This is a genomic window from Pseudorhodoplanes sp. (assembly GCF_050250235.1).
Taxonomy (GTDB): Bacteria; Pseudomonadota; Alphaproteobacteria; order Rhizobiales; family Xanthobacteraceae; genus Pseudorhodoplanes.
This window is the reverse complement of sequence record NZ_JBFWPA010000051.1, coordinates 1-49344: the sequence shown is the minus strand read 5'-3', so window position 1 is coordinate 49344 and position 49344 is coordinate 1. Positions and strand designations below refer to the sequence as shown.

43 protein-coding genes and 1 pseudogene are annotated in these 49344 nt (G+C 61.8%); 34 read left to right on the top strand and 10 right to left on the bottom strand.

From position 1 onward, the window contains the following. Window positions 1–268: 268 nt before the first annotated feature. Window positions 269–1357 carry an alpha/beta hydrolase family protein gene (locus AB7F49_RS21155; RefSeq protein WP_428525964.1) on the top strand — a complete coding sequence of 363 codons (1089 nt, stop codon included), beginning with the start codon at window positions 269–271 and terminating at the stop codon, window positions 1355–1357. A gap of 292 nt (window positions 1358–1649) precedes the next feature. On the opposite strand, the gene AB7F49_RS21150 is transcribed toward AB7F49_RS21155, so the two are convergent. After that, window positions 1650–2840, bottom strand: coding sequence for an ABC transporter substrate-binding protein (locus tag AB7F49_RS21150; protein WP_428525962.1), 1191 nt, complete (start codon window positions 2838–2840; stop codon window positions 1650–1652). Between the two features lie 57 nt (window positions 2841–2897). Beyond that, entirely contained in the window at window positions 2898–3920 is a 1023-nt protein-coding gene (locus AB7F49_RS21145; RefSeq protein ID WP_428525960.1) for a cobalamin-independent methionine synthase II family protein, read from the bottom strand. Between the two features lie 122 nt (window positions 3921–4042). On the opposite strand from AB7F49_RS21145, the gene AB7F49_RS21140 reads away from it, so the two are divergent. After that, on the top strand, window positions 4043–5572 hold the full coding sequence (locus AB7F49_RS21140; protein WP_428525958.1) for an FAD-dependent monooxygenase: 1530 nt from the start codon (window positions 4043–4045) through the stop codon (window positions 5570–5572). A gap of 37 nt (window positions 5573–5609) precedes the next feature. Here AB7F49_RS21140 and AB7F49_RS21135 read toward each other — a convergent pair whose 3' ends face one another. Further along, window positions 5610–6311: a FadR/GntR family transcriptional regulator gene (locus AB7F49_RS21135; protein WP_428525956.1), complete on the bottom strand. Its 702-nt coding sequence runs from the start codon at window positions 6309–6311 to the stop codon at window positions 5610–5612. Window positions 6312–6542: 231 nt separating this feature from the next. Then, the gene (locus AB7F49_RS21130; protein WP_428525954.1) at window positions 6543–7286 is read right to left on the bottom strand and encodes a TetR/AcrR family transcriptional regulator; all 744 of its coding nucleotides are present in this window, start codon (window positions 7284–7286) and stop codon (window positions 6543–6545) included. Window positions 7287–7453: 167 nt separating this feature from the next. On the opposite strand from AB7F49_RS21130, the gene AB7F49_RS21125 reads away from it, so the two are divergent. The 9 genes from AB7F49_RS21125 (at window position 7454) to AB7F49_RS21085 (ending at window position 18123) form a co-directional block, all read left to right on the top strand. Continuing rightward, window positions 7454–8338, top strand: coding sequence for an FAD binding domain-containing protein (locus AB7F49_RS21125; protein ID WP_428525952.1), 885 nt, complete (start codon window positions 7454–7456; stop codon window positions 8336–8338). Beyond that, window positions 8335–8865 carry a (2Fe-2S)-binding protein gene (locus tag AB7F49_RS21120; protein WP_428525950.1) on the top strand — a complete coding sequence of 177 codons (531 nt, stop codon included), beginning with the start codon at window positions 8335–8337 and terminating at the stop codon, window positions 8863–8865. Before AB7F49_RS21125 ends, AB7F49_RS21120 begins: the two co-directional genes overlap by 4 nt. Beyond that, entirely contained in the window at window positions 8862–11237 is a 2376-nt protein-coding gene (locus AB7F49_RS21115) for a xanthine dehydrogenase family protein molybdopterin-binding subunit (protein ID WP_428525948.1), read from the top strand. Before AB7F49_RS21120 ends, AB7F49_RS21115 begins: the two co-directional genes overlap by 4 nt. Before the next feature lie 46 nt (window positions 11238–11283). Then, window positions 11284–12456 (top strand): CapA family protein, encoded by a 1173-nt coding sequence (locus AB7F49_RS21110; protein ID WP_428525946.1) that lies wholly within the window; start codon window positions 11284–11286, stop codon window positions 12454–12456. Between the two features lie 134 nt (window positions 12457–12590). Beyond that, window positions 12591–13562 (top strand): Bug family tripartite tricarboxylate transporter substrate binding protein, encoded by a 972-nt coding sequence (locus tag AB7F49_RS21105; protein WP_428525944.1) that lies wholly within the window; start codon window positions 12591–12593, stop codon window positions 13560–13562. An 11-nt stretch (window positions 13563–13573) separates the two neighbouring features. Continuing rightward, window positions 13574–14002 carry a tripartite tricarboxylate transporter TctB family protein gene (locus AB7F49_RS21100; protein WP_428525942.1) on the top strand — a complete coding sequence of 143 codons (429 nt, stop codon included), beginning with the start codon at window positions 13574–13576 and terminating at the stop codon, window positions 14000–14002. A gap of 6 nt (window positions 14003–14008) precedes the next feature. Then, window positions 14009–15511, top strand: coding sequence for a tripartite tricarboxylate transporter permease (locus tag AB7F49_RS21095; protein WP_428525940.1), 1503 nt, complete (start codon window positions 14009–14011; stop codon window positions 15509–15511). Window positions 15512–15705: 194 nt separating this feature from the next. Further along, window positions 15706–16644, top strand: a complete 939-nt coding sequence (locus tag AB7F49_RS21090) for a dihydrodipicolinate synthase family protein (protein ID WP_428525938.1) — start codon at window positions 15706–15708, stop codon at window positions 16642–16644. 603 nt (window positions 16645–17247) lie between these two features. Next, window positions 17248–18123: an MBL fold metallo-hydrolase gene (locus AB7F49_RS21085; RefSeq protein WP_428525936.1), complete on the top strand. Its 876-nt coding sequence runs from the start codon at window positions 17248–17250 to the stop codon at window positions 18121–18123. Window positions 18124–18146: 23 nt separating this feature from the next. On the opposite strand, the gene AB7F49_RS21080 is transcribed toward AB7F49_RS21085, so the two are convergent. After that, window positions 18147–19361 (bottom strand): acyl-CoA dehydrogenase family protein, encoded by a 1215-nt coding sequence (locus AB7F49_RS21080; RefSeq protein WP_428525934.1) that lies wholly within the window; start codon window positions 19359–19361, stop codon window positions 18147–18149. 139 nt (window positions 19362–19500) lie between these two features. Here AB7F49_RS21080 and AB7F49_RS21075 point away from each other — a divergent pair, with 139 nt between their 5' ends. Genes AB7F49_RS21075 through AB7F49_RS21040 form a run of 8 tightly spaced genes read left to right on the top strand, consistent with a single transcriptional unit; the run spans window position 19501 to window position 27709 of the window. Next, entirely contained in the window at window positions 19501–20880 is a 1380-nt protein-coding gene (locus tag AB7F49_RS21075; RefSeq protein WP_428525932.1) for a UbiD family decarboxylase, read from the top strand. Between the two features lie 27 nt (window positions 20881–20907). Continuing rightward, window positions 20908–22074, top strand: coding sequence for an ABC transporter substrate-binding protein (locus tag AB7F49_RS21070; RefSeq protein WP_428525930.1), 1167 nt, complete (start codon window positions 20908–20910; stop codon window positions 22072–22074). Between the two features lie 55 nt (window positions 22075–22129). Next, window positions 22130–23047: a branched-chain amino acid ABC transporter permease gene (locus AB7F49_RS21065; protein ID WP_428525928.1), complete on the top strand. Its 918-nt coding sequence runs from the start codon at window positions 22130–22132 to the stop codon at window positions 23045–23047. Next, on the top strand, window positions 23044–23994 hold the full coding sequence (locus AB7F49_RS21060) for a branched-chain amino acid ABC transporter permease (RefSeq protein ID WP_428525926.1): 951 nt from the start codon (window positions 23044–23046) through the stop codon (window positions 23992–23994). Before AB7F49_RS21065 ends, AB7F49_RS21060 begins: the two co-directional genes overlap by 4 nt. Beyond that, complete coding sequence (locus tag AB7F49_RS21055) at window positions 23991–24749, top strand: ABC transporter ATP-binding protein (RefSeq protein WP_428525924.1); 759 nt, start codon at window positions 23991–23993, stop codon at window positions 24747–24749. The genes AB7F49_RS21060 and AB7F49_RS21055 overlap by 4 nt, the downstream gene beginning before the upstream one ends. Further along, window positions 24736–25437 (top strand): ABC transporter ATP-binding protein, encoded by a 702-nt coding sequence (locus AB7F49_RS21050; RefSeq protein ID WP_428525923.1) that lies wholly within the window; start codon window positions 24736–24738, stop codon window positions 25435–25437. The genes AB7F49_RS21055 and AB7F49_RS21050 overlap by 14 nt, the downstream gene beginning before the upstream one ends. An 11-nt stretch (window positions 25438–25448) precedes the next feature. Continuing rightward, complete coding sequence (locus AB7F49_RS21045; RefSeq protein WP_428525922.1) at window positions 25449–26210, top strand: SDR family NAD(P)-dependent oxidoreductase; 762 nt, start codon at window positions 25449–25451, stop codon at window positions 26208–26210. After that, complete coding sequence (locus AB7F49_RS21040) at window positions 26207–27709, top strand: phytoene desaturase family protein (protein ID WP_428525966.1); 1503 nt, start codon at window positions 26207–26209, stop codon at window positions 27707–27709. Before AB7F49_RS21045 ends, AB7F49_RS21040 begins: the two co-directional genes overlap by 4 nt. Here AB7F49_RS21040 and AB7F49_RS21035 read toward each other — a convergent pair. After that, on the bottom strand, window positions 27668–28534 hold the full coding sequence (locus tag AB7F49_RS21035) for an IclR family transcriptional regulator (protein WP_428525920.1): 867 nt from the start codon (window positions 28532–28534) through the stop codon (window positions 27668–27670). The genes AB7F49_RS21040 and AB7F49_RS21035 overlap by 42 nt on opposite strands. 111 nt (window positions 28535–28645) lie before the next feature. Here AB7F49_RS21035 and AB7F49_RS21030 point away from each other — a divergent pair, with 111 nt between their 5' ends. From AB7F49_RS21030 to AB7F49_RS21015, 4 genes are all read left to right on the top strand, one after another. Further along, on the top strand, window positions 28646–31348 hold the full coding sequence (locus tag AB7F49_RS21030) for a molybdopterin-dependent oxidoreductase (RefSeq protein WP_428525918.1): 2703 nt from the start codon (window positions 28646–28648) through the stop codon (window positions 31346–31348). Then, on the top strand, window positions 31345–32826 hold the full coding sequence (locus AB7F49_RS21025) for a 4Fe-4S dicluster domain-containing protein (RefSeq protein WP_428525916.1): 1482 nt from the start codon (window positions 31345–31347) through the stop codon (window positions 32824–32826). The genes AB7F49_RS21030 and AB7F49_RS21025 overlap by 4 nt, the downstream gene beginning before the upstream one ends. A gap of 1 nt (window position 32827) precedes the next feature. Then, complete coding sequence (locus AB7F49_RS21020) at window positions 32828–33823, top strand: cyclase family protein (protein ID WP_428525914.1); 996 nt, start codon at window positions 32828–32830, stop codon at window positions 33821–33823. A 308-nt stretch (window positions 33824–34131) separates the two neighbouring features. Further along, window positions 34132–35097, top strand: a complete 966-nt coding sequence (locus AB7F49_RS21015) for an LLM class flavin-dependent oxidoreductase (protein ID WP_428525913.1) — start codon at window positions 34132–34134, stop codon at window positions 35095–35097. A 78-nt stretch (window positions 35098–35175) separates the two neighbouring features. Here the strand turns inward: AB7F49_RS21015 and AB7F49_RS21010 are convergent, their stop codons facing one another. Genes AB7F49_RS21010 through AB7F49_RS21000 form a run of 3 tightly spaced genes read right to left on the bottom strand, consistent with a single transcriptional unit; the run spans window position 35176 to window position 37226 of the window. Then, on the bottom strand, window positions 35176–36027 hold the full coding sequence (locus tag AB7F49_RS21010; protein WP_428525911.1) for an alpha/beta fold hydrolase: 852 nt from the start codon (window positions 36025–36027) through the stop codon (window positions 35176–35178). Next, window positions 36024–36419: a hypothetical protein gene (locus AB7F49_RS21005; protein ID WP_428525909.1), complete on the bottom strand. Its 396-nt coding sequence runs from the start codon at window positions 36417–36419 to the stop codon at window positions 36024–36026. Before AB7F49_RS21005 ends, AB7F49_RS21010 begins: the two co-directional genes overlap by 4 nt. Window positions 36420–36422: 3 nt before the next feature. After that, entirely contained in the window at window positions 36423–37226 is an 804-nt protein-coding gene (locus AB7F49_RS21000; RefSeq protein ID WP_428525908.1) for a helix-turn-helix transcriptional regulator, read from the bottom strand. 292 nt (window positions 37227–37518) lie between these two features. On the opposite strand from AB7F49_RS21000, the gene AB7F49_RS20995 reads away from it, so the two are divergent. From AB7F49_RS20995 to AB7F49_RS20975, 5 genes and pseudogenes are all read left to right on the top strand, one after another. Then, on the top strand, window positions 37519–38565 hold the full coding sequence (locus tag AB7F49_RS20995) for a hypothetical protein (RefSeq protein WP_428525906.1): 1047 nt from the start codon (window positions 37519–37521) through the stop codon (window positions 38563–38565). Between the two features lie 89 nt (window positions 38566–38654). Then, on the top strand, window positions 38655–39821 hold the full coding sequence (locus AB7F49_RS20990; RefSeq protein ID WP_428525904.1) for an ABC transporter substrate-binding protein: 1167 nt from the start codon (window positions 38655–38657) through the stop codon (window positions 39819–39821). 94 nt (window positions 39822–39915) lie between these two features. Further along, window positions 39916–40890, top strand: coding sequence for a dihydrodipicolinate synthase family protein (locus tag AB7F49_RS20985; protein WP_428525902.1), 975 nt, complete (start codon window positions 39916–39918; stop codon window positions 40888–40890). A gap of 60 nt (window positions 40891–40950) precedes the next feature. Next, window positions 40951–41110, top strand: a pseudogene (locus AB7F49_RS20980) (IS1595 family transposase); the annotation flags it as partial. A gap of 414 nt (window positions 41111–41524) precedes the next feature. Further along, window positions 41525–42316 (top strand): hypothetical protein, encoded by a 792-nt coding sequence (locus AB7F49_RS20975; RefSeq protein WP_428525900.1) that lies wholly within the window; start codon window positions 41525–41527, stop codon window positions 42314–42316. 128 nt (window positions 42317–42444) lie between these two features. Here the strand turns inward: AB7F49_RS20975 and AB7F49_RS20970 are convergent, their stop codons facing one another. Then, window positions 42445–43371 carry a LysR family transcriptional regulator gene (locus tag AB7F49_RS20970; protein ID WP_428525898.1) on the bottom strand — a complete coding sequence of 309 codons (927 nt, stop codon included), beginning with the start codon at window positions 43369–43371 and terminating at the stop codon, window positions 42445–42447. A 163-nt stretch (window positions 43372–43534) separates the two neighbouring features. On the opposite strand from AB7F49_RS20970, the gene AB7F49_RS20965 reads away from it, so the two are divergent. The 6 genes from AB7F49_RS20965 to AB7F49_RS20940 all read left to right on the top strand — a co-directional run. Continuing rightward, window positions 43535–45085, top strand: coding sequence for a cyclase family protein (locus AB7F49_RS20965; RefSeq protein WP_428525896.1), 1551 nt, complete (start codon window positions 43535–43537; stop codon window positions 45083–45085). Continuing rightward, complete coding sequence (locus tag AB7F49_RS20960) at window positions 45082–45861, top strand: SDR family NAD(P)-dependent oxidoreductase (protein ID WP_428525894.1); 780 nt, start codon at window positions 45082–45084, stop codon at window positions 45859–45861. Before AB7F49_RS20965 ends, AB7F49_RS20960 begins: the two co-directional genes overlap by 4 nt. 4 nt (window positions 45862–45865) lie before the next feature. Further along, window positions 45866–46813, top strand: coding sequence for a 3-hydroxyacyl-CoA dehydrogenase family protein (locus AB7F49_RS20955; protein ID WP_428525893.1), 948 nt, complete (start codon window positions 45866–45868; stop codon window positions 46811–46813). Further along, entirely contained in the window at window positions 46813–47976 is a 1164-nt protein-coding gene (locus AB7F49_RS20950; protein WP_428525891.1) for an acyl-CoA dehydrogenase family protein, read from the top strand. Before AB7F49_RS20955 ends, AB7F49_RS20950 begins: the two co-directional genes overlap by 1 nt. Before the next feature lie 38 nt (window positions 47977–48014). After that, window positions 48015–49058, top strand: a complete 1044-nt coding sequence (locus tag AB7F49_RS20945) for a TRAP transporter substrate-binding protein (protein WP_428525889.1) — start codon at window positions 48015–48017, stop codon at window positions 49056–49058. Between the two features lie 27 nt (window positions 49059–49085). Beyond that, a partial coding sequence (locus AB7F49_RS20940) for a TRAP transporter large permease subunit (RefSeq protein WP_428525887.1) occupies window positions 49086–49344 on the top strand: 259 nt, incomplete at its 3' end.

Here is a 49344-nt window from a genome sequence, read left to right as displayed (position 1 = left end):
AAGGCATGGGACGGCGGCACGCGGCATACAAAATGGTGTCGATGGTCCTCGGCACAAATATTGTGCGGAAAGAGCTCGGATTGCCGGAGGCACAATGCCTCGCGGCGGAAGGGCGCTATTCGCTGACCGTTGTAAGAGGATGAGAAGCGGTTCCGATCCGACGATCCACGCAATCTTCGCAACCAGAGAGCGGGCTTGAGCTGCAGCCTTGCACCGATCCCAGGGTCGATTGATGGCAGGCCCGCATCATGAAACGGACGAGCGTAAAATGCCGGTATCAACGGTCGAAAAGGATGATCTGGTCAGGTCAACTATGGCTCATTGGGGCCCGCGATTCATATCCAATGGCGTGGCATTGGCGGATTTCGAAGAGATCACGGCCAACCTCAGATCGTGGGAAGGCTGGTGCCGCGCGTGGTCGGCGCGTGCCGCAGACTACGAGAAAATGGGCCGGCTCGCTCTCGCGGACCGCAATCTTCTGACTGCCGGCGAACATTTCAACCGTGCGGCAGTGTATTATCATTTCGCAAAGTTTCTTTTCGTGCACGATCTTCCACAGATGAAGGCCGCACATATGAGTGCGGTGGCTTGCCGCACCGAAGCATTGCCTCATCTGCGCCCAAGCGGCGAACGTGTCAGCGTCCCCTATGAAGGCCAGCATCTGTATGGGATTTTGAGAAAGCCGACTGGAGCAGAAAGGCCGCCCGTTCTAGTCATGATTGTCGGTCTCGATTCGGCGAAGGAGGAGACCGATGCCTATGAGCAGCCATTTCTGGCGCGCGGCATTGCAACCCTGGTTTTCGATGGTCCCGGACAGGGAGAAGCCGAATATGACCTTGCAATCCGCGGCGACTACGAAACCCCGGTCAAGGCTGTGTTCGACTGGCTGGAAGGACGCAAGGATATCGACATCGATCGCGCGGCATTGTGGGGCGTCAGCTTGGGCGGCTATTACGCCGCGCGGGCGGCGGCTTTTGAAAAGCGCGCGAAAGCCTGCATCTCACTCGCCGGCCCCTTCAATCTGGCTGAATGTTGGGATCAGATGCCCGAGTTGACCCGCAACACGTTCCGCGTGCGCGCGAAATGCGAGACCATGGCGCAGGCGAAGCAACATGCCAAGGCGCTCTCGCTCGATGGTGTGGCGCGGAAGATCGCCTGCCCGCTCTATATCGTCTCCGGCAAGCGCGATCGCGTCATTCCCTGGCAGCATGCCGAGCGCTTGTCGCGAGAGACCGGCGCAGAAGCCGTTTTCAATCTGATCGAAGACGGCAATCACATTGCAAACAACCGGCCGTATCGCTGGCGATCGCAATGCGCCGACTGGCTCGCGCGGCAACTCGGCACGTCGACATTGTAAGGCTGTTTCCCGCCTGCCGCCCATGACGTTCGAGGCACGCTTTGGCATCGATGCTTCCACCGATACGGCGAGGCCAACGATGAAGACGACGCGACGCCGATTTCACAGCATAAACCATAGGGAGGCGGCCGCGCATACCGCCCCCGTCTCTCGCCGCCTCACATTCTCTCCAATTCTCCGTGGCCGCCCGCGGCGATTCACGGCGCAACATGACCCTTGAAGACCAGCGAGAGGTCCGACAGGGGCGCGCGCATGCGCAATTCTCAAAAGGCGTGCAGGCCAGTGCGCAGCCTTATTTCTTTTCCTTCTTCATCCGCTCCTTGACCGGATCTTTCACATTTTCGAACCGCTCAAGCTCGACATTCACGAGTTCGCTACCGACGCGCTCAACTCTGCGAATATAAACCGTCTGAATGACGTCCCGCGTTTCCGGATCGATGGTCATCGGGCCGCGCGGGCTCTCCCAGCTCATGCCCTTGGCCGCGTTGACGAGGCTCTCACCGTCGGCTTTGCCGCCGGTTTGCTTCAGCGCCTCATAGATCAGATGCATGCCGTCATAACCGTGGGCCGCGAAGAAGTTCGGATTGCGCTTGTATTCCTCGAAATACGCCTTCACGAAATCCTTGTTCTTCTGGGAAGTGTGATTGAAATCGTAGTGAAAACCGGTGATGATCCCCAGCGCGGCGTCTCCCATGTTGCGGAGCGCGGTTTCGTCTGCGATCTCGCCCTGGCCCATCAGTTTGATGTGTTTCGGATTGAGGCCGCGCTCCGACATGGCTTTCGCAAGGGCGGGCGGTTGCGCGCCGCCCGGGACGAACACGAAGATGCCGTCTGGATTGAGGTCCTTGGCCCGCTGCACGAAGGCGGAGAAATCCGGATTCGCCAGCGGCAACCTGACCGAGCCGACCACTTCGCCACCGGCCTCCTTGAAGGTCCGGAGAATTCCCTCCTCGGAGTCATGGCCCGGGGCGTAGTCTGACACCATCGTGTACAGGCGCTTGACGCCATTCTTGTAGGCCCATGTTCCCAGCGCCTCGGTATTCTGGCCGAGCGTCTGTGATACGCGCACGATATAGGGCGACCGCATGGTGATGGTCGGAGCGGTGGCCGTCATGACCACCATGAATTTCTTCGCCTCGGCGGAGACGTCGCCGGCCGCGAATGCATTGGGTGTCAGGATGAAGCCCGCGATGATGTCGATGCCGTCCCGCACGACCATTTCCTGCGCGAGTCGCTTTGCCACATCCGGAGCCGAGCCGCCCACATCCTTTCGGATGATCTCGATCTTCCGGCCGGCGACGGTGTCGCCGTGCTGTTTCATGTAAAGCTTGATGCCGTTGTCCGTCTGTATCGCGGTATCAGCGAACTGTCCCGAATAGGGCAAGATGAGCCCGATCTTGAGGGGTTTTTCAGCGCTTGCCGGAGCCATGCCGCCAAGGACGGCTGCGGCCAGCGCGCATAGGCCGATTGCGACTTTCTGCATGATATCCTCCCTTTGTGGTCCACGTGTTCTCGTCGTTCTTGTGCCCTTTCGGGCAGGTCATTGCGGCGGTGAAGAAATTCCCTCGTAGCGATTCCGCCCTTGCACGAGTGCGCGCATCTTGCCGTCGGCAATGTAGCGCTTGAGCATCCAGAAGCCGCAGTCCGGATGAATGTACTTGATGCGGCCGGAGCCGAGCACCTTCTGCGCATGTTCGAGCGTGCGCGCGACCTCGTCGGCGCTTTCGATCACGGTGGATTTCACGTCGATCACGCCGATCCCGAGACCAATGCCATCACGCACATCCTTGAACACGGACAGTTCCTCGCGCGGCCGGTGGCGCGTCTCCATGACGATATGATCGACCTGAAGCGCGTTGAGGTAGTTGACCAGCTTGTCCCACGCACCTTTCTGCGTGCTCTGTCCGCCATAATTGCCGAAGCACAGATGCACGGCGGCGAGCCCCTTTACGGAAGTGGCCACACGGTTCAGCGCGGCGGCAGCCCATTCCCATTCGTCCGGATTACCCGGAAGGTTGGCTTCGTCGATCTGCACCACATCGGCGTCGACATGCTTGATCTGATCGGCAAGCGCGTCCGCGAGCGCCATCGCGAGATCCGGAACGTTCTTGTAGTGATGATCAAGCAGGGTCTTCGCCAGCATGTGCGGGCCGGTCACCGTGAACTTGAATGGGCGCGTCGCGAACTGCTTGGATTGCGCAGCGGCCTGCGGCAAGTCGAGCGTGCCGGAACCGACCGGCCCATCGACCACGGCTGCCGGCCGGGTGCGCAGCATGATCTTGTTGTTCGCGCGGTAGGCGTTGAATTCGTCGAAGCTCAGACGGGCCCGTATCCCTGACATCGGATGTACGAAATAATCGATCATCCCGTTGGTTTCGGGATGGTTCACGTCGAAGCGGGACAACTCACCGTCGCAGACGAGATCGATGCCGGCCTGCTCCTGTGTGTTGAGCACCACACGGGTCGCATCGATCAAGGCTTGTTCGGAGGGGAGTGCGATCAGCCAGTCAGGCACCGGATAGGAACCAACCACGGTTGTCTTGATGCGCGGTTGTCCGGCCATCACGTCTTCATTCCCGATCGGCGCCCGCGTTTCAACATTGCTTTCAACGGCGCATTTTCCTAAACATAGGATGGTAGGATGTTTAAGTCAAACCTCGCCCCATTGAGTTGAAGGAAGCGCTTGTGGACTTGCCTGTTCTGATTGTCGGAGCCGGACCGGGAGGTCTTGTGCTCGCTTGCGATCTTGCGCGACGCGGCGTGCGGTTGCGGGTCATCGAGCGCGACCTGCGTGCGCCGGATTATCGGTCCGGTTCCCGTGGAAAGGGGATGCAGCCGCGGACGCTTGAGGTCTACGATGATCTCGGGATGATGCCGGCGGTCCATGCGGCGGGCGGACCCTATTTCCCGGGCATGGGTTGGGACGGTCCGGTGCAGACCGGCGAGATCAAGCTGCCGCGTACCGATCCGAAATCGCCGACGCCCGATGTGCCCTATCCGAGCCCCTGGATGTTGCCGCAGCCGCGCGCGCTGGAAATTCTGCGCAATCAGCTGAAGGAGCTTGGCGGTGACGTCGAGTTCGCGGCGCAACTGCGAACTCTCGCGCGGGACGACGACGGTGTGACCGTGACGGTTGCGCATGCTAATGGCTCGACGGAGACCATCCGCTGCGCCTTCCTCATCGGCGCCGATGGTGCGCGCGGGGTGACGCGGACGGCGGCGGAGATTCCGTTCGTCAGCGAGCCTACGGACCAGCAGGCCATGGTGACGGCCGATGTCGTGATCGCCGGCCTTGGACGAAACCACTGGCACATGTGGGACAAGGCGCCCGGCGGGGCGCTCTGGCTGTTGCCGCTCGCGCAGACCGAGGCCTTTCAACTCTATGCGAAATACGATCACGGAGACCCCGACGTAACGGACGAAGGCCTCCGCCGCATGATTCACGAGCGGACAGGCAATGCCGGCCTCGACATCCGCGAGATCTGGTGGGCGTCGACGTTTTCCTCGCGCCTCGGGATGGCCGAGCGATTTCGCAAGGGTCGGGTCTTCCTCGTCGGAGACGCCGCGCATATCCATCCGCCGGCCGGCGGGCAGGGGATGAACACCAGCGTGCAGGATTCGTTCAATCTTGGCTGGAAGCTTGGTCAGGTGCTGCTTCATGGCGCGCCGGATTCTCTGCTCGACACCTACGAGGAAGAACGGCTGCCGATCGCTGCGAATCTTCTTCAGTTCGTCAGCCAGATACACAAGAACTGGATGGGCACGGGCGGGGCGGGGCAGCCCCAGGGCGACTCCCAGCAGATCGGCCTCAACTATCGCGGCGGCACGCTGACACGACATGAGCCGACCGACGGGCTGATTCAGGCCGGCGACCGCGCGCCTGATGCGCCGCTGCAGGACTCCAAGGGTGCTTCATTGCGGATGTTCGATATCCTGCGAGGGCCGCACTTCACCGTTCTGGCGCTCGGCGGCTTCGAGCCGCCGCAACTCGACAAGCGTTTCGGCGATGCCGTCCGCATCCATTCGATCGTTGAAGCCGCGCCTTCGGCCGGCAAAGCAAGGAACGGCGCGTTGGTCGATATCGGCGGTCACGCGCACAAGCATTATGGCCATGCGGTCATTGTGATCCGGCCGGATAACTATCTTGGTTACGCGAGCGCCGGCCCCGCCGCAGCCAAAGGTGCGGCGGATTATCTTGCGCGCTTCTTCGGGTGATCAGTCTGTCGGGTTCGCACCTGGTGCGGAATGACGATCAGCCGCGCTGCATCTCGGTCAGCCGCTGAATGCGCGGCATGAGGATATTGCGCGCAGTATTGGCCGCGCCTTCCTCATCCTGCCGGATGATGGCGTCGACGATTGCCTGATGCTCGGCGATGCCGGGTTCGGCGAGTTCGCCGTCATCCCGAATGGTGCGGGCATGCGTGGCAATCGAGAGCGCGAAGTATCGGTAAAGCTCCTCGATCGCCTGATTATGCGCAGCTGCGGCTACCGCAAGGTGAAACGCGCGGTCGCGCTGGATGAAATCTTCCACCGGTTCGCCCGGGCGCCGGGCGCCCCGCGTCTTGACCGCCCGTTGCAGGACCGCGATATCAGCATCGGTCCGCCGCCGCGCGGCGAAGCGCGCAGCCTCGGCTTCCAGAATGCTTTGCATTTCAAGGTGATCGCGGAGACTCGAGCGGTTGATCCGCTGCAGCGTCTCGACCGGATCGACGGTACGACGGACATAGGTCCCGTCGCCCTGGCGAACCTCGAGCATGCCGGAATGCGCGAGCACCTTTACCGCTTCGCGAATGGTGTTGCGCCCGACATTCAGCGCACTGGCGAGTTCCGCCTCCGGCGGGATGCGATGGTCAACGCGCCAGGTGCCGTCCCTCACTTTCGCCCGCAGAATATCGATCACTGACGCCACGAGCGAACGGCGGTCGGCTGGGGGAAGCGATCGATTGGCGGTCATGGCAACGCCATACACATAGCGGAGCGAAACTACAACGTCCGCGTGAAGAGGCTCGAAGAGAAAGGGAGCGGATGAAGGCTATTGCCCGCCGCATCCGGTTCGGGAGCGACCAGTCGCCAACGGCGATACCGCCGGCCCATAGTCGCAATCAGAGCGCATCGCGAAGCCGCGGTCTTTCGGGGCGCGGCTGTGCGTTTCGCCAAAACCTTGGGCAACGGACTGGTATTGCAACTATTGCAGATTCTCGGCGACGATTTCCTCCAGGATACTGCGTGAGCCCGAAACGAATTGTCTCACGTCGTCTGCGATGATGGCATAGCGATCGGTCCCTTCGGGGACCGGCATGCCGTAAACGAACTTGCGGATGGCGATATAGAAGAAACGGCCATGCAGCCCCCAGAACAGTTCGTGCTCCCGCGGCGTAATGGGGATGACCTCTGCGGATGGCAGACCGAATTCGTGTCTGGCTTCATTCAATGCCGGTATTCCGATTTGCTCCATCACTATCGCAAGATAGCGGCTGTTGATGTCAAAGGATTTGAGGCCGGAAAAAATGAAGATTCGGACCCAGTCGTAATTGAAGATCTGATCGGAATACTCGCAGTAGAATTGCGTCAATCGCGCTTCCAGTGTGTGTGACCGGTCCTTGATGAGATCCGCCCAATGCTTTTGCCATCCGCCGAGATAGACGTGCTGGTAGACACGCTCGATCAAGGCTTCCTTGCTGGGATAGTGCCGGTAGATCGCCGAATGTGCGATGCCGATCCTCTTGGCGAGTTCCCGCGTCTGCCCCTCAAAGCCGTGCTCGGCGAAGAACCGGATCGCCGACTCAAGGATGACCTTTTCCCGCTCCGGCGCGCGCAGATTCTTGCGGCGCGGCGGCAGCCTGACACTGCGCTTTGCGTAGGCAGCCGCCTTCGACCTGCCGGCAGGTTTTTTCCGCGTCCGGGCTCCGCCTGACGATCCTTGTCGCATATCGCTCCCGACAGACTTTCCTCGCATTGCTGCGCTGCGTTTTTTTCGCTCCGCGAACAAACAGACCAATTGGTAATTTCCGTTGACCCGCGGCGTCCAAGGTTCTAGAACATTTGTGACCAGTTGGTAACAAAAACATAAGAAGAAGCTGTCGTCGGGGAGAAGGCGTGAAGCCGCGTGCGTTCAACTATGTCCGTGTGGGCTCGCTTGATCAGGCGTTCGAGGCCTATGCGTCTGTGCGCGGTGCGGGTTGCTATTTGGCCGGCGGACAGAGCCTCGTTCCGGCATTGTCGCTCCGGTTTCAGTCGCCCGAGCTTCTGATCGACATTTCGAATATCGCGGCGTTGCGCGGGATTTCGCTGGACGGTGACTTTCTGCGTATCGGCGCGCTGGTGCGGCATGCGGAGATTTTGCGATCGCACGATATCGCAACGCACGCGCCTCTCCTGAGTCTCGCAGCGCCTTATGTGGCGCATCCGGCAATCCGGAATTGCGGAACCATCGGCGGCAGTATCGCGCTCGCGGATCCGGCCGCGGAATTTCCCGCAATGGCCCTCGCGCTCGACGCCGAGTTTGAGCTCGCCAATGCGTCCGGCCTGCGCCGGGTGAGGGCTGACGGCTTCTTTCGCGGACTATACGAAACCGCGCTGCAGCCGGGCGAGATACTGACCGCCATCCTTATCCCCTCGTTCGGAATCAACGAGCGCTGTGCCTTTGACGAACTGTCGCGGCGGCGCGGCGATTACGCGCTCGTGGGCGCGGGCGTTCAGGCGACAGTGTCGCGCGATCGTGTTGACGAAATCAGAATTGCTTTTCTGTCGGTCGGCGCGACGCCGATCCGCGCCCGCTGCGCCGAAGCCGCGGTCAAAGGCCGCGTAATCTCAGCGGGAAGCATAGCCGCGGCGCAAGCTGCACTGGATCAGGATCTCGATCCGGACGAAGACAGGGAAACCAGTCCTGCCATGCGCATTCATCTTGCGCGTGTTCTGCTCGGGCGGCTGCTCGGCCGGATCGGCGACCCTCACGGACCCTCCGGGAGAGGTGGAGCGTGAACGGCGAGATTCCGATTTCGTGCGTCGTCAACGGCGAAGCGGTCGGGCGCCTCGTCGAACCACGCATGTCGCTCGCCGATTTCCTGCGTACGGAACTCGAACTGACCGGCACCCATCTTGGATGCGAGATGGGTGCATGCGGCGCGTGCCTGGTTATGCTTGAGGGCAGGGCGGTTCATTCCTGTCTGATGTTCGCCGTACAGGCTGATGGAATGCGCATCGAGACCATCGAGGGGCTTAGTGATCGCAAAGCCATCGCCGATATCCAGAAGGCCTTCCATGAGCGTAACGCTCTGCAATGCGGTTTCTGTACCGCCGGCATGCTGATCGCGGCCCACGAAATGCTGAGCGGCGGAGCGGAGCTCAACCGGACGGACATCCGGGACGGTCTGTCTGGCAATTATTGCCGTTGCACCGGATACGAGGCCATCGTCGATTCCATCGAACAGGTCGCGAAAGCGAGGCGGATGGAGATGAGAGATGGTTGCGCCGTAAGCCCCGCCGAACTTGTTGGGCAGGCCAGATGAACAAGCCGCTTGGGACGCTCGACCGGCCGAACAGCTATATCGGCCGCTCCGTCACCCGCCCCAACGCGCGACGGCTGCTCGCCGGCAAGGGACGGTATGCAGCCGACATAACTTTGCCGCGTATGCTTCACGTTGCGTTCGTTCGCAGCCCATACGCGCATGCGGAGTTGGCGTCCATCGACATTCGGGCCGCGAAGGCGATGCCTGGCGTGCATCTCGTTGCGACCGGCGAAGACCTGGCGAAGCTCTGCAAGCCCTGGGTCGGAACACTGGATCATTTCCGCGGCATGAAATCCCCGCCGCAATTGCCGCTCGCGGTAGGCAAGGTGGTATGGGCCGGACAGGCTGTTGTTGCTGTGGTGGCGCAGACCCGGGCACTTGCAGAAGACGCGGCTGAACTCGTCGATATCGCATACCATGAACTGGCCGCGATAACCGACATCGACGCGGCGCGCGATCCGCAATCGCCGAGGATCAATGCGGAGTTCGATGACAACACGGCATTTCGCCTGACGCTCGAGAGCGGTGATGTCGATACGGCGTTTTCAAACGCTGCGGTGACGATCGAAGAGACCTTGCATTTCGGCCGGCACACGCCGGTTACTCTCGAGCCGCGCTCGATCATAGCCGACTACAATGCGAGCGAGGAACAACTCACCGTTCATCACAGCACGCAGACACCCTATCAGTTCCAGGATCTATACAGCCGGCATTACGGCCTCCGGGAGTCCCGCGTGCGGGTGATCGCGCCGGACATAGGCGGCTCGTTCGGCATGAAGCTGCATGTTTATCACGAGGACATGGCGGTCATCGGGTTGAGCATCCTGGCCGGCCGGCCTGTAAAGTTTGTCGCGGACCGACTCGAATCCTTCGTATCTGACATCCACGCCCGCGACCATCGGGTCAAGGCCAGTATCGCCGTTGATGCGTCGGGACACATCCTCGGCATGCAGGTCGACGATGTCACGGCGGTCGGCGCATTCTCGACTTATCCTCGTACAAGCGTCGTGGAAGGAAACCAGGTCATCCGCCTGATCGGAGCGCCGTACACGTTTCGCAATTACCGTGCGGATTTGAGCGTAGTCTTCCAGAACAAGGTGCAGACGAGCCAATATCGCGCCGTGGGGCACCCTGTTGCTTGCGCTGTGACCGAGTCTCTGGTGGACAGGGCAGCGCGAAAGATCGGCCTGGACCCGTTCGAATTCCGTCGCCGCAATATCATTACGCAGGACATGTATCCGTACACGTCCCCGACGGGATACCGCTTTGAACGTCTTTCGCATGAAGCATGCCTCGAAAAGCTGCATGCGCTGATGGATTACCGGGGCCTTGTTGCGGAGCAGAAGGCGCTCCGCCGCAAGGGCATCCATCGTGGCATCGGCATCGCGATGTTTGTCGAGATTACAAATCCGTCTCCCGCGTTCTACGGCGTTGGCGGCGCGCGAATTTCAGCTCAGGACGGCGCGATCGTGAAGCTTACGCCATCGGGCGAGGTCCAGTGCCTCATCAGTGTCGGCGAGCACGGTCAGGGTACGGAAACGATCGTTGCGCAGATCGTCGCCGAACAGCTCGGCGTCGAATATGACTGCGTTCGTGTCATCACCGGCGATACCGACACGACGCCGCAGGGCGGCGCCAACTGGGCGTGCCGCGGAGCCGGAATCGGCGGTGAGACCGCGTTTCAGGCTGCCAGGATACTGAGACGCAACGTCCTCACCGTGGCCGCCGCCATCATGCAGGCGCAGGCTGAGGATTTCGATATTCAAAATGGCCAGATTGTCCACAAAGCGACCGGCGCACCCCGGATATCGCTCTCCGAGGTGGCGCGCATCGTCTACTACCGGTCCGATACGCTGCCAGCGGGCCTGAATCCGCAGTTGACTGCGGCGCACCATTTTTCGCCTGGCGGATATCCGTTTGCATTCACCAACGGCGTGCAAGGCTGCCATGTCGAAGTGGATGTGGAGACCGGCTTTACGAAGGTGCTGGGTGTCTGGGTCGCGGAAGATTGTGGGCGCATCATAAATCCGATGCTCGTGGATGAGCAGGTCCGAGGCGGCGTTGTGCAGGGACTCGGCGCTGCCTTCTTCGAAGAGTGCTGTTACAGCGAGAGTGGTCAGCTCGAGAACGGCTCTATGATGGATTATCTGGCGCCGATGGCGTGCGAAATGCCGGATATCAAGATCGCGCATATCGAAACGCCGACGCGCGACACAGAGCTCGGTGCAAAGGGCTGCGGCGAGGCCGGGACCGCCGCTGCATCGGCCGCGGCCTTGAATGCCGTCAATGATGCGATTGCGCCTTTCAACGCGAGCATCTCGCAGATACCGATCACGCCGCAACGCTTGCTGCGTGCTTTGGGGCATGCATGACCAACGCGAGGCGGGCGATGACATCAGAAATGACGGAGAACGAGCTGTGACATCCACCCCGACCTGCAGCTTTCTGACCGGGGGCGATATCGCCCCGGAGCAAATTGAGCCGGCGGGGATGTTCGGCGCGCTTGCGGAACTGTTTCGTGGCGCCGACTTCACCTTTCTCAACGTCGAGCATCCGCTCTCTCAAAAAGGTACTCCGGTTCGCGGCAAGCGCTTTCTTCATCGCGGCCGCAATGAGCACGTGCAGGGTCTTGTCGAGGCCGGCGTGTCTGCGATCAATCTGGCCAACAATCATATTCTCGATTTCGGCGACGACGCCCTGCTGGACACGATTGATCAGCTCGATAAGAACCGAATTCCTTATTTTGGCGCGGGAGCGAATATCGACGTCGCATCGGCGCCGCTGATCACCGAGAAGAACGGCGTCAAGATCGGTCTGCTGGGCTACACCTCGACACTGCCGACCGGATTTGCGGCCGGGCCGCGGATGGCGGGAGTGAATCCGTTGCGCGTACGGACCGCCTATCGCCCCGCCTACAATCTCGACGAACTGCCCGGCACGGCGCCCATCATCGAGACATGGCCTGCCGCCGAAGATCTGTCCCGGCTGACGTCACAGGTCAGCGCGCTAAAGCAAATCGTCGATGTCGTGCTGGTCTATGTGCACTGGGGCGTCTCGATGGTGCCGCAGGTTCACGAACATCAGCGTACCATCGGACAGGCGGCTATAGACGCCGGCGCCGACGCAGTCTTCGGCGGGCATCAACACGTCGTTTCGGCCGTCGAGTTTCATCGCGGCAAGCCCATCGTCCACTGCACCGGCGATCTTGTCTTCGACGTGGTCGAGCCCTGGTTTGACGCCTCGACGGAGCGGAATTTTCTTTTTGGCGCCACTCTCACCAAGAATGGCCTGGTTGATTGTTACGCGCTCGGTTGCCGGACGGGTATTGGCCGCGCGCCGACCTTGCAGCCGCCTGGCACGCCAATCGGCGACAGGATCGCAGCCGACCTGAAGCTGTTCAGCGAGCCCTATGGCACGGCGGTGGATGTATCGGGCGATCGGATACGCCTGTCGCCAAGCGCTGCGCAGCCGTTTGTTCCGCGCTTCGGGGCTGCGCTTCATACAATGGGTTACCCGTCGTCGACGCTGCACGAAGCCGCACCAATTGCGCAGGCCCCAGTCAAGTCGAGCGGCGAACAATATCTGAAATGATGGAAGGCTGTGTCAGGTCGTGCAGTTACTGGAGGAACTGCAATCGTCAAATGTGACGGTCCGTTCGCCTATGGGACGGCCGTTCTGAGAGTTCACACCAAACCTACTACTAGTGGTCATAAAGGGAGGACTGAATGACAACAATCAGAAGGGTTGCCATCGCTGTCGCGATTCTTGCGATGAGCGCCGGCGCGGCCATGGCGTCGGAATTTCCGGACAAGACTGTGACGATCATTGTACCGTTCCCGCCGGGGGGCGTCGCCGACCAGACGGCACGGCCAATGGCTGCGGCGCTGGAAAAGCACTGGAAACAGCCCGTTGTTGTCTCCAACAAGCCTGGCGCGGCCGGTGGACTCGGAATGCGAGCGACCGCGGACGCAAGACCGGACGGCTATACGATCATGACAACGACGACCGCCATCACGGCCTTGCCGGTATCCGACGCGGTGATGGGACGGACGTCGCTGATTTCGCCGTCCATGTTTGCGCCGCTTGCGCGCATTTCTGCCGACCCGCTGATCATGGTCGTGAAGGCCGACGCGCCATGGAAGACTTTCGCGGATTTCGTGAAGGACGCGAAGGCCAATCCCGGACAAATCGCCTACGCATCGTCTGGGACATACGGTCCGGTGCATCTGCCGGCGGAGATGATGGCGCATGCTGCTGACATCAAGCTCAAGCACGTGGCGTATACCGGAGGGGGGCCGTCGATTACCGCCCTGCTTGGTGGACATGTCGCCGCGACATTCGGTGGACCGGCGGTGCTCGCGCCGCTGATCAAGAGCGGCCAATTGCGCGCACTTGTCGGGACGGGTGGCAAGCGGGTTGCGCTTTTGCCGGACGTGCCGACGCTGATCGAGTCCGGCTATCCGGTCGAGTATTATCTCTGGGCGGGTCTGTTCACCTCCGCAAAGGTGCCCCCGGATGTCCTCAAGGACTTGCGCAACGGCATTGCCGCCGTCGTGAAAACTCCGGAGTATCAAAAGCAGATGGAAACGATTGGCGTTCCCGTCGAGTTCATGGACGGCGAGACGTTCGGGAAGTTCTGGAAAGAGGACGCCACCAAGATCGATGAAGCCATTCGACGCATCGGCAAAATCCAGTAGTTTCGCGAGCTATGCTGGAGAACCGGAGCGTTTCCGCTCTTATCATGATTGCTGCGGTCGCCTTTTCGGCCGCAGCGATCACGATGCCGATGGGGACGATAACAGCGCCCGGACCGGGACTGGTGCCGCTGCTGCTTTCCGTCGCAACGGCGATCGCCGCCGGGTCGGCTCTGTGGACATCGTTTCGCGGTCGGTCTGAAGAATCGACGACGGAAGATTCGCCGCGGCCGTTCAAGGCCATGATCATCTGCGCAATTCTGGCCGGAGCCATTTTCGCATTTGAAAGGATCGGCTTCCTCGCTACCAGTTTTCTTTGCGTCTTTATTCTTCTCAAATTCGTCGAGCGAAAGTCCTGGGCGGTATCGATCATTGTGCCCGCGATCCTCTCGGGCGGCTCTTATCTTGCCTTGACCCACTTGCTGCGCATGAATTTGCCCTGAGGTTGCATGGATATCTTCGCCAATCTTGCGCATGGGTTCTCGGTCGCGCTTTCGCCGGGGGTTCTCTGGTATGCTGTACTGGGCTGCGTCGTCGGCACGCTGGTCGGCGTTTTGCCTGGCCTCGGGCCTCTGGCGGGCATGAGCCTCTTGCTGCCGTTGACGTACGGGATCTCGCCAACGAATGCGATCGTTCTTCTTGGCGGAATCTATTACGGCGCGATGTATGGCGGTTCCACCACCTCGATCCTGATGCGGATACCCGGCGAGGCGGCGTCGGTCGTCACCTGTATCGACGGATATGAAATGGCGCGAAAGGGGCGCGCCGGGCCGGCGCTCGCGGTCGCCGCGCTTGGGTCGTTCGTCGCGGGCACGCTGTCGCTCGTCGCGCTGATGCTTGTCGCCCCCCAGGTGGCACGGATCGCGTTGTTGTTCGGACCAGCGGAGTATGTCGGGCTCCTGTCGCTCGGTCTGGTTCTGCTCGCGTTTCTGGCGGAGGGCTCGCGGGTGAAGGCCGCGGCCATGGCTCTGCTCGGCTTGACGCTCGGCATGATCGGCATCGATCCTCTCACCGCGCATGGCCGTCTTATGTTCGACATTCCGGAACTGAGCGACGGACTTGGGTTGGTACCCATGGCTGTCGGGCTATTCGGGCTTTCGGAAGTCTTGCTGTCGGTGTCGTCGAAGCAGCCCCAGGCCATGGCCGCACCCAAGCTGAGAGATCTGATTCTCTCGAGGGAAGACATCAAACGATCGGCTGGGCCGACCTTGCGCGGTACGGCGCTTGGCTTCGTGATCGGAATCATTCCGGGCTCAGCCCATGTCATTTCCAGCTTCCTCTCCTACGCCGTTGAAAAGCGGCTCTCGTCCCGCCCGGAAGAATTTGGCAAGGGCGCGATCGAGGGCGTGGCCGGTCCTGAATCGGCCAACAATGCGGCCGCCTGCAGCGCTTTTGTGCCGATGCTGGCGCTCGGCATTCCGGGAGGCGCAGTCCCGGCCGTCATGCTGGCGGCCATGATGACGCACGGGGTTTCACCCGGTCCAAATCTGATCACCGATCATCCGGACCTGTATTGGGGGTTCATTGCCAGCATGTATGTCGGCAATCTGGTGCTTCTGATCCTGAATCTGCCGATGGTGGGGCTTTTCGTCAGCGTGCTGCGCGTGCCGTATTCGATTCTTTATCCCGTCATCATCATGACCTGCATCATCGGGGTCTACAGCATCAATTCCAGTGTCTTCGAATTGTGGATCATGTTCGTCGCCGGCATTGTCGGCTACTTTTTCCGCCGCAACGGTTACGACCCGGCACCGCTCATCCTCGGTCTGGTCCTGGCACCGATGTTTGAAATGAGCCTGCGACAGGCTCTGACTCTCTCGTCGGGATCGTTCTCGATTTTCATCGATCGTCCAGTGGCGGCGATCCTGCTGCTGATGGCGTTTGGTCTCGCTGTAATCAGCATCGTCACAAGCATATCCCGAAAAAAGCTCACTCAGGAGAACTCTGCATGAGCAATTTCTGAGAACGACGGGTGAAGCAAACGGGGTGCCCCAAACCCCATAGGCCGACGTCCTGATCATCACTGCCGGCGATGAGCCAGACGGTCTTCGATCGATTGGACGCCGGTACATTTATCAACTGCGGCATGGAGGGCTTCCACGCAGTGTGTGCGCAACGGGAAGCCCGGATAAGGAAACCAATTCGAATGAGTAACGCTGCAAAGAAAGCTTGGTCGATCCCGCGCGGGATCATGCATCTGCCGGTCGCGACCTTCGATAAAGACCTGAAGTTAGACTTCGACACGAATGCGCGTCTGATCGAATTCGAGATCAAGCACGGCGCAACATCGATCTGCATCCTGATGCATCTGGCCGAGCAGCTCAATCTGTCGATGCAGGAACGCAAGGATCTGACCGAGCAATCGGTCAAGGCGGTTGCCGGTCGCGTGCCCGTTCTGGTGCATGTCAGCCTGTCCGGAACGGATCAAGTGATCGAACTCACCCAGCATGCTGAAAAGGCCGGCGCTGACGCAGTCGTCGCGATTGCTCCCTATTACTGGAAGCCGACCCAGGACCAGATCTACGAACACTTTGCGGCGATCATGTCTTCGACCGGGCTGCCATTTGTCGGGTACCATTCACCGGCATTCATGGACGGTATCGGCATCGCGCCCGCGACCCTGCTCCGCCTTGTGGAGCGGTTTCCGACACAATGTATTGGACTGAAGGAGGCAAGCCACAACTTCGAACAGTTCATCGAATTGCGTCGCGCCGGTCAGTCAATCAACCCGGACTTCGGTGTCATTACGGGCATCGAATACATCATCCCGGCCATGACGCTCGGCGGTGTCGGATCGATGTCGATCTTTGGCGGAGTCGCACCGCGCCTTGTGCAGAAGCTGTACGACCTGACGGTGCAGGGCAACCTGACCGAAGCATTGAAGCTGCAGGACAAGGCATCGGCGCTGTGGCAACTGGGCAAGGGCGGCTATCCGGCGCCAATCAAGACCATGATGGAGATCATGGGACGTCCGGTTGGAGAGACCAGACTTCCTCTCATTCCGACATCACCGGAGAAAAAGGCCCTCCTCGAGAAGGAGCTCGACAAGCTTGGTATCCTGCAATCCGAGCCGCACGGCTGGTAACTAAGAGGCCAGGAAGGCCGGCAAGTCGGGACAGCATCTTGTCCCGACTCTCTGGCGGACAGGGGGGCTCTGGGGCTTCCAGCACGGCGCTTTGCGCGTATCCGTTCTGGTTCTAGACGCGTCGCGTCACGCGATCTGGATATTTCGTCCATCGGGCTCGCCGCGGTGCCACGTCAGGACGTTCGCGCTCGCCCTCTGTTTACGGGGCATTCCGCCCTCGATCGCCGCCACAATACGATCTTGCGGGTCGAGGGAATAAGGCGCTGCCATCCATGCTGGCCTCCTTCCCAGCCAGCATGGTGAATCAGAAACCCGCTGATTTGCGAATCCCAATCGATTCAACCAAAGTTCATTCTGCTCCAGGCAGAAGCGAAGGATTGACTTGCATTCTGCTGACCCAAGTCCCTGGCGACCGCTCGCTTCTTGCATGTTACCTTCGGCCCACTTCCTGACTCCATAGAATGGGGCCTCGAGCCTCAAGGCGATCTTCGTCTCGACTTTCAGGGGCACGGTTGGATAGACCTATCGTTGAACGAGATGCGTTCTGGAATGCTTGCTCCGTCCGAAGGGAACAACAGCGACAGCGCCGAGAGACCAATCGCCATGGAAGATGAGCTCAATCTGTCGGGGACCGAAATCCGCAGGATCGCGGACATCGAATCCGTCGGATGGCCCATGCGATCGATCTTTCCGGATCCGAACGGAACCGCTCTTGAAGGCGTTGCAGCGAGATTTCCCAATGCCGTGCTTTCGCAGGAGAGCAATCTCAACCTGAGCTTCAATTCCTTTCTGATCCGGACACCACATTTCTGCGGCCTGATCGACTGCGGTGTCGGCAATCACAAGACGCGTCTCGACCGGCCCGCCTGGCACAGGCGCGAGGGGAATTTCATCGCGCGTCTTCGCGCATCCGGTATCGAGGTCACCGACATCGATCTTGTCATCAATACCCATCTGCATGCCGATCATGTCGGATGGAATACGACTCTTGCGGGCGACGGCTGGAAGCCGACATTTCCGAACGCGAGATATGTGGTTCCCAGAGAGGAACTGGACTTCTGGAGGGAGAAGTATCGATCCGATCCTCAGATTTTGCATGGCGCGTTCCATGACAGCGTGCAGCCCATCCTGGCCGAGGGCCTGTATTCGCCGGTCGAATTGCCGTGCGAAGTCGCGCCGAACCTCTGGCTCGAGGCCGCCCCCGGTCACACATTGGGGCTTGCGGTGGTTCGGTTCGTGACGCCTGAGCGGGAGGTCGTGTTTCTTTCCGACGTCCTTCATACGCCGCTTCAGTTCGCGCTTCCGATGATTTCGTCGAAGTTCTGTTTTGACCCGGACCAGGCGTCCCGGACGCGAATTAAATTCCTGGATGAGTGCGCAGAGCGCGGCGCCATCGTCGCAGCGTATCATTTTCCCCGGCCGGTCTTTGGCCGTGTGAATAAAGCCGGTGAAGGTTACGAGTTCGGGCCGGTTGTTTAGCTCTGTCGATCGTCGTGACGGCCTCAGTAATATTTGAGCGCCGGTTCTTGACCGGCAGCATACTGACCGCACATCAGGCGAATGGCATCCCAGTTGATCCCGAAATGCGCTGCGCCGGCATGCGCATCGCGCCAGTAGCGTTGCAGATCCTGCGACAGGAACAGCCCGGCCGCGCCGACCGCCTCGAACATGATATCCACGGCTTCGACCGAGATTCGCGCGGAATAGCTTTGCGCGCGGCGGTTCGCGATGCGCTGCCCATCCGAGACGCCACCGTGGCTTGCTTCGTGAAGCGTCGCCACGGCGCTGTCCAGCATGGTCGCCCGGGCAGCGTCGATCCGCATTTGCGCTTCGGCGAGCCGAAGCTGGATGGTGGGAAGGCTGGTCATGCCGGCGCCACCCCCGGCAGCGCCGCCCATCGTCGCGCGCGCTCCGATCGTTTCCAGGAAGCAGGCCAAGGCTCCGCGGGCGATGCCCATCACCGGCGCGCAGATGAAAATGCCGAACGAACTCATCAGCGGAACGCGAAAGACCGGATTCTCCGGGTGGATGGCAGCGCCGGGCGCCTTGCCGGACTGGACCTGGGCGACCGTCAGGGTGCGATGCTCGGGCACAAAGACGTCCTCGAGCACGATATCCTTGCTGCCCGATGCAACGAGGCCGACCACGTGCCAGTTGTCCACGATGCGATAATCCTGACGCGGAACGAGGTGCACAACCGGCTCCATCGATCCGTTCGCTCCCTCACGCAGCGATCCGATGATCGTCCACTGTGTGTGATCGACACCGGATACGTAAGACCATTTGCCGGTGAGGCGATAGCCGCCGGCAACCGGCCTGGAACGCCCGGTCGGGCGAAGGATGGATGCGGCGATCGTGTCACGATCGGCGCCCCAGACGTCGTCCTGCGCCTCGCGCGGAAACATCCCGATCATCCAGGACTTCAGGACAACGTTGGCATAGATCCATGCCGACGAGGGGCAGCCCGCTCCAAGCTCTTCAGCGACGACGACATAGTCCGCGAACGCGCGACCCGTTCCGTCATAGCTTTCCGGCTGCATCAGCCGGAACAGGCCCGCCGTCCTCATGTCCGCGATGGTTTCCGCATGGACCATGCGGCGGCTCTCGGCTTCGGCAGCGCGGCTCCGCAGAACCGGTGCAAGCTCTCGGGCCGCTTCGGCGGCGGCGCGCGTTGACGGATGAAGCGCGAAGCGGGTCGTGAAATCAGGTCCGGTCATGCATTCGCTTCATTGCATTTAGGATAATACAATTACGCTACGGTTAATCCGGTGCGAGGTCAAGACGGCCGGACTGCGTTGACAGGGAAAATAATTATCCTTATCGTAATCAAGTTATTCAAAGCGAAATTGGCGCCGCATGGATCTCCGCTCCTTTCTGAATCGCCTGCGTGAGGTGCACGAGATCATCGACATTCGCGATCCGGTAAGTCTGGACTACGAGGTGGGCGCCATCTGCCGGCGCCTGTCCGATGCCGCAGGTCCCGCCGCAATTCTTCACCGCGTCGGCGACGCAACCGCGCCGCTCGTGGTCAACGTGTACGGGACGCGACGTCGCGTCGCGCTTGCGCTCGGTACGACCGAGAGCGACCTTCTGACGCATGTCGTGCAGCGGCTGAAGACGCGAATTCCGACCGAGCTTGGAACCGGTGAGGCGGCGCCCTGCCAGGAAGTCGTCATCGCGGGCCGCGACATCAATATTCTCCAATGGCCCTTTCCGTTGTGGAATCTGGGCGACGCCGGCCGCTACATCACGGCAGGCAACATCATCGCCAGACATCCGGAGTTTGGCTGGAACATCGCGTATCACCGCGCGCAACTCTACAACGAGACCGAACTCGGGATCTGCATGGCTCCCGAACATCACCTCCGCTTTGCGGCCGATGAAGCGCGCGGACGGCACAAGGTCGAGGCCGCCATCGTCATTGGCGTACGCCCCTCCATCAGCATCGCCGCGGGATCGGATTTTTCGATCGGCGACTACGAACTCGATGTCGCAGGCGCACTCGAGGGGCGTCCGATCCGTACCGTGCGATGCAAGACCGTCGACGCCGAGGTGCCCGCCGATACCGAGATGGTCATCGAGGGCTTCTTCGGGGGAGAGGTGAGAGACGAAGGGCCGTTCGTCGAGTTTACCGGCTATCAGACCAGGGTGATCCAGAGCCCGGTCTTCACGATCACGGCGATCACGCATCGGCGCGATCCGATCGTGCACGGGGTGTTCGCGGGCAAACCGCCGTGCGAAACCAATACGATCTGGCGCGAACTTGAAGAATCCATCGCGTTCGACACCTTGCGCGGCCGCTACCCGCTGTTGAAGGCCGTTCACCGGCCACCCGAACTGGGCCGTGATTTCATCGGCATCCTGCAGATCAATGCCGAACGGCTGCGCCCTGGTATCGTTCGCACGTTGAGTCTTGCGACGGCCGCCGTGATGCCGCGGCTAAAATACATCATCGTCGTCGATGACGACGTGGACATCTACAACTTCAACGACGTGATGTGGGCGGTCGCTACGCGCTGCGACCCGAAGGCCGATATGGCCAGCATCGACGGGACAATGACGTCATGGCTCGACCCTTCGAGCGGAGGGCTGACGGGCAAGGTGTTCTTCGATGCGACCAAAAAGCAGGGCTTCGGCGGGACCATGCCGGGCTATCCTCCCGAAGCACTGTTGCGCGCGGACCGCCTGATCGAAGCGGCGTCTGTCGCGACCAACGATGAACGCAAGCCAACCTAATGTAGCGGACACCGATAGGAGGGTATGATGGGCCGACTGAAAGTCTTTGCCGCCGCGTCGACGCTTTTGTTCTGCGCGGCCGCGCATGCGCAGCAGCCGGTCAAGATCGGCTTTGTGGCGGAACTGTCCGGCCCGGTCGGCGCGCTCGGCCAAGACATGTACGACGCCTTCATGCTGGTCGTGGAGCGCAATGGCGGAAAGCTGGGCGGTGTCCCGGTCGAGGTCCTGCGTGAAGACAGCCAGCTCAAGCCGGAAGTCGCCAACCAGATCATTGACAAGCTGATCGAAAAGGACCGCGTCCCAATCATCGCGGGGATTACGTTCTCCAACGTCATGATGGCGGTGTACAAGAAGATCGTCGATAAGGAGGTTTTTCTGATCGGCTCCAATGCCAGCCCCTCGCTGATCGCCGGCGCGCAATGCAGTCCATTCTATTTCCAGGCCGCCGCGCAGAATGATCAGCGAGCGGAAGCGATGGGCCGCTACGCGGCCGACAAGGGTTACAAGAAAATCTACGCGATGGCGCCGAACTATCAGGCGGGCAAGGATTTCATCGCCGGCTTCAAGAGGGAATACAAGCTGCCGCTGCTCGAAGAGGTATATACCCCTCTCAATCAGCTCGACTTCCAGGCGGAGCTTGCGCAGCTCGCGGCGGCAAAGCCAGACGCGGTGTACGTGTTTTATCCCGGCGGACTGGGAGTCCAGTTTGTCCGGCAATGGCGGCAGTCCGGCCTTGCCGGGAAAATTCCGCTGCTCAGCACGTCAACCGTCGATCTGATCAATCTGCCGGCCCTGCAGGAAGCCGCGATCGGCGTGGCGCATGCCTCGCCCTGGGGACCCGATTTCGACAATGCCGAAAACAAGCGCTTCGTGGCGGAGTTCGAGAAGCGCTACGGTCGGCTGCCGTCCGAATACGCGGCCACGGCCTATGACTCGGCTCTGCTGCTTGACGCTGCGCTGGCCAAGGTGCAGGGCAACGTCGCCGACAAGAAAGCGTTCATGGCGGCGCTCAAGACCGCGGAATTTCCGTCCGTCCGCGGCAAGTTCAAGTTCAACCACAATCAGCTCGGTATTCAGGACTTCTATGTCTTCGACGTGGTGAAGGATGAGAAGGGCCGCTACACGCACAAGACCGCGGCGAAGGCGCTTGCCGACGCCCAGGACGCCTATCATTCGCAATGCCCGATGAAATAAACATGCCATCATGCGGCGCCGGGATGTACCCGGCGCCGCCCGCCCGGCTGCAGCAATGACATGGAATCTGCTCTTCGTTCAGGCTCTCAATGGCCTGCAATACGGTCTGTTGCTGTTCCTTTTGGCAGCCGGGTTGACGCTCGTCCTCGGAATCATGAATTTCGTCAACCTTGCGCACGGCTCCCTGTACATGCTGGGCGCCTATGTCGGCGCTGCCGCGCTTGCAAAGACGGGCTCGTTTGTTGTCGCGGGCTGCATTGCCGTCTTCGGCACATTGTTGATCGGGTTGATCGTCGAACGAACAACGTTGTTCGCATTCTATGCACGCGATCATCTTGACCAGGTGCTGGCGACCTTCGGACTGATCCTGTTCTTCAACGAAGCAGTGCGGGTCATCTGGGGTCCGCAATCGCTTTACATGCGTCCTCCCGACGCGCTGTCGGGAACCGTCGAAATCCTCGGCAACATCTATCCTTCGTATCGATTCCTGGTGATCGTGGTCGGGCTGCTGGTTGCGTTCGGCCTCTATGTCACGATCTACCACACCCGGATCGGGATGCTGATCCGGGCCGGCGCCAGCAACCCGCGCATGGTATCGGTCCTCGGCGTCAACATCCGGCTGCTGAACACCATTCTGTTCGGAATAGGTGCCGCGCTTGCGGGTCTTGCCGGGGTTATGGCGGCGCCGATTCTGGCCGTGCAGCCGGGGATGGGAGATCATGTTCTCATCGTCGTGCTGGTCGTGATCGTCATCGGTGGCATCGGCTCGATCCGGGGCGCTTTTTTCGGTGCGCTGATCGTGGGAATGGTCGACACCATCGGCCGTACCAGCCTGCCTCTGCTGCTTCGCCAGGTGACGGAGAGATCGGTGGCCGACGCGGCGGGGCCTGCATTGGCGTCGATGCTGATCTATCTGCTGATGGCGATCGTGCTCGCGTTCCGGGCCCAAGGCTTGTTCCCGGCGCGAAAATGACGATTTTCCCGGAGCGGATCGCACCAGGCGCGCCGAGGACGATCGTTGCCGCAGCGGTCCTGCTCTCGCTCGCGCTCTTGCCGGCCGTTGCGCAGGCCTATGGCGAGCCCTTCTACATCACCCTCGTCGCCCGCATTTTGATTTTCGCTTTGGCGGCATCCGGATTGAATCTGCTTCTGGGTTATGCCGGGCTCGTGAGCTTCGGCCACGCTTTGTATGTCGGGCTCGGTGCCTATGTGGTGGGGATCCTGGCCGCCAGCGGCTTTGACAATGGCTGGATTCAACTCGCCGTCACCATCATCTTGTGTGCAATAGTCGGCGCCCTGACCGGCGCGATCAGTCTGCGTACCAGCGGCATGGCCTTCATCATGATCACGCTGGCCTTTGCGCAGATGTTCTACTTTCTCGGTGTCAGCCTGAAGCAATATGGCGGCGACGACGGCCTGCAGATTCTTGAGCGCAGCGATCTCTGGCCGCTCTCGATCAAGACCAATACCGGACTATATTATCTCGCCTATGTCCTGTTGCTGGTGACGCTTTATCTCTCGTGGCGTCTCGTGCATGCCCGCTTCGGCCGTGTCCTGCGCGCGTCGAAATCGAATGCGCCGCGGATGCGGGTGCTCGGCTTTCCGGTCTTTCGCTATCAGCTCGCGGCGTATGTGCTGTCCGGCTGCATCTGCGGTGTCGCCGGTTTCCTCTTGGGCAACCTGACAAACTTCACCTCGCCGGCCTACATGTTCTGGACAGTGTCGGGCGATCTCATCGTGATGGTGATGCTCGGAGGGATCGCGACGATCCTCGGACCGCTCCTGGGGTCGGCCGTCTTCGTCCTGCTCGAAACCGTTCTTGCCGGCTATACCCAGCACTGGATGCTGTTCCTTGGACCGGTCATTGTCCTGATCGCGCTCGTCGCCAAGCGCGGCCTTTACGGATTGCTGCCCCGATGACCGCGCCATTGCTCGCGACAAAAGCGCTCCGCAAGAGATTTGGCGGACTGATCGCCACGGACAGCCTTGATTTCGAGGTGATGCCGGGAGAACTGCACGCGGTCATCGGGCCGAACGGCGCCGGGAAGACCACCCTGGTCCGGCAATTGATCGGCGAGACCATTCCGGACAGCGGCCGGATTCTGTTCGGCGGCGAGGATATCACCACGATGCAGAGCTATCGTCGGGCATTGCTTGGCATGGCGCGCTCGTACCAGGTGACGTCCATTCTCACCGAGTTTACTGCGCTCCAGAATGTCGCGATTGCAGCGCAGGCGCATGCGGGGCACAGCTTCGGATGCTGGAATCCGGTCGATAGCGAGGAAGACCTGAATGCTCCAGCCCTGCAAGCGTTGCGCGACACCGGCCTTGCCGGCAAGGCCGACTGGCCCGCGGAGGAACTCGCGCATGGCGAGCGGCGGCAGCTCGAAATCGCGATGGCGCTGGTCTCTAAGCCGAAAATCCTGCTGCTGGATGAGCCGATGGCCGGCATGGGCCGGCATGAATCGGAAGCCATCATCCAGTTGCTGGCAGGGCTCAAGCGGCAATACACCATCGTCCTGATCGAGCACGACATGGACGCGGTGTTTGCGCTCGCCGATCGGATTACCGTGCTGGTTTACGGACGCCAGATCGCGATCGGCTCGCCCGAGGAAATAAAGGCCAGCGCCGAGGTCCGCAGAGCCTATCTGGGCGATCGCTATGCTGCATCTTGAGTCGGTCGAAGGCGGATACGATCAGAGCCGGGTGCTCTTCGGCGTGAGCCTGGACGTCCGCGACGGCGAGGTGGTTGCCCTGATGGGGCGCAACGGGATGGGCAAGACCACGACCGTCAATTGCATCACCGGGCTGGTCCGTGTGTCGGCCGGCAGCCTGACCTTCGACGGCCGCGAGTTGAGCGCGTTGCCGCCCTACCGGATTGCGCGTCTCGGTATCGCGCTGGTCCCCGAGGGACGCCAGGTCTTTCCGACGCTGACGATCTACGAAAACCTGATCGCGACCGCGGCCAATTACGGACGCCTGCCGGACCCGTGGACCGTCGAACGCGTCTACGAGTTGTTCCCGCAGTTGCGCGAGAGGTCCGTTCAACTGGCCGGAACGCTGTCCGGCGGCGAGCAGCAGATGCTCGCAATCGGGCGCGCGCTCATGCTGTCACCGAAGCTGCTCATTCTGGACGAAGCGACGGAAGGCCTGGCACCCCTGATTCGCGATGAAATCTGGTCATGCCTTGCAGCTCTCAAGCGGCTTGGACAATCGATCCTGCTGATCGACAAGAATCTGGAGGAACTCGCGCCGCTCTGCGATCGTGGCTATGTGATGGAGAAGGGGCACATTGTCTGGCAAGGAGCGATGGCCGAATTGATGGCCGACGAGAACTTGCAGGCGGCGTATCTCGGGCTTTAGCGGGGCAGGTTATGGATATCAATCCGGCGCAAGGCAGGCGCGCCGTCATTGCAGGCGGGTGCGGCGGCATTGGCCGGGCCACGGTTCAGGCTTTCCTTCGACATGGACTGGACGTCGCGGTCATCGATCATCCCGCCGCGATCGAATGCCACCCGCAACCGAAGGAAGTCCTTGCCTTGGAGGCCGACGCCGGCAGCGCCGCATCTCTGAGCGCCGCGTTCGACCGGCTTGCGTCATGGCCGCAAATCGACATTCTCGTCTTCCTGATCGGGATTTCGATCTTGCCGCCGAAGGCCGCCACAGACATCAGCATCGAGGAATGGGATCGTCTGATGGCGGTCAATTTGCGCGCGGCGTGGCTCTGCGCGCGCTGCGCGCTTCCGCAGCTTCATCGATCGAATGCGGGCAGCATCATCAATGTGGCGTCAAGTCTCGCCTTCAATCCCAACAAGGGCTTCAGCGCCTACGTGGCGACGAAGGGCGGCATCGTGTCGCTGACCAAGGCGATCGCGATGGAGAATGCGCCCCGGGTACGAGCGAATGTGGTGGCTCCGAGCGCGGTCGATACCGAATTCCTCGCCGGGGGAACGGTCGGGCAGGACGGCGCGGACAACGCGTGGTTTCCGGCTTCGTCCTACGTAACCGGAATCCCGCTCGGGCGGCTGGCTGGGGCCGAGGACGTCGTTGGTCCAATCCTTTTTCTGGCCGGAGAGGGGGCACGCTACATCACCGGCCAGGTGCTCCATGTGAATGGCGGAAGGATAACACCCTGAGCTACGACATCATTATCGTCGGCGCCGGGCACAACGGACTGGCGGCGGGCGTCATTCTGGCGCGCGCCGGCTGGAAGGTTCTAATCCTGGAGTCGCAGCAGGAGCCAGGTGGAGCCATTCGCACGGGCGAAGTCACGCTGCCGGGGTTTCACCACGATCTTTACGCCACGAACCTGAACGCATTCGCAGGCTCGGCCTTCGTACAGGAATTCGGCCCAGCGCTGGCGAGGCACGGGCTCGCATTTGTCCGTGCGCAGAAGGCATTCTGTTCGGTTTTTCCTGACGGAGAATGGGTGGGCGTGACCACCTCGATCGATGAGACGGTCGCGAATATCGCGACGCGGTCGAAACGCGATTCGATCCGATGGCACGAGCTCTATCGGCGATATCAAGCGATGGCGCGGCACATTTTTCAGATGCTGCGGGAGCCCATGCCGTCGTGGAGCGGCCTGCGCGCGGCGCTGTCGTGTCCTTCCGCGCTCCCGCTGATCTTCGAGTCGAGCGGCGGATTTGCCGCGCGGCATTTCGAAGATCCAAAAATGCACGCCCTGTGGGCGGTATGGGCCATGCACCTCGATTTCGCCCCGGATACCGCAGGAGGAGCGCTATATTCGTTCCTGCAATGCATGCAGGCGCAGGAGCGGGGACTGCAGGTCGCGACAGGCGGCGCGCAGTCGATGATTTCGGCGCTGGCATCGCTGTTCAGGGAACTGGGCGGCGAGTTGCGATGCGGGATCGCGGTCGAGGAGATCGATACGGATCGCGGTACGGCCATCGGCGTTGTGGCGGGCGGCGTGAGGATCGCATCGCGCCAGGGCATCATCGCGAACCTGACGCCCACGGCCCTGTTCGACAGGATTGTGAAAGACGCTCCCGCGTCTGTGGTGAACAAGGCAAGGCAATTCCGCCATGGTCCGGGCACGATGATGCTGCATCTGGCGCTGAGCGATCTGCCGGACTGGAAGAGCCGGGCGGCCCGCGACTATTTCTATGTGCATATCGCGCCGTCGCTTGCAGGCATGCAGCAGGCCTATTGCGATGCGCTCGCCGGCAGGCTGCCTGACAACCCCGTTCTTGTGGTGGCGCAGCCCACGATCGTCGATCCTTCGCGCGCTCCCCCCGGACGGCATGTGCTCTCGGTGCAGGTCCGGGCCGTTCCAGGCGACCTCGACTGGCAGCGCGTCAAAACGGACTATGCGGACAGGGTGATCGACCTTCTGGAAAGCCATGCTCCGGGCTTGCGCGGGCGCATACTCGGCTGCCATGTCATCTCTCCGGCAGATCTGGAACGCGACAATCCGAATCTCGTCGGCGGCGACAGCGTGAGCGGGAGCCATCATTTGTCGCAAAATCTGGTCAACCGGCCATTCCTTGGCTGGTCGCGTTACCGAACGCCGATCCGAAGACTATATCTCTGCGGCGCCGCGACCTGGCCGGGCGCCGGGTCGGGTGCGGGATCAGGCTGGATCCTTGGTCACATGCTGGCGGGTAATCGATGAGGCCGTGAAGCCGAGCTTCCGGGACAGAGCGGCCGTGCTTCCGCGAAGCGCCGTCGCCACGGTGCCGGTCCACGCGTAATCGAAGGAGCCGGCGGGTCCGACCGCCGTGATCGCGCAAGCCGGATAGCCCCGGCTGTCGAAGATCGGCGCCGCGAGCGCATTGATGCCGGGCGTGATGTCGCCCGCGATGCGCGCCAGCCCGCGCGAGCGCACATCCGCGATTAATCGCTCGGCCTCGGCCATCGAACGGATCAGGCGGCCGCTGCCGCGTTCGCGATTGGCCCGGATTTCGGCCTGGATCAGAGGCTCGACAACAGGTTTCGGCAGAAACGCCGAGTACAGGAGGCCTGCGGCCGACGCCAGCAACGGCAGTGACTTTCCGACCCGGAAGCTCACCGTGATCAGGCGGTCCGCCTCCTCGACCCGCAATATCACCGGGCTGTGCGATCCCCAGACCGACAGTACCATCGTATGGTCGAGTTCGTCATGAAGGTCGATCATCGTCTCGACCGCGAGCGAGACCGGATCCATCGCGTAGAGCGCCGATGCGCCGAGCTCGATGCTCTTCGGACCCAGACGATAATGGCCCGTGAGCGCGTCCCGCTCCACAAAGCCCATCCGGATCAGGCTGACGAGATAGCGGTGAGCCTTGCTCGGAGGCATCTCGCCTTTTTCGGCCAGCGTCTTCAACTGATGCGTCTTGCCGCCGAGTTCCACGAATGCAAGCAGCAAGCGCATGCCGGTTTCGATCGAGTCGATGCCGATCTGCGCGTCGCTGGTGCCGCGGGGCATGCCGTTACTGCTGCGGGGTTTCGGTTTCTTCATGGACTCAGTGATCCCGTTGACCGTCGGATGAATTTCTTATATCGTAATGCAATTACGCCCTGAATAAAAAGGTCGCTCCGCCTTATGAAACAAGCCGGGACGAGTCGCCAGGTGCCGACATACTGCTATCAGTGCGTCAACGGCCCCGACCTGCTGACCGTATCCGTGAGTGACGGCGTTGCAACCCAGATCGAACCGAATTTTTCGGTGCGCGGAATGCATCCCGCCGACGGCAAGGTGTGCGTCAAGCCGTACGGGCTGCTGCAGAAGCTCTACAATCCGAACCGCATTCTCAAGCCGATGAAGCGGACCAATCCCAGGAAAGGGCGGAACGAGGATCCGGGCTGGGTAGAAGTCAGCTGGCAGGATGCACTTGATCTCCTTGCAGCAAAGCTTCGTCCGTTGCGGGACGATTATCGTGACCGGCACGGACATCCGCGGCTTGCCTTCACGATCGGCGGGGCCGGAACGCCGCTTCGCTACATGCAATCGTTTCCGGCTTTGTTGCGCGCCTGGGGCGGGCCGGTCGATCAGAGCCTTGGCGCCGGCGGTACGGTGTCGTGCTATCACAGCGAGCATCTGTACGGTGAATTGTGGCATCGCGCGTTCGCGGTCTCGCCGGACACGCCGCTGTGCAACTTCATCGTTTCGTTCGGCAACAACATCAACGCATCCGGCGGTGTCACCAGCGTTCGCCGTCATGCCGACGCACGCGGGCGCGGGATGCGGCGCATCCAGATCGAGCCGCATCTGACGGTGACCGGCGCGACCGCGAGCGAATGGATTCCGATCCGTCCCAAGACCGACTCCGCCTTCCTCTTTGCGATGCTGCACGTGTTGTTGTGCGAAACGAAGCTTGAGGCCCTCGACATCGGGTTTCTGAAAGGCCGCACGGCTGCGCCCTATCTTGTCGGGCCGAACGGATTCTTCGTGCGGGATCAGACCAATGGCAAGCCGCTGGTCTGGGACACCCGCTCCGGCGCCGCCGTCCCATACGACTGGCCCGCGGCGGAGCCAGCTCTCGATGGGGCATTCCCAGCCTCCGGATTTGAACGGGGCGCGGACGCGGAAAGCTGGACGCATCGCGAGGCGATCGTCCGACCGGCCCACCAGGTGCTGGTCGGGCACGTCAGGGCGTTTTCGCCGGAATGGGCGTCGGACATCTGCGACGTGCCGGCCGCGACCATCAGGCGGATCGCTCAGCAATTTCTGGCCGAAGCGCGGATCGGCGCCACGACCGAGATCGATGGGCAGACGCTGCCTTTGCGACCGGTGGCCGTCATGCTCGGCAAGGCGGTCAACAACGGCTGGGGCGCCTATGAATGCGTCTGGGCGCGCACCATGCTCCAGATCCTGGTCGGCGGGCTCGAAGTGCCAGGCGGCTTGCTCGGATCGACCTCGCGGATTGTGGCACAGGATGCCAATCGCGTGGCCTCCTGCGAACCGGGCGAGGACGGTTTCATGTCGTTCCCGTTTCTTCCGACCGATCGGGAGCATTGGGTTTCCGCGTCCGAGGTCAGGCACGGCCATTCCACCCTGACGCCAATGACCGGCTCCGGCGCGATCGCGCAGTCGCTTGGAAGCACCACGCTGGCATGGCTTCGCATGCAGGGGCGCGCGGCCGAAACCTGGTCGCGTCCGGATCCGCCGGATGTCTGGCTGCTCTACCGCTGCAATCCGCTGATCTCGAACGCGGAAACCGGGCGGCTGGCGGACACGATCGCATCGTTTCCGTTCCAGGTTTCGTTCGCATACACGCTCGACGAGACCAGTCATTTCGCCGATCTGCTCCTTCCGGATTGCACCGACCTCGAAAGCCTTCAGCTCATCCGCGTGGGCGGCACCGAATCCTTCGAGCAATTCTGGGAGTCCGAGGGCTGGGTATTGCGTCAGCCAGTTGTTGAACCGCGCGGTGAAACGCGCTGCTTCGACTGGATCGCAACCGAACTCGCCAGGCGCCTCGGAATTTTGCCCGCGTTCAACCAAGCGATCAACGCCGGCGCTTGCGGGCTGCCTCTGAAAACAGAGGCCTATGATTTTTCTTTGGATCCGGAACGCGAACATGGCAGCGACGCGATCTGGGATGCGATGTGCCGGGCGGCGAGCTTCGAGGTGACTGGAGGCACTGCTTGCGACGGCCTCGACTATTTTCGCGAGCACGGATTGCGCAGCCGACCGTTTTCAAGGCTCAATTGGTATCTCTATCCCGCAATGGTGTCACAAAATCTCAGGTTTGAACTGCCATACCAGGAGCGCGTAGCGCGCATCGGCCGCCAGCTCGGCAATAGATTGCACGAGCAAGGTATCAACTGGTGGGATCGTCAGCTCTCCGAATACGAGCCGCTCCCCCATTTCAAGGATTTGAACCGGCTGTGGGACGAGGCGCTTGAGCGCAACTATGGGGTCAGGGCTTCCGACTATCCGTTCTGGGTCTTGACCTCGCGCAGCATGCAATTCGCCTGGGGCGGCAATGCCGACATTCAGTTGATGAACGAGGTTGCCGGCAATGTTGCCGGACACAGCGGCATCCAGATCAACAGCGGCCGCGCTGCGGCGCTGGGTATCCGGGAGGGCGACAAGATCGAAGTGTCGTCGCCCGTCGGATCGGTCACCGGCCGGGCGATCCTGCGTGAAGGCATTCGGCCTGATGTCGTCGTGATGATGGGACAGTTCGGCCATTGGAAGACGCCCTACGCCCGCGACTTTGCGGTTCCGAGCCTGAACAGCCTCGTGCCGATGAATGCAGACCTGCTGGACGGCGGCGGATCGACAATCGACGCCACGAAAGTCAATGTGCGAAGGCTCGCGTCGTGACCCGATACGCGATGGTCGCCGATCTCGAACGATGCGTCGGGTGTCAGACATGTACCGCAGCCTGCCGTCATGTGAACGCCACGTCGCCTGCGGTGCAATGGCGGCGCGTGCTGGATATCGAAACGGGCAGCTATCCCAATGTGCGCAGGACATTCGTGCCGGTCGGATGCCAGCATTGCGACGATCCGCCCTGCATGCATGTCTGCCCGACGACGGCGACCCGCAAACGCCCGGACGGTATCGTCGCCATCGACTACGATCTCTGCATCGGCTGCGCCTATTGCGATGTTGCCTGCCCTTACCAGGCCCGTTTCAAGATCGACAGGATCGACTTCGCTTACGGTACAGCCATGGACCATGAGCAGGCACGGCGCGACGAGCGCCGGGTCGGTGTCTCCCAGAAATGTACGTTCTGCAGCGACCGGATCGATTTCGGCAAGGCCAATGACCTTGTGCCCGGGGTCGACGCGCAGGCGACGCCGGCCTGTGTCAACTCTTGTATCGCCGACGCCCTGCACTTTGGCGACGTGGACGACCCGGACAGCAACGTATCGAGGCTGCTGAGGGAGAATGGAAGTTTCCGGATGCATGCGGAACTCGGCACCGATCCGAATTTCCACTACCTGTTTGACCACAGGCACGGGTCCTCGCCGGATGCCGGCATGGTTCCCGTGCGAGGCGAGGCCATCGACCCTCCGCATCAGAAGCACTGGGACTGGAAGGCGTCCCTGAATTTCATTCTCGGTGGCAGCGGCGCATCGCTGTTGGTTTTTTCCTTGTATGATTCGATTTCCGCTGCGGCATGGCTCGCGCTCGGGATGATGGCGCTTGGCCTCGGGATTCTGTTGCTCAAGATCGGACGTCCATTGCGTTTCATCTATGTGCTGCGCCAGCCATGGCGTTCCTGGATGTCGCGTGAAGCCTGGATCGCCATGGTGCTTTTTCCCTGCGCCATCCTCGCGCTGACGACCGGTGCCGCCTTTCTCTCGATCGTTGCTGCAGTCTCTGCCGGCGCGTTTCTGCTGGCGCAGGCGATGATCCTGAAAGAGTCGAAGGGTGTCCCGGTCTGGCGCACGCCGCACGTCATTCATCTGGTCATTCTTGCCGGCGTCTCGGAAGGCGTGGCGATCTTGTCTTTGTTTCATCCGATGACCAGCTTCCTGTCGGCGCTTGTCCTAATGAGGGCGGCGTCGTGGTTCGTCTACCTTCGCGCCGTTCGCAAATCCGGTGCGCCGGCGCGGAGCCTCGAGGTCCTGCGCAGGTTCAATCCGTGGATGATCGGCGGGGGCATTCTTGCACCGCTGGCGCTCATTGCCGCCAGCTTGCCGGAAGCTGCCGCGATTGCGGTCGTGGCGAGCGGCTATGCATTGAAGTTCGTCCTGGTCACGCGCGCGGCCTATCAGCAAGGCTTCGCGCTCGGTCAGGCGCTCAATATCGTCCGGCCCGGATGGAATCCCGTAACGAAGAAGGCTGCGTGACATGTCCGGAAAGCTGTCAGTTCCTGTCCCGCCGTGGCCGAAAGGCGATGAACGCGGCATGGCAAATACGCTTGGGCCGGGTACCTGGATGAGGTGCGCCGAATTTCTGAGTGCACCCGGGGCGAAGTGCTATGAGCTCTCGCACGAGATCAGCAATACGATGCCGAGCTCGCCATTTTCGACGCCGCTCACCCTGCAGCCGCGACCGACTCGCGGCATGCGCAATGCGGTCCATGCCTCCAACATGGAGACGATGACCGGGGATCAGGGCGCGCAAGGCACGCATATGGACGCGCTCGGCCATTTCGGCGTCGTGGACAGACCCTGGGATGGGACTGGCGACTTTCCCGTTAGCGACGTGCGTTACTATGGCGGCTTTCGCCAGGACGAGGTCAAGCCCGCCCCGGACGCGATGCTGTCACGCCTTGGCATTCACAACGTTCCCCCGATTGTCACGACCGCTGTGCTCCTCGATGCGTGCGCGCTCTTGGGCAACGGCCGAGCCTTGCCCGCGGGGACGGTGATCACGGCAGCCGACATCGAGGCCATGCTGATGCGGCAAGACCTTGCCGACCGGGGAATCCTCCCCGGCGATGTCGTTTATATCCATACGGGATGGGGTAAGAACTGGACGGATCCCGAGCAGCAACCCTTCTATTACACGGAGGGGCCGGGCCTCGGATATGACGCTGCACAATGGATCGCGGAGCGCGCCGTGGTTCTCGTGGCTCTGGACAATCCCTTTACCGACGCCGTCAACTCGGGGCAGCTCAAGGGAGCAGCAGGGCCGGCATCAGGTTATCCGAAAGGATTTCCGTTCGCAGTCCACCATCATTGCCTTGTGGAAGCAGGAATTCACCAGATACAGAACGCCAAGCTCGACGAGATTGCGCGCGACCAGGTCTGGGTTTCCGCGACAATCATCTTGCCGTTGCGGGTACGCGGCGGATGTGGCTCGCTGGTGCGACCCATTGCCATCGGCGTTCCGGCGGCGTGACCGGCGTCTCGTTGAGCGGTTCGTCGCCAGGCGCATTCAGCTCTCGACGAAGGCATTCTGCTGCGGCTTGCCGGGTGCGATATAGGGCCATTCGAACCGCGTCTCTTGCGACCAGCGGCAAGATCGCCATGTCGGCGATTCCAGGCAAGGCGCGGTGCTCGCACGGCGCAGCCAGCGGTTGATTGCCTTTTTCGTCTTCCAGGACCGACGGAAAACGTGCGGACAGCGCCGTCTCGTGTGGTAGCACTCGCCCGCCGGTCTCAGTTCGACAAGAACAATGGAAGTAAAGAACCAATATGAAATTCTGCATGCATCTCAGTACCCGCATTCAAGACAAACGCGACGAACTTCCGCTCATCAACTGCCTGACCGACCTGGCCCTTGATGCAGATGCCAGCGGATTCACTGCGATCTCCCTGACGGAGCACCACCTCCACGAGAACCAGGGCTATCAGAATTCGCTTCTGTTCGCTTCCGCGCTCGCACCCCGGCTGCAGCAGGCCACGCTTGTTCTCGCCACCGTGAATCCGGCGATACACCATCCGGTGCGGCTCGTGGAGTCGTGCAATCTGATCGACCAGCTGAACGCCGGACGGCTGGTCGTCGTTTTCGGCTCGGGATTCAAGGATACCGACCTGGTGGCCTTCGGGCGCGACCTCACCCAGCGCAACGCACTGTACGAGCAGGGCATCCGCACGGCCCTCGATGTCTGGGATTATGACGGTTCCGGCGGACCGCTCGAATTCGCGGTCGGCACGGATCGAGGAAGACTCGACGTCGCTGTGAACCCGTCGTCGTACCGCAAACCACGCCCCATCCTGGCGCGCGCGACTCTGTTGAACCCCGCTGCGATTGCGGATGCCGCGGCGCGCGGATGGCCGCTATTCACGGCGATCAAGGACCTCGCCACCGCGCGTGAGCAGATGGCCGCCTATCATATCGCACTCGAGGCTTCCGGCCATGACCCGGAGACGATCGCGCTGGCCAGGCAATGGACGGGGGTGGGGAAAGCGGTTCACGTCGCGGACACCGACGAACAGGCCAGGTCGGAGGCCGAGGCCTACTTCATCAAGAACCCCAGCGGGGCGATCGCCCGCAACGCCGATGACATGATCTGCGGCAGCCCGGACACGGTCGCGCGCGTGATGGGCGCGTTTTCGGATGCTGGCGTGGGCCTGATGATGTGCGGGTTCCTCATCGATCTCGAAAACCTGTCGCAGCTTCATCGAAGCGTCGGCCTGTTCAAGGAAGCGGTCATGCCAAGGGTGGCGTGAGGTGCGGCAACGCAAGCGGTCGTGACGCACCTGACGAAGTCCGGCCTTGGCGAAAGCCCAGCGTGCAGGCTTGTTGTGCTATCGCACAACGGCCTGTGTCACATGCCTGAGCGCATCGAGCAGATAGGGACGGAAACCTGGATAATTTTCCATCATCGGGAAATGGCCGATCCGCTTCATCACCTGGAAATGCGCTCCGGGAACGGCATGCGCCACCGCTTCGGTCATCGCCGGAGTGCAGGAATAATCGTATTCGCCAGTGAGCAGCGCCACCTTGCAGCGCGCGGTATCGATGCGAGCGAGGTCGTCGCGGCCGTCCCAGTCGTTGCTGTAGAAATGGATGTCGCCCTGATAGACGCCGGGGCCGGACTGGCTGTAGATCCACCAGTTCTCGCGCCGGCTCGGCTCCGGACTGTAGGGTGAGTTCAGCCCATAGGTATAACTCGCGCAGAGTTCACCGCCGTTGATTGCGGGATGGTGGAGGAACTCGCTGTAGCGGCCCGGGCTGTGCGCCGAGGCTTCAAGGCCGATGACGCCCGTCAGTTCGTCCGGATATTCGGCGGCAAGCCTGAGCACGATGGCGCCGCCCATCGAGCAGCCGAGCAGCACCGGCCGCGCAAGTCCGAGCGCGCGCCAGACTCCATGGACGATCGCGACATAGGACTCCGTCGTCAGGCGATAGCGCCTGAGCCACCAGCCTTCCGGCGGATTCGAGCGCCCGTGCCAGGGCAGGTCGAAGGCAAACACATGGAAACGCTCGGTCACCTCCGGATCGGTGAGCAAATGCCGGAATTGCCGGCTGTCGGCACCAGCGGTGTGCAGGCAGAGCAGCGGGATGCCGCGCCCGGCCTGCTCGACATAGATGCGATAGCGCTCCCCATTGAGGTCGAACGAAAAATACTTGCCGGCAATCGGCTCGAACTCGGTCATGCCGGAAGTCCTGTGTCGCGCATGATATTCATCATGCGGTGGAGCGCGCGCGCATTCTGCATGACGATCAGGCTGTCGCCCTCCAGCGTGAAGTCGGGAACACGCATCAGCATGGCGAAGAAATCATGGTAGAGCGGCGGCGGGTCCGGACTGAGGAACTTGCGCCAGACCTCCACCGGTGCCCGCAGCCCGAACGGTGTGCGCAGGTCGAACTGCTTTCCCTCGACCATATCGACGATCTTGCCGCCTTCGAGTCGCAGGACGTGACGCGCGTCTCCGAAGGTCACCGCAAAGTTGAGCGTGAGCCAGCGGCCGATTGCTTCCATCTCCGGATCGGCATTCACGCGCGCGCGGTAGCGCGCAATCCAGTCCGCGCCGGGAAAATCGTCCATTGCCTAGTCCAGAACCTGGGTCACCTGCCGATAGCGATTCGGCGTGATCCCGGTATGCTCGCGAAAGAAGCGGGTGAAGTGACTCTGCACCTTGAATCCGAGATTGTCGGAAACCTGGCCGATCCGGAATTGACCGGATGTAAGTGCATTGAAAGCCTGCTCCATTTTCACGACCTTCACATAGCCGTGCGGCGTGAGCCCGGTGCTTTCCTTGAACCTTTCGAAGAAATGGGGGACCGAAAGGCCCGATATCGCGGCCAGCTCGGCGGTATTCAAATGATCGCCCGGATGCTCGCGGATATACTGAATGGTGCGCCGGATACGGAAGTCGGCGGTACGGACAGCATTCTGGTGTTCGCTGAGGTTCGTCGCCCGCATCGTCATCTCGCCGACCAGTTGTTCCAGTATCGGCTGTTCGACGGCGAAATCGTGCAGCATGTGACCGACGAAGCGATTGACCAGCCGCTTCAGTTCGGTCGTGCGCGGCACGCAATGCTGCTCGAAGCGCAGTTCGCGGCGGGGTGAGCGCAGGTCGGTCAGCCAGGCGGGATCGAGGAAGAAGGCAAGCAGAAATGCCGGTCCGTCCTGCGAGCCGACATAGCTGTGTGGTTCCCAGGCATTGATCAGCACCACCGTCTCGGACGTGAGCGGCAGGTTGCGACCGCAAACCCCCATCGCGCCATCGCTGCCGCCGATCTTGACAATGATGTGCGGCTGCGGGTGCGCGTGCGCCACCAATGGATGGCACATTTCGAGCAGCACAACGCGACCGAACAGGCCGTGATAGATGCGGTTGCGGTTCATCATCCTCCCGGAATCCATTCCGGACGTCGCGCAAACTCTGCCGAAAAATTTGCGCGTTCTCCTGTTACTTCTTTCGGTCACGGTAGCACGCATGGCGGCGAAATGGTCAGCAAACAGCGGTTTTTTGCAGCGCACACAAAGACAGATGGGCGCAGTTCAAAAAATCCGAGTGACAGGTAAATTTCCCAAGCCCGCGGCAATGCGATTGCCGCGCGAACAGCCGCTAATTGTCGCGCCGCCTTGCCGGCTCCAGTAAAATCAGGCCGGCTCCCAAAAAAAACAATGGAGGACGATCTTGCCCGCAGCGCTACCCCTTTTGCCCACGACCGTCGTTGGAAGCTACGCCCTGCCATCCTGGATCTATGCGGCGGACGACTGGATGCAGCGAGGGCTGTACGGTCCGATCGACACCGCGGAAACGTTCAACGACGCGGTCGATCGTGCCATCCAGGATCAGGAAGAGGCGGGGATCGACATCATCTCCGACGGCGAGATGCGCCGACGCGGCTTCGTCCAGGGCTTCGCTCACAAGATTTCCGGGCTGAAGAATGTCGGCGCGCCGCGCAAGGTGGGCGAATCCGGCATCGACCAGGAGCCGGTCTACGAGACCGTCGGGCCCGTAACGGTCGCAAACGGAATCGGGATTGTCGAGGAATTCGAATATCTGCGGGACCATACCCGGAAGCCGACCAAGGTGGCGGTCCCCGGCGCATTCGCAATAACCGCCTGGTACAAGCCGGTCGAGCATTACAAGGATCGCACCGAGCTGGCCTGGGCCTTCGTTCCGGCGCTGAAGGATGAAATCCGCCGGCTCGCCGCAGCCGGTGCAAAATTCATCCAGATCGACGAGCCGATCATTCCCGGCTATGGCGCCGACCATCACACGCCGGGCGATCTCACGGGCATGTTCAATGAATGCATCGCGGGCGTGAGCGGGGTGAAATTCGCGATGCATGTCTGCTTCGGCACGCACAAGAAGATCGCATATGCAAAGCGAACCTATGCGCCGTTCTTTCCTGAAATGCTCGATGCCAAGGCGGATCAGTTTGTGCTCGAATTCGCCAATCGGGAAATGTCGGAAATCGAGCGGTTGAAGGACTGGCTGTCGGACCGCGATCTGGTCGCGGGCGTGGTCGATGTGCGAAATCACTATATCGAGACCCCGGAAGACGTGGCGGAGCGCATCCGGGCCTTGCTGAAACACTTTCCGGCCGAACGGCTCTATCTCAGCCCGGATTGTGGTATGCGACGCGTGATCCGCTACCGCGCGCGGGAGAAGCTGAATTCGCTCGTGGAGGGCGCCCGCATCGTACGGCGGGAACTGACCGGAAAGGCGGACTGACCGGACTGAAGACAAGCGGAAAACGAAACATGGCCGGCGCAGTCCGAAACCGCGACCGGCCGAATGAACAAGGACCAGGGAGGATTGCGATGACAATGACAAGAATGAAGATCGGGCTCGCCGCGGCCTTTGTCGCTCTGTCGGGCGGCTTTGCGGCAGCACAGGACTTCGTGGTCGGCATGAGCGGCGCCATGACCGGCCCGACCGCCTCCACCTATGCGCCGACCGTCGATGCGATGCGGATCTACTTCGACCGCGTGAACCGCCTTGGCGGCATCAACGGCCACAAGGTGAAATTCATCGCGCTTGACGATCAGGGCTCGCCCTCCCGCGCGGCGACCAACGTCCGCCGCTTCCTGACGCAGGACAACGTGCAGGTGCTGGTCGGGGCAGGTCCTTCAGCCACCATCGCGCCGATGATCACGGAATCGGAGCGCGCCGGCGTGCCGCTGGTCTTTGCCGGTTCGGTCTGTCCGCAGGAATCCTATCCGCCGACGCCGAAGGAAACCGTGTTCTGCACCACCTCCTTCGGCGTGTCGCACGACAACCGCGCGATGATCAATTTCATCAACGAGAAATACGGCAACAAGTTCAAGATCGCCTTCGCCGCGATGGCGATCCCGGTTTCGCGCACCGGCATCGACATCGCCGAGGCGCGTGCCAAGGAGCTTGGCATGACCTCGGTCGGCCAGCAGGTGATCCCGCCGGCGACGCCCGATTACACGCCGTTCGCGACCAAGCTTCTGGAGGGTCAGCCGGACTGGGGCTTCTCCTGGGCACCGTGGATCGTGCAGGTCAAGTCATTCGAGGCGATGCGGCGGCTCGGATGGAAGGGCCGCTTCATGACCTGGGCTCATATCGAGGCGGAGAACGAGATGGCGCGCCTGAAGGATCCGGGTCTGGTGCTGATCGGCGCCAACGCGCTGTTCAGCGAGAACCTGCCGATTCATCAGGAGATCGCCAAGGAGCTTGAGACCGCCAAGTCGCAGTATCCGGTCAACCAGATGGGCGAGGGCTGGGTCGCCGGCATGGTCATCGAAGCGGCGCTCAGGGCGGCGGGCAAACCCGATCCCAAGGCGATCACTGCGGCGATGAAGAACCTCAAGGTCGACACCAAGGGCCTGCGCGGGGGTCCGCTGGAATGGACGCCCGACAACCATTTCCGCACCAAGCAGCATTATCGCTTCTACGCCTGGGACGCGGGCAAGGACCGGATGGACACGATCTCGGACTGGATCACCTACGACATCAAGTAACACCGGCCATGCGCAATGCGGGGGCGGCGCTTGCGCCGTCCCCGCTGTTTTTGAGGCGCCGGAATTGATAAGCTGAGGCAACAAGGAGCCAGTCATGCCGCGCTTCAAGGACTTCACGCCCCACGGCGTCATCCCCGCGACGCTGCTCGCTTTCGATGAGGATTTCTCGATCAACGAGCAGGAGACGCGGCGGCATCTGTCGTTCGTGGCGGCGACGCGCGGCATCAGCGCCATCACCATCAACGGCCACGCCTCCGAGGTGCATGCCTGCAGCTTCGAGGAGCAGCAGCGGCTGCTCGACATTGCCGGCTCGGAGATCGGCGACCGGCTGCCGTTGATCGGCGGCGTCTATGCCGACGGCAGTCACGAAGCGGCGAAGCATGCGAAGATGCATGAGCGCGGCGGCGCCTCGGCACTTCTCTGCTTTCCCCCGAACAGTCTCGGAATGGGTGGCGTGCAGAAGCGGCCGGAAATGGCCTTCGCGCATTTCAACACGATCGCGGCCGCGACCGATCTGCCCCTGATTGTCTTTCAGTATGCCAACGAGCTCGCCTACGATCTCGACACGCTGGTGAAACTCTCCGAGACCATCCCCGCGATCAAGGCGGTCAAGGACTGGTCGCCCGCGCAGCGTCACGAGCGCAACATTCGCGTGCTGCAGAGCTTGCCGCGGCCGGTAAATCTGCTGAGCACCAATTCCGCCTGGCTGATGTCGTCGCTGGCGATGGGCGCGAACGGGCTCCTTTCAGGCGCGGGTTCCGTAATCGCCGACCTGCAGGTCGCCTTGTTCGAAGCCGTGCAGGCCGACGATTTCGTGCTCGCCAAGGCGCTGGCCGAACGGGTCTGGCGCACCAGCGAAGCGTTCTATTCCGACCCATTCGCCGACATGCATAACCGCATGAAGGTGGCGCTGGTGGCGATCGGACGGCTCGACAAGGCAGTGGTGCGTCCGCCGCTGGTCAAGCTTGGCGCGACCGAAATCGCAACGATTGCGCAAGCGATGCGCGCCGCAGGCATCGAGCGCGACGGGGCAATCGGCCTGCACAAGATGACGATGGCCGCGGAATGACGCCAGAGGCGATGGTGCGTGCCGCAAGTCAGGCGAGCGCACTTAAGTACCTTACTTAGGGAGCGCTCGCATATCCCGGGCCATAAGTGGCTGCTGGCTATTCATTTTCTGACCGTCAGCAAGAAGGGGTATGTCGGCGCATCAGCTGCACCGCATTCTCGGTATTGCGTACAAGTCTGCGTGGTTTCTGGGTCACCGTGTCCGTGAGCCGATGACCGACATGTCGCCCGCTGGCATGGGCGCGCTGGGCATCAAGTGAAAGCTGCCGAAGCTAATTTTGGTACTACGCAAAGCAATACCGCAAAGGCCACGTGCGCAAGTCTGGCGTGGTCATGCTGGTCAATCCAGAGACTGGCGAGGCCGCGCATTTCAGGTCGAAACCGCCACGGCAGAGGTTGGCCGCGAAACCCTCTAATTGAGCGCCAACGCGGGCACGACTAGCCCTTGCTTTAGGCGGCATCAAAAGGCAATTCGCTAAGCGGCTTTGGCTTGGCGCGCACGCCGCGTTTTGCGGGACTCTTAGCCTTTCTTGCTTTAGCCTTCCCTTCATGTCGGCATGAGGCTTTGGGGGCGCTGTTAAAAGATTGCCCAGAACGCGTTTGAATCCAGAACTTTCGTTGGGGCAGTTTTTTCCATGACTGATAGCGCCGCCTTGAAGATTGATCGCGCCTCAAACTATATCAGTCAACTTTCGGAACTTTTCAAGAAAAGCCCGCCTTTCGAGGTTGTCGTCAAGACAAATGTAATATCGCGAGACCGTTATCTTCGGGCCAAAGCTAACGTAGCTGTCATAGACGAGGCGGCCCTTATATGTGGGGATGTCATCCATAATCTGCGAACGGCTATTGACCACGCGTACTGGGATATCATCTCCCCGCACGTTACCGAAAAAAACGAGAGAAGGAAAATCCAATTCCCATTCGGAGAAAAGCGGAGCGGATTTAAGCGTGCCATGAAGACGCGATATGCAGCGCTTGGAGGATTCGATTTCGTCTGTGGGCTGGTCAGTCTGCGCCCGTATCTGGAAGATGGAGGGAACAAGCTTCTCCACCTCATTCATGAGCTTGACGCCGTTGACAAACATCAACTGCTGTTGCCAACGGTAAGCGTGACAAAAGTGACCGTAGATTTGATCCGAAAACACTGCGCCGACTTCCCTGCACGTATGCAGGGGCCAGGTGTCATTGGCTTACACGGGCCCAATGCCGGTTTTAGATGGCACGCCAATATTCTTACACGGGAGGAACTTGGTGAAATTATTCCCCCCACACTCACTATCTTCGAAAGAAAACTGGATATCCCCGTTGATGTAATTTTCGATGTTAGCAAGGGCCAATACAGCGGCGAGGTAATTCCATTGCTCAACGAGATGACTAATGTCACCAGAGAAGTCGTAGCCATCATCCGACGCCCCGCCGGGCGATAAGTCATGGTCGCTCGAAAACGGCCAACCTCATTGGTTGGCACCCACACACGCCGCGCTTCGTCGACACGAGTTTCCTGCCTTCGGGGACGCGATCTGCGAGTTCCTGCGAGCACGCGGATCAGCGCGCTTCAGGCATCCAGGACGCTTGGGTGGACCGGCTTGAACGTCAGTATGTGGGCCCGCAAAGTCGTGATGAAGCTCGACAGCGCCAAGGGCAGGTGAGCGGTGCGCACATGCGCATAGCCTAGTCCGATGCTCCAGAACGAGCCCTTGATGCGCAACCGGGTCAGTCCGCGCGCGCGCGCTTCATCGAGCACGAGGGCTGGCACGCTGGCGAGATAGTCGGAGCGCGCCAGCATCGCGAACAGGATTTCCAGATCGTTGGTCTCGAAGCCGATATGCGGCAGATCGAGTTCGCTCGCGGCGAAATAGGCGCCGATCCGGCCGCGTGCGAGTTCGTCGCTGGAGAACGTCGCCCACGAATAGTCGTGCAGATCCTTTGGCGTCAGCGTGCCGCGATCGGCCAGCGGATGCGATTGCGAGGCGATGACGATGTTGGCGATCTCCAGCAGTCGTTCGGACTTCAGTGTCGGATGGCGGGGAAATTCGATCGCCGTGCAGATCAGGTCGAGGTCGCCCCGCAGCAATGCTGCGACATTGGAATCCATGCTGTCGACCGTGACGCGTACGCAGACATTTGGCCGCTGCTCGCGGAATGCCGCGAGCGCGTTCGGCAGATAGCCGATGGCGCTGACGCCGGTGCCGATCCGCAGCGTCCCGGTCTCGCCGCTCTTCAGCGCGGCCATTTCCGAGTCGATATGGGCGAATTCCTGTTCGATCAGTCGCGCGCGCTCCGCCAGCATGTGCCCGAAGGGCGTGAGTTCGAAGCTCTTCGAACCGCGCTCGATCAGCTTGACGCCGAAGCGCTCCTCGATCTGCTGCACGCTGCGCGTCAGCGCCGGCTGCGTCATGTGGAGCTTCTCGGCGGCGGCGGTGAAGCTCTTGAGTTCGACCACCGCCAGAAACTGGCGCAGCTGCCGGAAGTCTATCTGCATTCCTCATTCCCCGGTCGCCCGGACGGTAGGCGGTCTGCGCCATAAATCCAAGGCATGACGAAATGCCAGACCGGCATTGGACCCGGCAGGGCGGCGTCCTCCAAATGACGCTCGAAGCGAAGCGGACGCGCCGGATGAATGAGCGCGTCGCAGGGGAGAGACAATGCCGGGCGTTCGCGAGCCGCAGACCGGGCTTGAATTCTACGACCTCAGCCACCCCTGGGGTTTCGGCATTCCGGTGTGGCCGGGCTACGAGGGCGTGCGGTTCGAGCAGGGCGCCTATCACGCGCGGCACGGCACGCTGACCCAGCGCTTCGCCACCGTGATGCATGCGTCGACCCATGTGAATGCGCCGCTCCATCTCGTGCCGATGGCCAAGGGCGTGGCCGAGATCGCGCTGGATCGCTTCTTCGGGCCTGGCCGCGTGGTCTCGATCCCGAAGGGAAAATGGGAGCTGATCGAGGCCGAGGACCTGCAGCGTGCCGCGCCCGATCTGCCGCCGGATGAAATCCTGCTGATCGACACCGGCTGGCATCGCCGCTGGTCGGACAGCTATGGCTATTTCGGGGAAGCACCCGGCCTGTCGCCCTCCGCCGCGGCCTGGCTGATCGAGCGCAAGGTCAAGCTGGTCGGCGTCGATCTGCCGGCGATCGATCATCCGCTCGCCACCTCGCTCGGGCTGCATCGCAACGGCCCGATCGACAAGCGCGTGGTCGAGAATTTCAAACGTGAGACCGGCAAGAATCCGAAGGCCGCCTTTCCGGACTGGAATCCGGCGCACCGCATGCTGCTCGCAGCCGGCATCCCGACCATCGAAGAGCTTGGCGGAGACATCGCAGAACTCGCGGGCCGCAAGGCGCTGATCTGCGCCTTTCCGTGGCGCTGGGTCGGCGGCGATGCCTCGATCGTCCGCGTGGTTGCGATGGTGCAGCCGGACGATGAGGGCGCGGGCCAGTCAAAAGCGCCAACGCTGCACGATCTCACCCATCCCTGGGGCCACGCCGTGCCGTTCTGGCCGGGCAAGAATCCGATCCACGACTTCCGGCGGCTTTACTATCATGCGCGCGACGGCATGGCGGTGCAGCATGTCACCACGGTCATGCATCGCGGTACGCACATGGATGCGCCCATCCATGTGCTTGAGAACACACCCGATATCGCGCAATTCGAGCTGTGGCGCTTTTTCGGGACCGGTGTTGCGGTGTCGATCCCGAAGGGGAAGTGGGAGGTCATCACCGCGCAGGATCTCGAAAATGCGAGGCCCCGCATCGAGCCGGGCGACATCGTGATGATCAACACCGGTTCGCATCGCAGCTACGGCGACAACCCGTATTATCACGCCTATTCGCCCGGTCTCTACAAGGAAGCGGCCGAATGGCTGGTGGCGCGCGGCGTGAAAATGGTCGGCATCGACGTCCAGGCCCTCGATCATCCGCTCGGCACCTATCTCGCGCCACATGGTCCCGGTCCGAACCAGCCGCATCTCAACGATGAATATCGCGCGCAGACCGGCCGCGACATCCTCGACGATTTCCCGCTCTGGGAACCGGCGCACAAGATCATGCTGAGCAACGGCATTCCCGGCATCGAGAATGTCGGCGGCGCGCTCGATGCGGTGACCGGCAAGCGCTGCACTTTCGCGGCCTTTCCGTGGCGCTGGACCGGGGGCGACGGATCGGGGGTGCGCGTGGTCGCGATCGAGGAGGCCGCATGAGCCCGCTATTCGACCTGTCCGGCCGCTCGATCGTGATCACCGGCGCGACCGGCGCGCTCGGCCGCACCGCGGCGATCACGCTCGCAGGCCTCGGCGCGAAGCTCACGCTGGCCGCGGGGTCGAAGGACGATCTCGACGACGTCGGCGCGAAGATAAAGGAGCGTGGCGGCGCATGCCGGCTGATCGCGCGCCGGCCGGATACGCTCGCGGATTCGGAGGCGATCGCCGCCGAAGCGCTCGATACCTATGGCCGGATTGACGGTCTTCTGGTCGCCTCCGGTACCAACATCCCGAAGATGATCGGCGAGATGGCGCCCGAGGAATGGGAGCAGGTGATGGACGCCAATGTCCGCGGCTCCTGGCTGATGTGCAAGAGCGCGGGCAAGCCGATGATCGCGCAGGGGCGGGGCGGCAAAGTGGTGCTCGTTTCCTCGGTGCGCGGCCGCCTTGGCACGCCGCGCGGCTATTCGGCCTATTGCCCGTCCAAGAGCGCGGTCGACGGGCTGACGCGCGCGCTCGCCACCGAATGGGGCCAGCACAGGATCACTGTAAATGCGATCGGCCCGACCGTGTTCCGGTCCAAGCTCACCGCCTGGATGTTCGACGACGATCCGAAGGCCTCGGCCTCGCGCGTGCAGTCGCTGCCGCGGATCCCGCTTGGGAGGCTTGGCGAGCCCGAGGACCTGATGGGCATCATCGTCTATCTGCTGGCTCCGGCCTCGGATTTCTGCACCGGGCAGGTGATCTATGTCGACGGCGGCTACACGGCGGGGTGATGCGATGACCATGCTAGCGAAGAAAGAGAAGATTGCGGTGGTCGGGGCCGGCCTGATGGGTCATGGCATTGCGCAGGTGTTCGCCGATGCCGGTCATCCGGTCGCGATCTACGATCCCGATGCCGCCGCTCTTGCGCGAGTGCCGGAGCGGGTGCGCGAGATTTTTCGGCTGCTCGATGCCGATCCGTCGCCGGTCGATCACATCTCGCTGCATGAGCGGCTCGAGAATGCGGTTGCCGGAGCGCAATTCGTGATCGAAGCCGGGCCGGAGCGCGTGCCGATCAAGCAGGAGATTTTCGCGACCCTCGACGCGCTGACGGGACCGGACGTCATTCTCGCCAGCAACACCTCGGCGATCCCGATTCGCGAACTGGCCGCGAAGGCCGCGCGACGCAATCGCATCCTCGGCGCGCATTTCTGGAACCCGCCGCATTTCGTGTCGCTGGTCGAGGTGATACAGTCCGATGCCACCGACATCAAATTCGTCCAGCGCGCCATGAAACTGCTGGCCGATGCCGGCATGTCGCCGGTGCATGTGAAGCGCGACATTCCTGGTTTCATCGGCAACCGCCTGCAGCACGCGCTGAAGCGCGAGGCGATCGCGCTGGTCGCCAACGGCGTCTGCGACGCCGAGACGCTGGACAAGGTCGTGACCGAGGGCTTCGGTTCACGGCTTGGCGTGCTTGGCCCGCTCGAACAATCCGACATGGTCGGCCTGAGCCTGACGCTCGACGCGCACCGCGTGCTGATCGCCGATCTTGACCGGACGCCGGGGCCGCATCCGCTGCTGGAAGCCAAAGTGTCGGCGGGGACCACCGGCATGGCCGTCGGCGAGGGCTTCCGGCGCTGGACGCCGGAGCAGGCGACGGCGGTTCGCAAGCGCTTCCAGGAGCATCTTGCGAGCGAAGCGCGCAAGCGGCGCGCCGCGCGCAAGGCGAAGGCGCAGGCCTGATGGCGCTCGATCCCGGCACATTGGAGATGCTGCTCGACGGCGTTCGCCGCTTCGTCGAGAACGAATGCGTCCCGCTCGAACGCGAGATCGCGGAAACCGACGAGGTTCCGGAGAGCCTGATCGCGCAGATGCGCGAACTTGGATTGTTCGGCTTCGCCATTCCGCAGGATTACGGCGGCCTCGGCCTCGGGATGGAAGAAGAGGTGTTGCTGGTATTCGAACTGTCGAAAACCTCACCCGCCATCCGCTCGGTGGTCGGCACCAATAACGGCATCGGCGCGCAGGCGCTGGTGCTCGCGGGCACCGAAGCGCAGAAGAGGCGTCACCTGCCGCGTCTGGCCGCCGGCGAGATCATCGGCTCGTTTGCGCTGACCGAACCGGAGGCCGGCTCTGACGCGGCGTCGCTTCGCACCAGCGCCGTGCAGGACGGCGACGGCTTCGTTCTCAACGGCACCAAGCGCTTCATCACCAACGGACCTCATGCCGGGCTGTTCACCGTATTCGCGCGGAGCGAACCGGGCACGCCCGGCGCAGACGGAATTTCCGCTTTTCTGGTCGAGGCGCCTCGTGCGGGCCTGACGCGCGGCAAGCCTGAACGCAAGATGGGGCAGCAGGGCGCGCATGTCTGCGACATCGTGTTCGAAAACTGCAGGGTGGACGTCTCGACGCTCCTGGGCGGCATCCGCGGCCATGGCTTCAGGACGGCGATGCAGGTCATCGATCGCGGCCGCTTGCATGTTGCCGCGGTCTGCGTCGGCATCGCCGAGCGGCTGATCGCGGAAGGTGTGCGTTATGCGCTGGAGCGCAAGCAATTTGGCCGTGCGATTGCCGAGTTTCAGCTTGTGCAGGCGATGCTTGCCGATTCCAGGGCCGAGGCATTGGCCGCGCGCAGCATGGTGATCGAGACGGCGCGGCGCCGCGATCAGGGCGCGCCGATCGCCGCGGAAGCTGCCTGTTGCAAGATGTTCGCAAGCGAGATGGTCGGACGTGTCGCCGATCGCGTCGTCCAGATTTTCGGCGGCGCCGGCTATATCGCAGATTACGGCATCGAACGCTTCTACCGCGACGTGCGGCTGTTCCGGCTTTACGAAGGCACGACCCAAATCCAGCAACTCGTCATCGCGCGCCACATGCTGCAGGAGGGACGTGCGGCATCGGCCTGACTCGGCAGACAAGACAACAATTGGGAAAGGAGACGTACATGACACTCAGGATCGTCTTGAAATACGCCGTACCCGCCTTGCTCGGCGCCGGATTGCTGGCGCAGGCCGCTCCTGCACAGGCGCAGGCGACCAAGCTGAAGTTCAGCACCATGGAATCGCCGAACGATCCGTTCGTTGCCTGCTTCACCATGCCACTGCTCAACGAACTGAAGGCTGCCAGCGGCGGCCGGATCGACTTCGAAACCTATATGGGCGGCACCGCCTTTGCGCATCCGCTCAAGCAATATGAGCAGGTCGCACGAGGCGTGATGGACATATCGCAAGGGGTGCTCAGCTACACCCCCGGCCAGTTCGCTTTGACCGAAGTGGTCACAATGCCGTTTCTGGTCGACGACGCGCGCGCCGCTTCGGTCGCAGTAAACAAGCTGGCGCCCAAACATCTCGCGGATGAATTCAAGGACATTCATCTGATGGCCGTGCTGGTGACGCCACCGCTTTATGTTCACATGCGCGGCGACGCCAGGAGCCTCGACGATCTCAAGGGCAAACGGGTGCGTGCCACGGGCATTGGCGCGACAAATCTTTTGAAGGGCCTCGGCGTCACCCCGGTTGCGATGCCGGCACCTGCTGTCTACGAAAATCTGCAGAAGGGAGTGGTCGACGGCGCCCTGGCCGAGTTCACGGCGCTGCAGGCGTTCCGCATCGGCGAGGTAACGAAGACCCATCTGCTGGCCAATGCCAGTTCGGCCCTTCTGTTCATCGGCATGAACAAGGACAGGCTTGCCGCGCTGCCAAAGGACATCCAGGACGCTGTGCGCACGAAATTCTCCGGCCCGGCCGTTGGCGAACGCGCCGCGATGTGCTGGCAGAAACTCGGACAGCAGGTCGCGGACAAGCTCAAGGCCGAGGGACATACCTTCGTCGCCTTCACGCCGGCGGATCGTGCCAAGGTGGCGCCGGTCGCGAAGTCGGTGACGGACGAATACATTGCCGGCCTCGAGGCCAAGGGCAAGAAGGCGCGCGACTTCTATGACGCGCTGCAAAAGGAAATGTCGCTCGTCGGCAAGCCGGCCGGCAACTGACCCCTGCATGAGCACGGAGACGTCGCGATGACTCCGATGACGATCGGCCTGCTGGGCGTCATCGGATTGATGGTCATCGCGGCGCTTCGCGCGCCAATCGGGCTGGCGCTGATCATTGCCGGGTTCTTGGGGCTATGGGTGCTTCATGGCTCCAATACTGCGTTATTCGTGCTGGCCAACGCGCCGATCACGGTGCTGTCGAGCTATACGCTGTCGGTGCTCCCGCTGTTTATCCTGATGGGCAGTGTCGCGGTAAAGGGAGGGCTCGCGGAGGCGCTCTACCGCG

What these genes read in the sequence shown, in the direction of transcription:
- AB7F49_RS21150 (WP_428525962.1), bottom strand. Translation starts at nt 2,840, where the DNA reads ATGCAGAAAGTCGCAATCGGCCTATGCGCGCTGGCCGCAGCCGTCCTT.
- AB7F49_RS20960 (WP_428525894.1), top strand. Translation starts at nt 45,082, where the DNA reads ATGAGCCCGCTATTCGACCTGTCCGGCCGCTCGATCGTGATCACCGGC.
- AB7F49_RS21155 (WP_428525964.1), top strand. Translation starts at nt 269, where the DNA reads ATGCCGGTATCAACGGTCGAAAAGGATGATCTGGTCAGGTCAACTATG.
- AB7F49_RS21090 (WP_428525938.1), top strand. Translation starts at nt 15,706, where the DNA reads ATGAGTAACGCTGCAAAGAAAGCTTGGTCGATCCCGCGCGGGATCATG.
- AB7F49_RS20970 (WP_428525898.1), bottom strand. Translation starts at nt 43,371, where the DNA reads ATGCAGATAGACTTCCGGCAGCTGCGCCAGTTTCTGGCGGTGGTCGAA.
- AB7F49_RS21015 (WP_428525913.1), top strand. Translation starts at nt 34,132, where the DNA reads ATGCATCTCAGTACCCGCATTCAAGACAAACGCGACGAACTTCCGCTC.
- AB7F49_RS21070 (WP_428525930.1), top strand. Translation starts at nt 20,908, where the DNA reads ATGGGCCGACTGAAAGTCTTTGCCGCCGCGTCGACGCTTTTGTTCTGC.
- AB7F49_RS21145 (WP_428525960.1), bottom strand. Translation starts at nt 3,920, where the DNA reads ATGGCCGGACAACCGCGCATCAAGACAACCGTGGTTGGTTCCTATCCG.
- AB7F49_RS20945 (WP_428525889.1), top strand. Translation starts at nt 48,015, where the DNA reads ATGACACTCAGGATCGTCTTGAAATACGCCGTACCCGCCTTGCTCGGC.
- AB7F49_RS21085 (WP_428525936.1), top strand. Translation starts at nt 17,248, where the DNA reads ATGGAAGATGAGCTCAATCTGTCGGGGACCGAAATCCGCAGGATCGCG.
- AB7F49_RS20955 (WP_428525893.1), top strand. Translation starts at nt 45,866, where the DNA reads ATGACCATGCTAGCGAAGAAAGAGAAGATTGCGGTGGTCGGGGCCGGC.
- AB7F49_RS21130 (WP_428525954.1), bottom strand. Translation starts at nt 7,286, where the DNA reads ATGCGACAAGGATCGTCAGGCGGAGCCCGGACGCGGAAAAAACCTGCC.
- AB7F49_RS21060 (WP_428525926.1), top strand. Translation starts at nt 23,044, where the DNA reads ATGACGATTTTCCCGGAGCGGATCGCACCAGGCGCGCCGAGGACGATC.
- AB7F49_RS21065 (WP_428525928.1), top strand. Translation starts at nt 22,130, where the DNA reads ATGACATGGAATCTGCTCTTCGTTCAGGCTCTCAATGGCCTGCAATAC.
- AB7F49_RS21010 (WP_428525911.1), bottom strand. Translation starts at nt 36,027, where the DNA reads ATGACCGAGTTCGAGCCGATTGCCGGCAAGTATTTTTCGTTCGACCTC.
- AB7F49_RS21080 (WP_428525934.1), bottom strand. Translation starts at nt 19,361, where the DNA reads ATGACCGGACCTGATTTCACGACCCGCTTCGCGCTTCATCCGTCAACG.
- AB7F49_RS21095 (WP_428525940.1), top strand. Translation starts at nt 14,009, where the DNA reads ATGGATATCTTCGCCAATCTTGCGCATGGGTTCTCGGTCGCGCTTTCG.
- AB7F49_RS20985 (WP_428525902.1), top strand. Translation starts at nt 39,916, where the DNA reads ATGCCGCGCTTCAAGGACTTCACGCCCCACGGCGTCATCCCCGCGACG.
- AB7F49_RS21135 (WP_428525956.1), bottom strand. Translation starts at nt 6,311, where the DNA reads ATGACCGCCAATCGATCGCTTCCCCCAGCCGACCGCCGTTCGCTCGTG.
- AB7F49_RS21075 (WP_428525932.1), top strand. Translation starts at nt 19,501, where the DNA reads ATGGATCTCCGCTCCTTTCTGAATCGCCTGCGTGAGGTGCACGAGATC.
- AB7F49_RS21100 (WP_428525942.1), top strand. Translation starts at nt 13,574, where the DNA reads ATGCTGGAGAACCGGAGCGTTTCCGCTCTTATCATGATTGCTGCGGTC.
- AB7F49_RS21020 (WP_428525914.1), top strand. Translation starts at nt 32,828, where the DNA reads ATGTCCGGAAAGCTGTCAGTTCCTGTCCCGCCGTGGCCGAAAGGCGAT.
- AB7F49_RS21000 (WP_428525908.1), bottom strand. Translation starts at nt 37,226, where the DNA reads ATGATGAACCGCAACCGCATCTATCACGGCCTGTTCGGTCGCGTTGTG.
- AB7F49_RS21050 (WP_428525923.1), top strand. Translation starts at nt 24,736, where the DNA reads ATGCTGCATCTTGAGTCGGTCGAAGGCGGATACGATCAGAGCCGGGTG.
- AB7F49_RS20950 (WP_428525891.1), top strand. Translation starts at nt 46,813, where the DNA reads ATGGCGCTCGATCCCGGCACATTGGAGATGCTGCTCGACGGCGTTCGC.
- AB7F49_RS21055 (WP_428525924.1), top strand. Translation starts at nt 23,991, where the DNA reads ATGACCGCGCCATTGCTCGCGACAAAAGCGCTCCGCAAGAGATTTGGC.
- AB7F49_RS21045 (WP_428525922.1), top strand. Translation starts at nt 25,449, where the DNA reads ATGGATATCAATCCGGCGCAAGGCAGGCGCGCCGTCATTGCAGGCGGG.
- AB7F49_RS21005 (WP_428525909.1), bottom strand. Translation starts at nt 36,419, where the DNA reads ATGGACGATTTTCCCGGCGCGGACTGGATTGCGCGCTACCGCGCGCGC.
- AB7F49_RS21035 (WP_428525920.1), bottom strand. Translation starts at nt 28,534, where the DNA reads ATGAAGAAACCGAAACCCCGCAGCAGTAACGGCATGCCCCGCGGCACC.
- AB7F49_RS20990 (WP_428525904.1), top strand. Translation starts at nt 38,655, where the DNA reads ATGACAATGACAAGAATGAAGATCGGGCTCGCCGCGGCCTTTGTCGCT.
- AB7F49_RS20975 (WP_428525900.1), top strand. Translation starts at nt 41,525, where the DNA reads ATGACTGATAGCGCCGCCTTGAAGATTGATCGCGCCTCAAACTATATC.
- AB7F49_RS21105 (WP_428525944.1), top strand. Translation starts at nt 12,591, where the DNA reads ATGACAACAATCAGAAGGGTTGCCATCGCTGTCGCGATTCTTGCGATG.
- AB7F49_RS21115 (WP_428525948.1), top strand. Translation starts at nt 8,862, where the DNA reads ATGAACAAGCCGCTTGGGACGCTCGACCGGCCGAACAGCTATATCGGC.
- AB7F49_RS20965 (WP_428525896.1), top strand. Translation starts at nt 43,535, where the DNA reads ATGCCGGGCGTTCGCGAGCCGCAGACCGGGCTTGAATTCTACGACCTC.